The 41791-nt window shown below is 61.4% G+C and carries 35 protein-coding genes; 27 read left to right on the top strand and 8 right to left on the bottom strand.

All coding sequences use genetic code 11. The annotated features are described in order from the left end of the window. The 4 genes from pstB to LJE93_02750 form a co-directional block, all read left to right on the top strand. On the top strand, positions 1 to 138 hold a 138-nt coding region (pstB, locus tag LJE93_02765; GenBank protein MCG6947824.1), incomplete at its 5' end, for a phosphate ABC transporter ATP-binding protein. Positions 139 to 178: 40 nt separating this feature from the next. Then, positions 179 to 847, top strand: a complete 669-nt coding sequence (gene phoU / locus LJE93_02760) for a phosphate signaling complex protein PhoU (GenBank protein ID MCG6947823.1) — start codon at positions 179 to 181, stop codon at positions 845 to 847. 1 nt (position 848) lies between these two features. Continuing rightward, entirely contained in the window at positions 849 to 1535 is a 687-nt protein-coding gene (locus tag LJE93_02755; GenBank protein ID MCG6947822.1) for a response regulator transcription factor, read from the top strand. After that, complete coding sequence (locus LJE93_02750) at positions 1532 to 2809, top strand: hypothetical protein (GenBank protein MCG6947821.1); 1278 nt, start codon at positions 1532 to 1534, stop codon at positions 2807 to 2809. Before LJE93_02755 ends, LJE93_02750 begins: the two co-directional genes overlap by 4 nt. Before the next feature lie 13 nt (positions 2810 to 2822). Here the strand turns inward: LJE93_02750 and LJE93_02745 are convergent, their stop codons facing one another. From LJE93_02745 to LJE93_02735, 3 genes are all read right to left on the bottom strand, one after another. Next, positions 2823 to 3515, bottom strand: a complete 693-nt coding sequence (locus tag LJE93_02745; protein MCG6947820.1) for a hypothetical protein — start codon at positions 3513 to 3515, stop codon at positions 2823 to 2825. A gap of 3 nt (positions 3516 to 3518) precedes the next feature. After that, entirely contained in the window at positions 3519 to 4652 is a 1134-nt protein-coding gene (locus LJE93_02740) for a Na/Pi symporter (GenBank protein ID MCG6947819.1), read from the bottom strand. A 161-nt stretch (positions 4653 to 4813) separates the two neighbouring features. Beyond that, a complete protein-coding gene (locus LJE93_02735) occupies positions 4814 to 7105 on the bottom strand; it encodes an inorganic phosphate transporter (protein ID MCG6947818.1) in 2292 nt (763 codons plus the stop codon). A gap of 869 nt (positions 7106 to 7974) precedes the next feature. Between LJE93_02735 and LJE93_02730 the strand changes: the two genes are divergently transcribed. The 14 genes from LJE93_02730 (at position 7975) to LJE93_02665 (ending at position 18907) form a co-directional block, all read left to right on the top strand. After that, positions 7975 to 8883, top strand: a complete 909-nt coding sequence (locus tag LJE93_02730; protein ID MCG6947817.1) for a diacylglycerol kinase family lipid kinase — start codon at positions 7975 to 7977, stop codon at positions 8881 to 8883. A 180-nt stretch (positions 8884 to 9063) separates the two neighbouring features. After that, positions 9064 to 9648, top strand: a complete 585-nt coding sequence (locus LJE93_02725) for a sigma-70 family RNA polymerase sigma factor (protein MCG6947816.1) — start codon at positions 9064 to 9066, stop codon at positions 9646 to 9648. Further along, the gene (locus tag LJE93_02720; protein ID MCG6947815.1) at positions 9645 to 10118 is read left to right on the top strand and encodes a hypothetical protein; all 474 of its coding nucleotides are present in this window, start codon (positions 9645 to 9647) and stop codon (positions 10116 to 10118) included. Before LJE93_02725 ends, LJE93_02720 begins: the two co-directional genes overlap by 4 nt. A 22-nt stretch (positions 10119 to 10140) precedes the next feature. Further along, positions 10141 to 10614 carry a periplasmic heavy metal sensor gene (locus tag LJE93_02715; GenBank protein MCG6947814.1) on the top strand — a complete coding sequence of 158 codons (474 nt, stop codon included), beginning with the start codon at positions 10141 to 10143 and terminating at the stop codon, positions 10612 to 10614. A 331-nt stretch (positions 10615 to 10945) separates the two neighbouring features. Next, positions 10946 to 12364 (top strand): hypothetical protein, encoded by a 1419-nt coding sequence (locus LJE93_02710; protein MCG6947813.1) that lies wholly within the window; start codon positions 10946 to 10948, stop codon positions 12362 to 12364. A gap of 167 nt (positions 12365 to 12531) precedes the next feature. Further along, entirely contained in the window at positions 12532 to 12855 is a 324-nt protein-coding gene (rplU, locus tag LJE93_02705; protein ID MCG6947812.1) for a 50S ribosomal protein L21, read from the top strand. 8 nt (positions 12856 to 12863) lie between these two features. After that, positions 12864 to 13118 (top strand): 50S ribosomal protein L27, encoded by a 255-nt coding sequence (gene rpmA / locus LJE93_02700; GenBank protein MCG6947811.1) that lies wholly within the window; start codon positions 12864 to 12866, stop codon positions 13116 to 13118. Positions 13119 to 13196: 78 nt separating this feature from the next. Next, positions 13197 to 14210 carry a GTPase ObgE gene (gene obgE / locus LJE93_02695; protein ID MCG6947810.1) on the top strand — a complete coding sequence of 338 codons (1014 nt, stop codon included), beginning with the start codon at positions 13197 to 13199 and terminating at the stop codon, positions 14208 to 14210. Next, positions 14207 to 14875, top strand: a complete 669-nt coding sequence (gene nadD, locus LJE93_02690; protein ID MCG6947809.1) for a nicotinate-nucleotide adenylyltransferase — start codon at positions 14207 to 14209, stop codon at positions 14873 to 14875. Before obgE ends, nadD begins: the two co-directional genes overlap by 4 nt. Beyond that, entirely contained in the window at positions 14875 to 15255 is a 381-nt protein-coding gene (gene rsfS / locus LJE93_02685; GenBank protein ID MCG6947808.1) for a ribosome silencing factor, read from the top strand. The genes nadD and rsfS overlap by 1 nt, the downstream gene beginning before the upstream one ends. Further along, positions 15252 to 15734 carry a 23S rRNA (pseudouridine(1915)-N(3))-methyltransferase RlmH gene (locus tag LJE93_02680; GenBank protein ID MCG6947807.1) on the top strand — a complete coding sequence of 161 codons (483 nt, stop codon included), beginning with the start codon at positions 15252 to 15254 and terminating at the stop codon, positions 15732 to 15734. The genes rsfS and LJE93_02680 overlap by 4 nt, the downstream gene beginning before the upstream one ends. Before the next feature lie 75 nt (positions 15735 to 15809). Further along, complete coding sequence (locus LJE93_02675; GenBank protein ID MCG6947806.1) at positions 15810 to 16163, top strand: TraR/DksA family transcriptional regulator; 354 nt, start codon at positions 15810 to 15812, stop codon at positions 16161 to 16163. Positions 16164 to 16261: 98 nt separating this feature from the next. Beyond that, positions 16262 to 17434 (top strand): hypothetical protein, encoded by a 1173-nt coding sequence (locus LJE93_02670; GenBank protein ID MCG6947805.1) that lies wholly within the window; start codon positions 16262 to 16264, stop codon positions 17432 to 17434. Positions 17435 to 17515: 81 nt separating this feature from the next. Continuing rightward, entirely contained in the window at positions 17516 to 18907 is a 1392-nt protein-coding gene (locus LJE93_02665; GenBank protein ID MCG6947804.1) for a sigma-54 dependent transcriptional regulator, read from the top strand. A 105-nt stretch (positions 18908 to 19012) separates the two neighbouring features. Here LJE93_02665 and LJE93_02660 read toward each other — a convergent pair whose 3' ends face one another. Next, positions 19013 to 20086: an NTP transferase domain-containing protein gene (locus LJE93_02660; GenBank protein MCG6947803.1), complete on the bottom strand. Its 1074-nt coding sequence runs from the start codon at positions 20084 to 20086 to the stop codon at positions 19013 to 19015. 90 nt (positions 20087 to 20176) lie between these two features. On the opposite strand from LJE93_02660, the gene LJE93_02655 reads away from it, so the two are divergent. The 4 genes from LJE93_02655 to rsgA all read left to right on the top strand — a co-directional run bounded on the left by LJE93_02655 (position 20177) and on the right by rsgA (position 29090). After that, entirely contained in the window at positions 20177 to 20887 is a 711-nt protein-coding gene (locus tag LJE93_02655; GenBank protein MCG6947802.1) for an HAD-IA family hydrolase, read from the top strand. Between the two features lie 161 nt (positions 20888 to 21048). Next, positions 21049 to 24570, top strand: a complete 3522-nt coding sequence (locus tag LJE93_02650) for a DUF3857 domain-containing protein (GenBank protein ID MCG6947801.1) — start codon at positions 21049 to 21051, stop codon at positions 24568 to 24570. Beyond that, complete coding sequence (locus LJE93_02645) at positions 24567 to 28094, top strand: hypothetical protein (GenBank protein MCG6947800.1); 3528 nt, start codon at positions 24567 to 24569, stop codon at positions 28092 to 28094. The genes LJE93_02650 and LJE93_02645 overlap by 4 nt, the downstream gene beginning before the upstream one ends. A 99-nt stretch (positions 28095 to 28193) precedes the next feature. Further along, positions 28194 to 29090, top strand: a complete 897-nt coding sequence (gene rsgA, locus LJE93_02640; GenBank protein ID MCG6947799.1) for a ribosome small subunit-dependent GTPase A — start codon at positions 28194 to 28196, stop codon at positions 29088 to 29090. 75 nt (positions 29091 to 29165) lie between these two features. On the opposite strand, the gene LJE93_02635 is transcribed toward rsgA, so the two are convergent. Then, positions 29166 to 31502 (bottom strand): hypothetical protein, encoded by a 2337-nt coding sequence (locus LJE93_02635; protein ID MCG6947798.1) that lies wholly within the window; start codon positions 31500 to 31502, stop codon positions 29166 to 29168. Between the two features lie 117 nt (positions 31503 to 31619). Here LJE93_02635 and LJE93_02630 point away from each other — a divergent pair, with 117 nt between their 5' ends. From LJE93_02630 to LJE93_02620, 3 genes are all read left to right on the top strand, one after another. Next, positions 31620 to 32654 (top strand): DUF4388 domain-containing protein, encoded by a 1035-nt coding sequence (locus LJE93_02630; protein ID MCG6947797.1) that lies wholly within the window; start codon positions 31620 to 31622, stop codon positions 32652 to 32654. Positions 32655 to 32737: 83 nt separating this feature from the next. Further along, positions 32738 to 35413 carry a hypothetical protein gene (locus tag LJE93_02625; GenBank protein MCG6947796.1) on the top strand — a complete coding sequence of 892 codons (2676 nt, stop codon included), beginning with the start codon at positions 32738 to 32740 and terminating at the stop codon, positions 35411 to 35413. Next, positions 35386 to 36765 (top strand): sigma-54 dependent transcriptional regulator, encoded by a 1380-nt coding sequence (locus LJE93_02620; GenBank protein MCG6947795.1) that lies wholly within the window; start codon positions 35386 to 35388, stop codon positions 36763 to 36765. Before LJE93_02625 ends, LJE93_02620 begins: the two co-directional genes overlap by 28 nt. Positions 36766 to 37054: 289 nt before the next feature. Here the strand turns inward: LJE93_02620 and mnmA are convergent, their stop codons facing one another. The 3 genes from mnmA to LJE93_02605 form a co-directional block, all read right to left on the bottom strand. Then, a complete protein-coding gene (gene mnmA / locus LJE93_02615) occupies positions 37055 to 38122 on the bottom strand; it encodes a tRNA 2-thiouridine(34) synthase MnmA (protein MCG6947794.1) in 1068 nt (355 codons plus the stop codon). Between the two features lie 143 nt (positions 38123 to 38265). Beyond that, complete coding sequence (locus LJE93_02610) at positions 38266 to 38664, bottom strand: hypothetical protein (protein ID MCG6947793.1); 399 nt, start codon at positions 38662 to 38664, stop codon at positions 38266 to 38268. 62 nt (positions 38665 to 38726) lie between these two features. Next, the gene (locus LJE93_02605) at positions 38727 to 39449 is read right to left on the bottom strand and encodes a single-stranded DNA-binding protein (GenBank protein ID MCG6947792.1); all 723 of its coding nucleotides are present in this window, start codon (positions 39447 to 39449) and stop codon (positions 38727 to 38729) included. A 71-nt stretch (positions 39450 to 39520) separates the two neighbouring features. On the opposite strand from LJE93_02605, the gene ggt reads away from it, so the two are divergent. Both ggt and LJE93_02595 read left to right on the top strand, forming a co-directional pair. Further along, positions 39521 to 41221 carry a gamma-glutamyltransferase gene (gene ggt / locus LJE93_02600; protein ID MCG6947791.1) on the top strand — a complete coding sequence of 567 codons (1701 nt, stop codon included), beginning with the start codon at positions 39521 to 39523 and terminating at the stop codon, positions 41219 to 41221. 99 nt (positions 41222 to 41320) lie between these two features. Beyond that, the coding region (locus LJE93_02595; protein ID MCG6947790.1) for a dynamin family protein at positions 41321 to 41791 on the top strand (471 nt) is incomplete at its 3' end.

The following is a 41791-nucleotide window of genomic DNA, read 5'->3' as shown; positions in this document are numbered from 1 at the left end:
CAGCAGGCGGCACGCATCGCCGATCGGACGGCTTTCTTCATGCTTGGTGAACTGGTGGAGGTGGGAGATACGACCACCATGTTCACCAAGCCCGCGAAAGCGATCACCGAAGAGTACATCACCGGGAGATTTGGATAGAAGGATCGAGCTGGTAGATTTTAGCTCACTGGAGTCACCCATGCAGCGGCAATTCGAAGAAGAACTGGAAGAGATCAAGCGAAGCATCCTGTCGATGGCCGGGTTGGTGGAAAAATGCCTCGACGACATCTCGGTGGCCCTCGCCAACCAGGATGTCGAGCTCGCCGAGGAAGTCATCGCGATGGATGAAGAGATCGACCAGCACGAGGTCGAGATCGATCGCCTGGCGACAGAATTCATCGCGCGCCAGCAGCCGACTGCAACAGATCTCCGTTTTGTCATCGTCGCGATCAAGCTCGGACCGGAGCTCGAGCGGATCGCCGATAATGCGGTCAACATTGCGGAGGGCGTCCTTCATCTGAGCAAGTACCCGCAGCTGAAATCCCTGGTCGACCTTCCGCGCATGCTCGGCCTCGCGCATGCGATGGTGACCGACGCCATCGCAGCGTACGTGGCGCGGGATGCCGATGCTGCGCGCGGCGTCATCCTCCGCGACGACGAGGTGGATGCGCTGTACCTGCAGATTTTCAGAGTCCTCCTGACCTATATGATCGAGGATCCCAAAACGATCTCACGGGCCATCGATCTGATTCTCGTTGCGCGTCACATCGAGCGGATTGCCGACCAGGCGACCAACATCTCCGAGGAGGTCGTCTACCTCGTCGAGGCAGAGCCGATCCGACACATCGATATCGCGCAGGAGAAATGAGATGACCTCCCAACGGTTGGTGCTGGTGGAAGATGATCCGGACCTCTCGACGACGCTCGGAATTGCTCTTGAGCGTGACGGATATCAAGTGGAGCGTTTCGCCACCGGTCGCGAGGGGCTCGAGGGCATCCTCGACAATCCGCCGGACCTGGTGATTCTCGACCTCAACCTGCCGGACCTCGACGGGCTCGGCGTGTGTCGTGAGTTGCGCGAAACGCCGGCGGTTGCCGACCTGCCGATCATCATCCTCACCGCGAGGGTGACCGAGAGTGATCGGGTCCTCGGCCTCGACCTCGGCGCGGACGACTACATCACGAAGCCGTTCTCTCTGCGAGAACTCCGCAGCCGGATCCGCGCACTTCTCCGGCGGAGGAACCTGGACGGCGGTGTGCCGGACGACTCCTACGCCGACTCCCGGCTCGAAATTGACCGGGGGGCGATGGAGGTGAAGCTCGACGGCGCGCCTGTCCGGCTCACCGTACGTGAGTTCGAACTCCTGTGGCATCTGGTGACGACAAGGCCGCGGGTCGCGTCGCGCGAGAACATCCTTGAACGGGTCTGGGGTCTGTCGAGCGACATCGAAACGCGGACGGTCGATGTCCACGTCAGGGCGCTCCGGAAAAAGCTCGGCGGTGAGGTGATCGAGACGATCATCGGCGCCGGCTATCGATTTCGGGGTTACTCGTGAAGCGACGCGTCCATCTGCTGACTTCGGCTCTGGCGGGGCTGCCGCTGTTGTTCCTGGGCCTCTATTGGGCGTCGGGACGTGACGGTTGGAGCGGAGTGTGGGTTGCGATACTGCTTTGGGTGCTGGCGGTGGTGTCCCTCGAAATGGTGACCTGGCGAACGACTGCGGCGCCGGTACGGGAAATGATGCGTGATCTTGATGCGGATAATGCTCATGACGCGCAACGCGCTGTGAGAGAACTCCATCAGACGGCACGTGCCTGCGAATCAGAGAGGGCCAGGACATCAGAGCTGCTCGAAGACCTGACGTCGAGTCTCGGTGACGGTTTGCTGGTCGTGAGCTCTGACCTCGATATCCGTCTGATCAACCGGGTGGCGCGACGATTCTGTGGTGTCGAGCGAGTCGCGGTGGGCACCCACCTACTGGAAATCCTGCGCAACCCGGGGGCGGTGAGAGCAGTCGAGGCAGCAGCCGGCGGCGAGGATCCCGAACCGGTGGTGATCGAAAACCCTCGCGGCCTGTGGGAGGTCCACGCCTTTCCGGTGCGCGGTGGCGGTGCGGTGGTCCTGTTCACCGACGTTGGGCTGGTGCGTAGGGCGGCCGAGTTCAGGCGACGTTTCGTCCAGGATCTCAGCCACGAGCTGCGCTCGCCGTTGACCGTTCTCAGGACCACCGTCGAAGCACTCGAGGGCGAGGTGGATCCGCGTCTCGCGGCGATGCTGGTCCATCAGGTCGAGCGTCTCGACCGCCTCACTGCGGAGCTTTACGAGCTTGCCACCATCGAGGCGGGGCAGGTCGAGCTCGTGCTGGAACCTGTGTCAGTGGCGTCAATTGTCCATGATGTCGTGGTGGACCTGAAGCCGGAGTCTGAATCGGCGAAGGTCGAGGTGAGGTTGGCGATAGAGGACGGCCTGGAGTGCTGGAGCGATCGCCGCGGTTTCTATCGTGTGATCCGCAATCTGGTCGACAACGCGATCAAGTACAACCGACCTGGCGGTTGGGTCAAGGTCCGGGGTTTCACCGAGGATGATACGCCGGTGATCGAGGTCGAGGACAATGGTGAAGGGATTCCGTCCGGTGAGCTGAAGGCCGTTCTTCAGCGATTTTACAGGGTGGACCGGGCGAGAACGCCGGGTGACGGGGGCCTCGGCCTCGGTCTGGCCATCGTCAAGCACATGGTACAGGCCCTGGGAGGCACGCTGGAGCTCGACTCCCGAGAGGGCGTCGGGACCACGGTGAGGGTTCGTTTTCTTCCGGTGCAGAAGCCAGACTGACCAAAGATTCGAGCTACTCGTCGTCCTGCGGGTTGATCGCATCGCCATCCCGAAAGCCGATGCGATCGAACGGATTGACGATGCTCGAGGCGATGTTCATGAGATGGGCCGAGATTCGTTTGAGGAACCGCACATAGAGCGCCGTGCTCACCGCCTCGGCACACACCAAATCGGGCTCGCTCCGCTTGATCAGTCGATTCAAGATCTCATCACTCCGGCGAGCGATCCACCAGTGCTCTGACATCACCTCCTTGGCCTTGTCCACGTCTCCCTCGGGCAGGGCCTCGATGAGCAGGGTGAACATCGTCTTGACCGTGGTTTCGATCTTGCGGATGCCTTCCTCGAGCGGGCCGCAGTGCAGCTTTCCCGGGTGATTGAGGGCCAGATCGACGATGTTCTTGGTCAGATCGCCGATGCGCTCGATATCGATGACGATGCTCACCAGCGCGAGACCGGCGGCGATGTTCTTGCTCGTTGTCAGCGCGAGGTGGGTCAACACCTTGCGTCGGACCTCGCGCTCGTAGGCGTTGATCAGCTGGTCCTTGGCGTAGATGTCGAGCTCGATGCGCGCGTCGTCATGCTCGCGAAGCGAGCTTGAGGCGGCGAGGAACATCTCCCGGTCGGCCTCGAGCATCTCGAGTGACTGGTCGTAGGCCTGCTGCATCAGATTGTCTCGGCGAAATAGCTCGAAAAATTCCTTGATCATGGTTCACCTCAAAAGTAAAACTGCCACGAATGGCACGGTGTAGAAACAGACGAGGATGTAGGCGACGGCTATCCAGCGATGGCTTGCTGCAAGCGACGAAAACCCTTCGGCAAGGCCAAGCGGTATCTTGCGTATCGCTGGCAAGGGCCAGATCACTGCGATACCGCAGACGTTGAAAAGAAGGTGGGCGAACGCCACGGTGACCGCGCTGAGCTCGCCGACTGCGAGGGCCGCCAGGATCGCCGTGATGGTCGTACCGATGTTCGCGCCAAGGGTGTAGGGGAAGATCTGCGCAAGCGTCAGTATTCCGGCGCCCGCAAGGGGAACGGCAAGAGACGTCGTGATGCTTGATGATTGGACAAATACTGTGATGACGAGACCGAAGAGCATCGCTCGGCCCGCGTTGGCGAAGAGCGTCTGGTCGAAGAAGACCTCGACGCGGCCGAGGACGATGGATTTGAGGACCACCACGAGGTACCGCAGCGAGGCGAACATGATCGCGAGAGCGACCAGGAGGAGTAGCCAGGGGTGGTCTTCAAAAACCGACGCCGCGGCGTTGACGGCAGGGCCGGTGAGGAGCTTGAGGGGACTCGAAAACGTGAGCCCGCCGACTTCCTGGAAAATCTGTGCCAGGGCGGTCGAGAGGCGTCCGAGGAAATTTGAGGAGATCTGAAGTGGAAACAGAAAAACCACTGACAGAATATTGAAGAAATCGTGGACCGTCGAAGCGGCGAACGCCCGCTCGAACTCGCGGCCGCGGCCGATGTGACCGAGACTCACGAGGGTGTTCGTGACCGACGTGCCAATGTTGGCACCCATGACGATCGGGATAGCCGTGTCGATCGGCATGCTGCCGCTGCCAACCATTGCCACCACCAACGACGTCGTGGTCGATGAGGATTGCACGAGAGTTGTCGCCAGGATCCCAACGAACAGGCCGACCAGAGGGTCCGACGCACTTTGGATCAATCCACCAACGAATCCGCCGGAGAACATCTTGAACGCCTTGCCAAGCATGCCGATGCTGACGAGGAAACCGTAGAGCAGCAGCAGAAGCGTCAACACGCGTGCGGCTGTGGATTGCCACATGGCATCCGTGCTGGCGTCCTGAATGTCCTTTTCGATACTGTTGCTCATCTACGTGGAGACCCCAGTAGTCAACTGGTTGGACTGGCAGCCGCGGAAGGGGACCTCGCGACCGCTGTGTCATCCTAGCAGCGACTCTGCCAATGCCGTATGCCTGGCGGCTCGAGGCCTTTATTTTGCTGTCTGGTTATAAGCGCTTGGGAACAAGCTGATCAGGCCGATTCGGCGTGCGGCTGTTCCTGCGGGTCTCCCGGGCCGCTGGTATCGCCGTCGCGTCGAAGAGATTCGATATAGACGTCGAAGATGTAGGTCGTCTGTTCGGCGATCTTCATTGAATCCCAAACCAGGCTATAGAAGAGGATGCTGAGTCGGGTCTTCGAGTGGTTGTCCTGGATCCGCGCAATCTGGTTTTGGTCGAATTCGTTGACCAACATCCGCAGGTCTCGGTTGGCCGCTGCGATCGCTTCGGTGTCGGGTTCTGCGTCGAGGAGCAGCGCATTCGAGGTACGCTCGAGAATCTGCCCGACGTCGGTCCGGATATTGTCGAGCTCCGCGATTTGTTCGGCGAGCAGTCCCGAGTGGTTGTTGGCAACGTGGAGGTAGGATCGGACGACGATGTCCCGTAAGCTCTCCGAGATCTCCTGCAGGCTGCTGATGGTGAGGGCGTACCGCTGGGAGGTCTCGACATCTTCCCACTCAAGGAGGCGGAAGACCTTGAAGATGTTGGCGGCGATGACGTTGGACCACTGCTGGACCTTGCGTTGCCCCTCGCGGGCCTTCTTGAGCTCTTGCCGGTTCTCCTCGAAGAGACCGTCGAATCCGGTGTAATAGACCCTCCGCACCTCGCGCAGAAAAACGCCCAGATGACGGACAGTCACCTCGGCCGCCGCGGTCGAGTCCTTGATCTTGCGAAGGTTGAAAACGTCCACGGATTCCTCTGCCCTCTCGCGGCGCCGGTGGACGTGATGTGATCGGTAGATCATGAACACCGCGAGAGCGAGAATGCCGCCGACCGCCCAGCCGCCTCCGAAGAGAATCAGGGTCGCGAAGATCGATGAAACAGTGAACGCCATCATCGCGGTGAAGAACCAGCCCCCGATGACGGTGAGAACCCCGCTCACCCGATAGACGGCACTGTCCCGCCCCCAGGCCTGGTCCGAGAGAGATGTGCCCATCGCCACCATGAAGGTCACGTATGTGGTCGACAGCGGCAGCTTGAACGATGTTGCCAGTGAGATCAGCGCGCTTGCAACCATCACATTGACGCCGGCCCGTACCAGGTCGAACGACGGCACTGACCCATCGGCCGCCGGGGCGGGTCGAATCTCCGAGCGATCGAACCGACTCGCAATCCACCCTCGAAGGCGTTTCGGAATGAGCGTTCCCGCATTCCCCAGAGCATTTGCGACCGAACGGACGATGGCCCGGGACAGTACGGACGATTCGAAACGCTCGAAGCCTTCCTCCTGTCTTCCCAGGCGGACCTCGGTTTTTGTGACCGAACGGGCCTTGCGCGAGAACCACAGAGTGATCACCATGATCACACCTGCAGTCAAAAGAAACAGGGTGCTCGAGCGCACCGGTTGCGCCAGCGCCTCCATCGTTGCGTTCACCGGGTCCGCGGTGGCGTAGGCCTCGGTGTAGGCGCTGAGGCCCGCGAGAGGTACGCCGATGAAGTTGACGAGGTCGTTCGCAGCGAAGGCCATGGCGAGGGCAAATGTGCCGACGAGGACGACCAGTGCCAGAGGGTTGATGCGGGTGAAGGTCATCAGAAGCTGCAGCAGAATCGCCGACACCACGAATGAACCGATCAGGATCAGGCCGGTGTTGTCCTTGATCCACGAGAGAGTTTCGGGAGTGATGAACGAGGCCCCCTTGGCGCCCTTGATGAGAATGAAATAGGTGATCGACGCGAGCGCCGCTCCTCCCCACAGCGCGCCGTAGCGCCGGAGGCGTTTCTCGTAATCGAAGGTGAAGATCAGTCGGCTGAAATACTGGATCACAGCGCCGGCGAGGAACGCGATCACAACCGACAGCAGGATTCCGAAGATGATGGCCAGCGCCTTGCCGGAGTTGATGTAGTTGACCAGCTCCCCCAGGCTCGAACCGCTCTCCCACAGCTTGAGAAGCGACACGGCGACCGCTGCGCCGAGCAGCTCGAAGACGATCGACACGGTGGTCGACGTGGGAAGACCGAAGGTGTTGTAGAGGTCGAGGAGGATGATATCGGTCAGCATGACGGCGAGGAAGATCGTCATCAGCTCGGGCATTGTGAAAAGTTGCGGGTGGAATATGCCTTTGCGCGCGACCTCCATCATGCCGGACGAAAACGTCACGCCGGCGAGTATGCCGAGGCTGGCGATGATCATGATGACGTATCGCGGTGCCACCCGTGAGCCGATCGAGGAGTTGAGGAAGTTGACCGCGTCGTTGCTGACGCCGACGACCAGGTCCGAGACGGCGAGGCCGAAGAGGATGACGATCGCTATTTGAAAGAAACTCATGATGCCCCTAAGTGGAGGTTCTCACTGTTCTCGATCACACCCATTTTCTGTCGGCGTCAATCCGAACACACGGTAGTACAGCCGGCATCGAAACTCAATTTGTGACTGCAGCCGGGTGGACTGGATTCATGAACAGAGTCACTCTGTGTGTACCGAGGTCGTTTTATGCAGCGATGTGGGGATCGAGTTACAGGTGATCTGTCGTTCTGCGTCGGCGAGCGATACAGCTCAGGCGGGAATGGGCGTTTCATCCATCCCCACGTTCGGGTCGATATCTCGCCAGGGTCCAGAGGATAGTCCTCAACGCCTCCGGCATCACCCTGCGAGCCGCGACTTTCTCGCTCTGTGACGGAGACCGCCACTCGCACCTGGTTTCGAATCTGGTTGCGGCATCGATCGCATGAGTGACCGAGCCGGCGGATGCGGAATGATCCGTCGGGCTCACGGCGTCCGAGTAGCAGTACATCATTTTGGGGCACTCCGTTTCGAGGCCGGCTGCAACGGACCGGGGTGAAATTTTCGTGCTGGCGGATGGTGGCTCTGCCGCGTATCCATAGCGAAAGGTTCGAGCGGCGGGGTGAAACCACTGCGAATCCGGCATCAGAATTCGATGAAGGGTGTGTAAAGAGAGTTTGAAGTACCTGGCCCTGTATGAACGCTGCTGCAAAGCCTGAGAGAGGTGGCCGGCACCGTTGGCGGAGACGACAAGTTTACGTCGACTTCATGTCCCGTCAACGAGGGGTTCGCACAGTGTCGCCATACTCTGCCGCACAAGACGGTGGTCAGTACGTCCCTCCCCTCCCGGCGCCGGTCCCCCCCGGCGCCACTTTTCGTGGCTCGAGAAGGAGTCTCTCTGTTAGGCTTTGGCCGTGCGGGTCATCGTCAATCCGGCGGCGGACAGCGGAAGGCTCGGCCGCGAGTGGCCGCGGATCGAAGAGCAGCTGGCCGGTTGGGGGGTGTCGGCGCCGGTGGTGTTCACCGAAGCGCCGTGGCATGCGACCGAGCTCGCGGCCGCAGCGGTCGCGGACGGTGTTCGGCGGGTGGTGGTAGCCGGCGGGGACGGCACAGTCTGCGAGGCGGCGGAGGGGCTCCACCGGGCCGGAAACGGCGAGCTCGCGATCCTGCCCCTGGGAACGGGAAATGACGGCGCACGAACTCTCGGAGTACCCACGGACCTCGAAACCGCGGCGAGGGTCGCGGTCGGAGGTCGTACTCGAGCGGTCGACCTCATCGCCATCGGCGACCACGTGGTGTTGAATGCCATCGGCGTCGGTATGACCGGCGACATCAACGACCGCGCGATGAAGCTCAAGGCGGCGAAGCACCCGATTCTGGGAGGATTCGCCCTGTACCTGGCCGCCGTTCTACAGTCGCTTTTTCGTTACCGGATGCAGACTGTGCGGATGGTGACCGAAGGGGATAACTTCGACGGCACCATGCTGATTCTCGCAGTCCATGGCGGTCCGACGACCGGCGGCGGCTTCGCCCTGACCCCGGCCGCCGTGCCGGACGACGGTCTCCTCGATGCCTGTCTGGCGGAGGACGTCGGGACTCTGGGCCGATTGACGCGGCTGGTCGCGGCCATGCGTGGCACCCTCGGGTCCTCGAGGGGAAGCCACGAGCTGCAGTCGCGGTGGCTCGAGCTGCACTTCTCCGAGCCCCTGCCCGCCCACCTCGACGGAAACTCGGTGACCCTCGAGCCGCCGGTGGCTCGCTTCGAGGTGGTGCCGGGAGCGCTAACGGTGGTTGTGCCAACCGAGGACCGAGTTTTGAGTTGAGAGTTATGAGTTTTGAGTTCCCGCCCGCCCGCCCGAATCGAACAGGGGTGGGTGGGGGACAACTCAAAACTCGAAACTGAGAACTCAAAACAGGAATCCTGGGGCGATTTTAACTGGCTTTGTGGTTGTCAACCGCGATGCGGCGCGAATCGTCGTATCGTTGTGTTACGAGCAATGGCCATGGATCCGTCTCGCACCGATCTGTCCGAAGCGGATGATGCGTTGGTGCTGCGGGCGCAGAACGGCGACCGCAATGCCTTCGGCGAGCTCGTCAACCGCCACCAGCGCCGGGTGTGGATGGTGTGTCGCCAGTATGTCGGAGCGGCGGACGCAGACGCGGCGGCGCAGGACAGCCTGGTCAAGTCCTTCACGCGGATAGGTGATTTCGATCGGCGTGCCGCCTTCTCGACCTGGCTCACTCGGATCGCCATCAACACCTGCCTCGACGAGCTGCGTCGTCGTCGTCGCGAGGCGGTGGTCGAAGAGGAGCACGATACCGACGATGATGTCGGCCTCCTCGACAAGCTGCCGGACAGGGATGCCGGACCCGAGGCCCGATCGATGCAGAAACAGGCCGTCGCCTCCCTCACCGCGCTCGAGGAGGATCTGCCCCCGCGCCAACGCGAGATCTTCCGCCTCCGTTTCTACGCCGAGATGGAGCTGGAAGAGATCGCGGAAGTCCTCGACGTTCACGTGGGGACGGTCAAGACGCAGCTGCACCGGGCGGTGCACCGGCTGCGCGAGGAGTTGGGAGCATACAGATGAAGAGCCATCTCGAAGAACATGAGATCACCGCCGCGGTGGCCTGTCTCGAACTCGAGGCGGTGGCTGCGCAGCACCTCGGGTCGTGCCTGAGCTGCCGCCAGCGGGTCTCGCTCATGGCGGAGGCGATCGAGCAACAGCGTCAGCACCTCGTAGCCGAGGCTCCGGACTGGGACCGGCAGCGGGAAGAGATCATGGCCAAGCTGCCGGTGACGCCGGTTGTCAGAACGCAGAGAAATCGGCGATGGATACGGCCGATTCTCGCCGCTGCCGCGATTCTGGTGACGGCGATTGCGCTACGTGTGTTGTGGGCGCCGGCACCGGTGGTGGTTGACAACGGGGCTGCGACGGAATTAGCCGTCGAGCAGATTCTGGCCGAGGTCGACGCGGTGCTGGCCGACGACTCGATCCCGGGATTCGAAATCATCGAACCGGGACTGGAAGATGCCATTTACGAGAACGGCGCGTCGTGAGAGGGCGAGAGTGGAGGCAGTCATGAAGAAGTTGATGTTGATCCTTGGAGTGTTGATCGCAGCAAGCCCTGTGGCGGCGAACGATTTCGACTTGCCGCCGGGCAGGTGGTGGGAAAATCCGCGCTTGGTGGAGCACATCGGACTGACCGAAGACCAGCAGGGTCGGATACGGGACGTGGTCTTCACCCACGCCAAAAGGATGATCGACCTCAAGGCCGATGTGGAAAAGGCTGGATTGGATCTCGCGGACTCGGTCGACCGGGAGGTCTTCGATCCGGATCCTGTGCGTGCTGCCTACGCCGCGTTCCAAACCGCGCGCCACAGGCTCGAGACCGAACGCTTCGAGATGCTGCTCGAGGTGCGCCAGATCCTGACCTACGAGCAGTGGCGGAAGATCCAGGATGTGAAGCAGCGGACCAAGCAGAACCGCATGGAGCAACGACGGCCCGGTGCCCGGGGCACGGTGCCCCAAGGAGAGCGCCCTCCGGGATTCTGACAGATTTTCGAGGCAGTTCATCGGGCCCTTCGGGGCCCGTTCTTGCGCCCAACCGCCCGCCCGATACTTGATGCTGGATACTGGATACTCGATCCACCCACCCACCCAGATACAGGACACAAGGTACAGGCGCCTGCCGCTTGACAATGGAAACATCGACACCAGACTTTGATGAACTCAAAACTCAAAACTCAAAACTCAAAACTCCGGACCCCGGCCTTCCTGAGACCATGTCTGCCAGGATTGACAACATCTGGAGGACGACCCATCATGATCGGTACTGAAACATGTGCATCGAATGACCTGCCGAGAGACACGGGGAGGCTGAGTCATGGGTTCTGTCGATCGACGCGGCGAGGTGGTCCTCTATTTCATCGTGGCGCTGGCGCTCTCTGCATCCCCGGTTGATGGTGCCGATCCGTACCTCGTGATGGATGTCAACACGGGCCCTGATCACAGTTACATCCAAAATGTTTACGCTGCTAATGGCTACTACTATTTTCGCGCATACAACCCCACCTACGGCTGGGAGCCGTGGTGGTCCGACGGCACGGCGGCAGGCACGGATATGAGGGACCTCTGGTCGGGCACTCAATCCTCGACCCCGGCCGGCTTCGAAACGTTCGCGGGGGACATCTTTTTCGAAGGCTCCAACGGTACGGTCCCCGGTATCTTCGCCCTCGGTGTGGGTCCATCGATCAAGGCCAATATTGATGTCGAAGGTTCTTTGATGGTGACGGTGGGCAGCAATTTGTTCTTTGGTGGCGCCGAAACCGGTGGGGGCGAGGGGATGGAGCTGTGGAAGATCGACCAGGGTACTCTAACGGCCACGCGAGTCAAGGACATCTATCTCGGAGGAACGTCTTCGACCCCTGAAAAGCTGGTTGCGGTGGGCACCACACTCTATTTCACCGCCAACGATGGCACCCACGGGAAAGAGTTGTGGCGCTCCAATGGCACCGGTGCAGGTACCGTCATGGTCGAGGACATCGCGCCGGATCTGCTGTGGTCGAGTCCGGCGGAACTTACCGAGGCCGGTGGTCGGTTGTTCTTTGGGGCTACCGACGGAGACACAACATACGGTTCAGAGCTTTGGGTCACGGTCGGCGGTGTCCCGACTGTGATTGACATTTGCCCCGGCACATGCAGCGGCGGAACGGGCGGAATCGCCAAAGTAGGCACGGGAGTCTGTTTCCGGTCTCTTGGGACGGGTGGTACCGGGGCCGAGCTCTGGTGCTCGGACGGAACCCCGGGTGGCACTGCCAAGGTCAAGGAGATCGGGCCCGGTTCGACGCCGGGCTACATCGATCTGATTACGGACTTCGACGGAGATCTCTTCTACTTTATCGCCGACGACGTCACCCACGGATCGGAGCTGTGGCGCTCCAACGGGACCGCGGGCGGCACCTGGATGGTCAAGGACATCAACCCGGATGGAGGCGACGGGATGAGCAGCGTCAACAGCGAAATCGTCGTCGCCGGTGACGAGATCTACTTCACGGCGAACGACGGTGTCCACGGGTGGGAGCTCTGGCGCTCCGACGGCACCGAGGCCTGCACCGTGATGGTGTATGACATCAACAACCTTGGCGCCAACGCCTATCCCGGAAACCTTCGAGTGGTTGGAGATCGTCTCCTCTTCGCGGCTGATGACGGGAGTCACGGTAGCGAGTTGTGGGCCCTCGACATCCCACTGTTTCACAGCGGATTCGAGGATTGCGACCCGACCTGGTCGAGCTGGGTCTATTAGGCTTCGGCAATTGACATGGAGTTCGAGTCTAGCCAACCGGAGATCGGCGGGAGGGTGGGCGGGAACTCAAAACTCAAAACTCTCTACTCCAAACCTCCCGTCACTATTGACACAAAACGGCCTGTCTGTTACAAATACGGCCCCTTTTTGCAGGGGAGAGGTGTGGAATGAGTGATTACGCAATAGTCGAACACGGCGGCAAGCAGTACCGGGTCAGTCCGGGCGACGAGCTGCTGGTCGAGCGCATCCAGCCCGATCTCAAGGAGGGCGATGATCTGCTCTTCGATCGCGTCATGCTGGTGAGCCAGGGCAAGGATGTGCGCATCGGTCAGCCAACGGTCGACGGCGCGATCGTGCGCGGCCAGGTGATGGCGCCGGTCCGCGGTGAAAAGGTCATCGTTTTCAAGAAAAAGCGCCGCAAAGGCTACAAGAAGACCCAGGGTCATCGGCAGGACTACTACAAGGTCCGGGTCGAAGCGATCGAGGCGTAGGGGGCATCATGGCACACAAAAAGGGACAGGGCTCGAGCCGCAACGGCCGTGATTCAAACGCGAAGCGTCTTGGAACCAAGGTCGGCGACGGCCAGCAGGTGACCGCGGGGACGATCCTCGTCCGCCAGCGAGGGACGCGATTCAAGCCCGGCGTAAACGTCAAGCGCGGTGGTGATGACACTCTTTTCGCGACCTCGGCCGGTGAAGTGAAGTTCCAGAACCGGGGTCGACTCGGCCGTTTCATCAGCATCGTTTCGAACTGAGCGACCCAACCCTTCAAAATGACATATCACGGCAACCGAACGAGCGCGTTTGCGTTGCGGTGGGGCTCCGTCTGATCGATGCTCGTCGACTCGGTACGGATCACTGTCAAGGCGGGCGACGGCGGCAACGGCTGTATCTCGTTCCGACGGGAGAAGTTCGTCCCCCGAGGGGGTCCGAACGGCGGGGATGGAGGCCGCGGAGGTCACGTGATTCTGGTCGTTGATGAGGGGCTCAACACCCTCCTTCATCTCCACCAGCGACGCCACGTTCGGGCTGAACGCGGCCAACACGGCCGCGGCTCCAACAAGACCGGCGCCAGCGGCGAAGATGCCCGGCTTCCGGTCCCCCCGGGAACTGTCGTGCGCGATGTGACGAGCGGTGCAGTTCTCGGCGATCTTGTGGAGAACGAACAGGAGATGGTGGTCGCAAAAGGGGGTCGGGGCGGTCGCGGAAACGCCAGGTTCGCGACCTCGACCAACCGTGTTCCGCGGATTGCGGAGGATGGTGGCGAAGGACAGGAGATCGAATTGGAGCTCGAGCTCAAATTGCTCGCCGATGTCGGTCTGGTCGGTCTTCCGAACGCCGGCAAGTCGACGCTCCTGTCGCGCCTTTCCGCGGCGCGGCCCAAAGTTGCGGAATATCCCTTCACCACTGTCGAGCCGCATCTCGGAGTGGTCAGCCCGCCGGGCGATGATCTTCGTACCCTCGTGATGGCAGACATCCCCGGCTTGATCGAGGGCGCACACGAGGGAGCGGGCCTGGGCATCCAGTTCCTGAGGCACGTCGAACGGTGCCCGGTGCTGGTCCATCTGGCCGATTTGTCTTCTGCCTCGCCTCTCGCCGGAAGGGTTGATACCATTCGCAGTGAATTGGAGGCGCACACTGCACCGCTCGAACATCGACCCTGGCTCCTTGTGGGGACCAAGCTCGATGCAGTGAACGACCGTGAGGCTATCCTCGGAGAGTTGGCCGATGCCGCGTCGGGACATGGTGTGGAGTGGATCGCCATTTCGGCAGTCACGGGCGAAGGTGTTGATGGTCTTCTGGAAGTGCTTTTCAAAATGGTCGAGGAGGTTTCTCAAGAGTCATGACACGGCGTATCGCGATCTACGGCGGGAGCTTCGACCCCTTTCATCTTGGCCATCTGGTACCGGTGGTTCGAGCGCAAGAAACATTTCAGTTCGAGGCCGTCTATTTTGTTCCGGCGGGATCGCCGCCCCATAAGGATTCGGCGCCGCTGACCCCGGTTACGCACCGCCTCGCGATGGTGGCGATGGCGACACTCCCTTACGACAATTTCTTCACCTCGGACGACGAGGTCTTCGCTCCCCAACCGACCTATTCGGTCGAGACCGTGCAGCGGTTCAGGAAGCGCTTTCCGGACGGTACCTTCTACTTCATTCTCGGATCCGACTCTTTCTCGCAGATCGAGACGTGGGAGAAATGGGAGGAGCTCGTTGATTCGGTCCACCTTGTGGTCCTCCACCGCGCTCATATGTGGGGTGAAGAACTCGAAAATCGCGTGCCCGAACGACTCGTTCCGCGAATGCAAGTGGTCGAGCCGTTCGAGGAGGTCCCGGATCCTGCGGAGCTGACCGTCTATCTGCTGAACCACGAACCTTTCCCGATCTCGGGCACCTCGATTCGCAACCGACAGAGTCGAGGGCTGCCGATTCGAGAGCTCGTTCCTCATGAGGTTCACTCCTATATCGAAAAGTACGGCCTCTATTCGCCGACCCAAGGATCGGAGCAGTAATGGCAGACACCGAGACATTGGACCTCCTTGCAACAGCTGCTCGCTCCGCCTCCGACAAGAAAGCATTTCAGATCGTCGGCCTCGAGGTGTCGGAACTCACGTCGTACACCGACTGCCTCCTGATCTGCTCGGCCGCCAGTGAACGTCAGGTTTCGGCGATCGCAGACGAGATGCAACGGCAGCTCAAGGAATCTGGGCGGCTGCCGCTCCACGTCGAGGGTGAGAGGCGCTCGGATTGGGTGCTTCTCGATTACGGCGAATTCGTGATCCACGTCTTCACCGAAGAACGACGGGCCTACTACGGTCTCGATGGACTGTGGGGTGATGCCCCCAGGCTCGACGCCGATGTCCTCAAGATCACCGAGAGCGCATCGCAGTGAGAATCCGGGTCGCATGGCTTGGCCGTGTGTCGGCGAGCCCCTATGAGCGTCAGGTCGAGATCTACCGCAAGAGAGTGCAGAGGAAGTGGCCGGCCGAGGATCGGCCTGTCCGTTCATCTGGAGGGGGTCGCGGCAAAGACCCGGAGCGCGTGCTCAAGCTGGAAGCCGACGCTCTCGTGCGGCACCTCGATTCGGGCTGGCAATTGGTGGCTCTTGACGAAAATGGTTCGCCACGATCGAGCGAAGAATTTGCGAAACGGCTGGTGAATCTCGCGGACCGTGGCATCGCGGGAGTGCTCTTCACCATAGGTAGTGATCTCGGCCTGCATCGGGATCTTCTCGCCCGCGCCGATCAGACGCTGTCGCTCAGCCCGATGACCTTGCCCCACCTCGTGGCTCGCCTGGTGCTGTGGGAACAGCTCTTTCGTGCGACCAGCATTCTCGACGGTGGTGCGTATCACAGGATTTGCGTACAATAAGGAACGGTCACCGGGGAGGACCTGGGGCCGCAGTGTCGCGGGTGCGTCAACCCCACCCGCTCGGAGGATCGATCGATGAACAAGAGACAGCGGGAACGCTACCGCAAACAGCTGCTGGCAAAGAGGGAATCCCTTCTTCATCTGGTCAAGGCGGCGCGTTCCAGCGAGACGGAAGCGGACGGCAAGGAGGCGCCGGATCTCGGCGATCGGGCCCTTTCAACCGTGATTCGTGATCTGAGCTATCAACTGACCGCGGGTGAGCGCGAGATTTTGCGCCGCATCGATGATGCCCTCGATCGCATCGAGGCCAGCACGTATGGCACCTGTGTCGAGTGCGGGAAGAAGGTCGACCTGGGCCGCCTCGACGCCGTGCCCTGGGCCCGTCATTGCATCAAATGCCAGGAGCTGCAGGACAGGGGAGAGATCTGAAATCCCGTCGCCACCGGCCCTCGTGATCCGAGAATGAACCGGAAAATTCCCGAGCCTTCATTTCTTCGACGGCCACCTGGGCTGGCGCGGGAGGGCCGGTGAGCGCTCCAGTTTCGCTGGTGGTCTCATCGGACGATTTCCTGCTCGAACAGTCCCTCGCCGAGACGCTGAAGTCGATGTGCGCGGACTTTGGCGGTGTGGATCCCGATATGCAGCCTGAAACGATCTCACCGGAGGACCTCGCGGTCGAGCTCTGCTCGCCATCCCTGTTCGCACAACAGCGCGTGTTGGTGGTGCCTGACGTGCGGTCATGGCTCGACATACCGGCACGGCGGCCTCCCCTGGCGCGGAAGGCGGTCAAAGCGACGGTCGACCCGATGCCGGTCGTGCGCGTTCTGAACGATGGGTTGCCCGAGGGTGTTGGCCTGGTGATGGGTGCATGGTGCCACGGCAGGCCGAAATGCGCCCTGGTAGATGCGGTTGGAGAAATCGGTGAGGTGCAGTGGCGGCCGGCACCGGAACCTCCCAAGCCCTGGGAAGACACGATCCTTTCGCGCGAGCAGGAGACCATGCTGCGCAAACTCGTGACTGCGCACGCAGGGGACGTCCGCTTCTCACCTGAAGCCCTTCGATTGCTCCTCGACCGGCTCGGATTCGCCCCTCGGGCGCTGGTTCAGGAGTGCCGCAAGCTGGTCGCGGCCAACGTGGACGGTGTGGTCGACGAAGATCTCGTCCGGGCCCTGAGCTTTCCCAGGGAACGATCTTTGGACGTCGTGCGCGATGGGGTTCTGGCCCGACAATCTGCGCCGGTGCTCGACATCATGGCAGCAGCTGAAGCCGGTATTCAGATTCGCGATCGACAGGGGAAACCGGTCGCCCCAAAGGGGGTGCCCGCGGTTCTGTTTAGCCAGATATCGGCGTTGCTTCAGAACCTCCTCTACCTGAGGCGGCTGGCCGCGGACAACGGGTTACTCGACGAAATGGCCCCCGATCGAACGCGTGAACATACCTGGTACCCGAGGAGGTTCAAGAGTGGGCTCGGCCCGACGATCATCGAGCTTGCCAAGACCGATGCGCCGTCACCACTCTGGGGGGCGACGGGGAAGGGGCCCTCTCCATTTACTCTCGGCGCTCTTTTCAGGGGAGCGGGCCGATACTCTGACGATGAGCTGGTCCAAGCGCTGGCTGATGCGGGAGCGGTGGAGCTGGCACTGCGTGGCGACATGCCGGGGGAAACATTGTCGGTGTGGCTGACCTCGTTTCTGCATTGACCTTCTGGCCGTCCGTTCCCACGGAGCGGCTGACTGACGACCACGAATAGCGCTGGGTATTCGAGTAAACTGAGGGGCGAAATGACCGAAAGCAAAATGATCTGGGTGGTAGACGACGATCCGGCGGTCAGGGAGCTGCTCAGCTTCATCATCACCGAAGCCGGGCACGGGGTGGATACGTTCGCATCCGGAGCGGAGGTCCTCGCGAGCTCCGGTAGCGTGCCGGACGCGATTCTCCTCGACCTGATGATGCCCGAGGTCGACGGCGTCGAGGTGCTCAAGGAGATCAGCCGGCGCCATCCGACGATTCCGGTCATCATGGTGACTGCAGATGATGACGTTCAACGAGCCGTCGAGGTCACCAAGCTCGGCGCCTACGACTATCTGACCAAACCAATCGACCAGGAACGTTTGTTGACGACTCTGGGTAACGCCGTTTCCCACCGCAGCCTCGAGAAGGAGGTGGCGCGTCTCAAGGAGGAGCTCTCCGACCGCTACCACCTACGGAACATTGTTGGCTCCTCGGCTGCAATGCGAAAGGTCTACGACCAGATCGAGAAAGTCCTCGAATCCGAGATCACCGTCTTCATTGCTGGCGAGAGCGGCACGGGCAAGGAGCTGGTGGCAAAGGCCATCCACTACGCCTCGCTACGCTCGGATGGGCCATTTGTCGATGTCAATTGCGCAGCCATCCCGGAAGGGTTGCAGGAGAGCGAACTTTTCGGTCACGAGAAGGGCGCCTTTACCGGCGCCGTCGCCACCCATCCGGGCAAGTTTGAACAGGCTTCCGGTGGCACGATATTTCTCGACGAGGTCGGCGAAATGTCTCCCTCGGCCCAGGCCAGATTGCTGAGGGTGCTGCAGGAGCGCGTTCTGCAACGGGTCGGCGGCACCGAGACGATCGAGCTCGACGTGCGGGTCATTTCGGCCTCAAACCGCGATCTCGCGAAAATGGTCGAGGAAGGATCCTTCCGCCAGGACCTTTACTACCGGCTGGTCGTCTTCCCGATCACACTGCCGCCGTTGCGTGACCGACGCGAGGACATCCCGCTGTTGGTCGAACACTTCCTCGAGAAATACGCCAGGGACGCCGGCAAGAGAGTCACCAGGGTCGAGGCTCGAGCGATGGAAGCGATGTCGAGCCATGGCTGGCCGGGCAATGTACGTGAGCTGGAAAATGTCATCCATCGGACACTCCTCGTATCCTCCGGCCTCGAGCTCACCTTCGACGATCTGCCGTCGGGAATCGGCGGAGAATCGGCGGTCGCGTCTGGCAAGACGATACCAGCGGTGGAGGCCCCCGCCCCGGTCGGTACCGGCACTCTCAACCTCGAGGAGCTCGAGCGTGAGGCTATTATCCGCGCAATGGAGAACAACAAGGGCAACCTCTCCGACGTTGCACGCCAGCTCGGCATCGGAAGATCCACCCTTTATCGCAAGCTCGACCAGTATGGGCTGAGGGAGAAGAAATAGTTTTGAGTGTTGAGTTATGAGTTTTGAGTATTCCCTTATCCGCCCGATTCAGAAATGGGGAGGTGGGTGGAACTCAAAACTCAAAACTGAGAACTCAGAACTCGATTAGAGGACGTCGTCCCAGCCCTTTGCCTTCAGCGCCTCGACCACGTTCTTGACCCGCTGTGCCTCGTCCTTCGGTACCACCAGCACCGCATCGGGTGTGGCGACTACCACCAGATCTTTGACGCCGACGACTGACAGGACCGGGCCGGTGCTGACGAGCACATTGTCGCCGGCGTTTTCGACGTGAACACGACCGCGCCCCCGGTTGCCGGCATCGTCGGCGGCGAGTACGCCCTCGAGGGCCGGCCACGATCCGACATCAGACCAGGGGAAATCGACCGGGACCGTCCAACACTGCTCGGCGTTTTCCATGACGCCGAAATCGACCGACGTCGCTGGAAGGTGCGGGTAGGCTTCGGCGAGCACCGAGTCGAAAGCAGATGTCCCGACGGATGAGGCGATGCGATCGAGGCCGTCGGCAAGCTCGGGCAGCTGCCGTCGAATCTCATCGAGCAAATCAGCTGCGCGCCAGGCGAAGATGCCAGCGTTCCATAGGAATCGTTTCGAGTCCACGTAGCGCTGTGCGCTCTCGACGTCGGGTTTCTCGACAAAGCGTTGCAAGCGGTGGATGACCCATTCGCTCTCGCGTGAGTGTTCCTCGCCGAGCTCGAGATAGCCGTATCCGGTCTCCGGGTAATTCGGCTGAATACCGAAAGTCAGGAGGCCACCCTCCCGGGCCACCAATTTCGCTCCCGCGTCCATTGCTGAGCGGAAGCGATCCTCCTGGCCGATGACATGGTCGGCGGGGAGGATAATGCAAACTGCGTCGGGATCGTTGACCAGCGTCGCATGGGCTGCGAGACCCGCACAGGCTGCCGTATTGCGGCCAACCGGTTCGGCGAGAATGTTGGTTGGTGGCAGCTCGGGAAGCATCGAGCGGGTCGCCTGGGCGGTTGCAACGGTCGTCACGACCCACACTCTCTCCGGTGGGACCAGGCCCTCGAGCCGTTCGTATGTCACCCGTAGCAGCGGCGTGTCACCGGCGAGAGTCAAGAACTGCTTCGGGCGATTACATCGCGAAGCCGGCCAGAACCTGGTCCCGGATCCACCAGCCATGATGACCGCGTGAAGCATGTCTTATCTTAGCCGGTCCGGCGGAGGAGGAGGGCAGCGGTGGAGAGAGGAAGCCGAGTGCGGGTTAACACGTTCCGGTATTCTCTGCTCATGAGAGAGAACGGTTTCAAAGCAGTCACCTTCGATGTTGGCGGAACCATGATTTACTGCGATCCGAGCCCGGGGGAGATCTATGCCCATCACCTGAGCCGCCTCGGACGCCCGGTCAGAGCCGAGGAGGTCGCACCGGTATTTCGCCAGGCGTGGGCCGAGCTACAACGCCGAACGGTCCCCGGTCACGATCGTTACAGCTCGATTCCAGGAGGTGAGCTTGTCTGGTGGGGAGAGTTCGTGCGCGAGGTTCTTCAACGCCTTGACCACGACGCCCCCTGGGAGCCTTTGCTGGAAGATCTGTACTCGGCGTTCAGTGAGGCCAACGTGTGGAAGGTGTTTCCCGAGACCACGAGCACCTTGGAGGAGCTTGGCGCTCGTGGAATCCGGTTGGCTGTGATCTCTAACTGGGACAGGCGGCTTCCCGAGATCCTCCGCAACCTGGATCTGACTGATATGTTCGACACGGTCACGGTCTCGTCGCTAGAAGGCGTCGAGAAGCCGTCACCCGAAATATTCCAGCGAACGATGGATCGGATGGAACTCTCGGCGGAAGAGGCGATCCACGTTGGCGACTCTCCTCTCGAGGACTACAGCGGCGCCGAAAGGGCAGGGCTTGCTGCGGCCCTGGTTGATCGGCACAACCTTTTCAGGGGAGAGTCTTATCAACGGATTTCGAGTCTGGACCAGATCCTCGATCTGGTGCCCTGAGCTTCGAGCCCGCCCTCAATCGTCGCCGAACCTGCCGCCCTGCTCCCTCAAGCCCCTCTTCTCCTCTGCCCGCAGGGATCTGCCATACTCGATCGGTGATGCATTTCAGGCGATACGTCCATGCGAGGAGCGGAAAAACGCATGCTGTGGGACGCGTGTGTGTGCAAATTATTCTGACTCTGGCCGCGATGACACTGGCCCAGCCGGTGCTCGCGGGTGCGATCGAGGACCGCGTGCACAGACACGTCGCGCAAGCGATCGAGGGGGGCCTGCTTCCGGCCGATTACCATCACCTCGTCTTCGCCTTCAGCTGGCCCGAAACCTTCGAAGACTGGACTATCGCACGCAAGGGACTTGATCGCCTTGCAGGGGTTCAGGGTGCCGATCCTCTCATGGTCGACGAGGTCCGCGCCATACGAGCGCGATTCGAAGTCGACAGCGGCCGAGACGCCGCGGCGTACGAGCTCTTTCGCACCGCGGGGGGCCTCACCGCTTGGTGGTTTCGCGACCCGATACCACTCGAAGAGCTGGCCGATTTCGACCGCATGGCGACATCACCGACGGAAGACTTCGTGTGGCGGGCGACACCCGGTACGGATCCGCTTGGCTGGGTTCGCTTGACCGGGCTGGCCTGGCCATCACAGCGCCAGATGGCTTACCTGGCGACGACGATTGTCAGTGAAACCGAGCAACCAGTAGCGGTGCGGGTTGGAGTCGCTCAGGTGGCTCGTGTGTGGCTCAACGGCGTTGAGGTGTTGACAACCCCTCAGCCCCTTGAAAAGGCACGGGATCAGATGGTCGGAGGAGGGTGGGTCCGGCAGGGCGCGAATACTCTCGTCATCGCGGTGGCATCGGAAGGTGAGAATTGGTGGCTGCGAGCTCGACTGACTCAACCGAGCGGTGCGGCCCTGGTCGGTGTCAGGGAGAGCGAAGAGCCGCCGCCGTCGCATTCACCGGTGGAAAAAGACCCGCCGGCCGTCCGCGGACTGGGAGAGGAGATTCGTAAGGCGCGCGACGCCGGAACACCCGGTGGCGCGACCGCACTCGCAGCATTTCTCGTTGTGCATAAGCCTGAGCCGTTAGGTGGTGGCAGCGTCCGTGCGGCGTGCCGTGCGGCGCGTTCCGAGGCTGCGGGCGAAGCAAGGCTTTTGGAGTGGCTGGCGACCTCGGAGCCGGGGTTGGCGAGGGACCTTTTGGCGGAGGCGCTGGCTGAAGATCCGGATCTCTTGTGGGCGCGCCTCGAGCTGGCCGACTGGTACGGAGAACGCACATTGTACGAGCAGGCCCACAATCTCCTGGCCGCCGCTGACACCGCGGATCCGATGGTGCGCGGCGCGATGCTTGGCCTCGACGAAGCGCTGTGGGGTCCAATGGTGATCCCGAGGATGGCTGCGCTCGGCAGCGCGAATCCGAGGTGTGTCCGTGTCAATGTGAATCTCACTGAAGGCGCGATTGAAGCCCGACGCTGGGATCTGGCTGCGGATGCCCTGTCCAGGCTTGTAGAGGTGGCGCCCGGTGAGCCGAAGGTCATCGAGCTCAATCAACGGTTGGCCGAGAGCTGCGGAGATGGAGAGAAGCTGGTGAGGCTCCTCTCGGACGATCTGCAACGCGATCCAAATTCACCGGCGACCAGGATTCGGCTCTCTCGATTGCTGATGGCCGAGGAAGATCTCACCTCGGCACGGGCCGTTCTCACGGAGGGCCTCGAACGATCGCCAACCGACGTCAACCTGATGACGGAGCTCGCCAGCGTAGAACACTCGGCTGGCGAGGAAGAACGAGCAGCCGAGCTCGCCAGGAACGTACTAGAGATTCGTCCCCAAAACCGGAGGGCCGAGCGGATGCTCGAGCTGCTGGGCCAGAGGAGCGACGAGATTGACTGGATGCGCAAACCCGTCGAGTTGTGGAACATGGCGGAGGCGGCGCCTCCAGGATCCCCTGCCGTCGTCATACTCGATCATCGACAGGTCCGGTTCTTTGCTTCCCGTCTGACAGAGGAGAGGGTCCAACAGGTCTTCATGATCACTGATGCATCGCGCGCAGACGAGTTACGGGTTCAACACATCCCGTTTGTGGCCGAAAACGAGCGGTTGCGTGTGCTGCGCGCCCGTATTTTGCGCCGTGATGGAACCGAGGTGGGCGCTCGTCAGGGCAACTCTCCCCGGCTATCGGAACCCGAGTTCAACCTTTATTACGACACCCGATTGCGCGTCGTGCAATTTGACGAATTCGAAAACGGAGATCTGGTCGAGATCGCCTGGGTCCTAGCGGAAACCGACGAAGCCAACGAGACCGGCCCTTACAACGGAGGGTTGATGTACCTCGGCCGAGGAGTCCCGGTGGCGCAGATGGAAGTCGAGTTCGTCGGTTTGGGAGACCTGTTGCCGGATTGGCAGCTAGCTTTACTCGAGGGTGAACCCGAGCGAACCGAGGATCCCGATGGGTTGGTGCGCTTGCGATGGGTATGGCGTGATCTGCCGGCGGTCCCGACCGATGTGCCGCCTGCGCCGCGGCTTTTGATCACGCCACACCTGGTGTACTCGAACCATCCTGAATGGGGAGGGCTGGCGGACTGGTTCGCGCGTCACGTGGCGCCGAGAATCCGGACGTCGGAGCAGGTCGAGGAGACAGCATTTCGCCTGGTCGATGGCGTGGATGGCCGGCGTGAGAGAATCTCCCGGCTTTACCGGTTCGTTACCAACGAAATCCGCTATGTCGGCCTCGAGTTCGGTGAACACCGCTTCCGACCCTTCTCCGCCGATTGGGTGCTCCACCACAAGATAGGCGACTGCAAGGACAAGGCAGCCCTCCTGGTGGCGCTGCTCGGTGCGATCGAGATTCCTGCGCGGATGGTGATGACGCGGACCGCCGATATCGGTCCGGTGAGCACCGATCTCGCGGTCCTTGAGATCTTCAACCACGCCATCGTCTATCTTCCGGAAGACGATTTGTGGCTCGATGGCACGGCCACCGGTCACGCGATGAATCCACCTCCGCCGATGGACCAGGGAGCATGGGTCCTGGTGATCGACGGGCCGAACAGCGCACCGCGATTTTCTCCGACTGTCGGTGCTGGGCGTTCTCGTGTGCACTTCGTTGTCGAACCAGAGGGTGACGGCAACGTGAGAGTTGCCATCGAGAGCCGTGATACCGGTGAAGCGGCGGATATCAGGAGGGCGAGGTTTGCCGGTAGCCGCGATCCGCAGCGATTCGCTCGCTGGCTCCAAGAGCAGTTTCCGGGCGCACAGCTGACCGGCGAACCCCGACTTCAAGTCGTGCCGGGACGCGATCCGACGATTGTCGAGGTCGAGGGGACGATCACAAGGAGTGCTCTGGCGAGTGGGGGAGGGATCCCGGCCTATCCCGGCACACTCGAATGGGCGGCGAGGATGATCCCTGGAGGTGACCGCCACGGACCGATCATGGTCAACGAGCGTTCCGGGCTCGAATGGAAGCTCGAAGTCGATCTTGGGCGGCCGCCCAGGCCCCTTCCTCCGGACGTGAAGCTCGAGACCGAATTCGGTTCGCTCGGCATTACGAACAGGGAGTCCAGTAGCGGATACCTGGTGGAAGGCGAGCTGGCATTCGTGTCAGGACTGGTCGAGGCGGATGATGCGGATGAGCTGCGGGAGTTTCTGGTCGAAGTGGAGCGCCACCTTCGACGTCCGATGGAGGCTCCATGATGAACTTCGGGCGCAGTGCCATTCCGCTCGTCACCGTGCTCCTCCTCTCCCGACTGGCCCACGCCGGGTGGTGGGACGTATGGCAAGCAGGCATGGAGTTCGACCTCGAACGAGCTCGCTCGCAGGCCTTGGAGACCATCGCCGAGGACCCGAACAGCGCTGACGCCGTCGCTGCCGCCTCCTGGTGGCTGGCGAATATCGAGGATATCCAGGAGCCGGAAGAGATTCTGGCGGTGACCGGTGACGACCGCGACCCCGAACTCGGTTTCATGCTCGAACGGGTGGCCAGCGTGTTGGGAGCTCGTCCTCCAGCTGGCGCTCTCACGGATGCAGAGTTGGCGGGCGCTTTTGGCGTTTTCAGCACTCTCGATCTCGAACGTGACGTGGCGCCTCAAGATTCAGAATTGCCCCCTCTCGGGACGCGATGGTTCGATCCGGCCGAACCATTTCGGCTGTTGATGCGGACGGTTGACGGATTGCATGGCCCCCCTCGATCGATGATCGCCGACGGTGTGTTCCTCGTGTCGTGGACCCTGGAAGTCGCGGAAGATGCAACCGGATGGATGGTGATCGAGGCCCAGGGCGGGTTCAACCTCGAGGTCGACGGTCGGCGGATCGATCGCCGGAGAGATTGTGGGTTGGTAGATCCCGGAACCTCGTGGTACCGCATCGCCATTGGCCGGGGATCTCATCGAATCAGGATCGAGGTGGCATCCCCCGACAGACCGCAGGTTCGATTGAGCTTGCTTGACGATCAGGGAGCGCGGTTGAGGGATGTGCAACGGGTTGATGAAGCAGTAGGGACACTGACGAATTCCGAAGTGATTCCGATGCTTCCTCCAGCTTCTCGGGCGTTGCACCAGCGTCTCCAAGCCGACAATGCTGCGGTTGCCGATCTTCTGCTGGCTTCACAGCTCGCTCGCGGTCGTGGCGATCCCGAGGACGAGTACCGCTGGATTGAACGAGCACGCGCCGTCGATACTGAGGACCCATGGGTGGCTCTCGCTTTGGCTCGGTATTACCTGAGGGCCGATGTCGGGCGGTCCGGCTCAGAACGCACGAAGACCCTGACCGGACTTCTGAGAGAGGCAAACGCCATCCCTGGAACACAACTCTTCGCGCGGGCGGTGGCAATTCGGCACGGCCGCAATGAAGATGCCGAGCGAATCCTGGATGAACTCATTACCGACTATCCTGAAGATTCGCGCGTTCTCAGGTTGTGGATCCGTGAGTCGGTGCGCCGCGGGTGGGTCCGGGAAGCGGAAGAGGGTCTCTCTCGGCTCGAAGCCGAGCTACCCGGTTCTTTGGCGGTCACCGATTTGCGCCTCGAAGTCCTGGCATCGCTCGAGCGGTGGCAGGAACGGCAGATGTTGCTGGGTGCCCTCGCGGTCGCGACTCCGGTTGAACCGAGATGGATCAGTGACATGGCATCAGGCTGTCTCCTTTCGGATGCGGTGGCTGCCACCGTGAACCTGTCGTCAAAGATCGAGGATCCGGATTTCGACGTGCAGTTGGTTCAGCTCCTCTTGGAGGCTGGCGATTACGACAAAGCGCGGGAGAAACTGACCGCGGCACGTGAGCGCTGGGGAGACTTGCGAGTGTTTGATGAGCTCGCATTGTTGCTGGCGGCGGACAACGAGAACGAGGTGGAGACGGTCCTCACCGCCGCTCTCGAGCGCGATCCGTCGAATCTCCAATTCCTGACTCTGTCCTGGCGTGGTGGTCAGGAGCCATTCTTCGCTCCGTTCGCAGTGGACGCACGAGATTATGTCGCCAAATACCGGGACCTGGGCGAGGAAGTCGATGCCGTGCTGTTGCTCGACCAGGCGGTGGAAAAGATCTTCGCCGACGGTTCGAGCCTGTACTACTACCACGGCGTCACTCGCGCCAACACGCCGGTTGGCGCACGCCGCGCGTCAACGCTGCAACCTCTTCCGGATGCCTATCTGCTCACAGTCAGGGTACTCAAACCGGATGGAGGAGAGGTGATACCGAGCGAGATCCAGCCCGGTCAGACCGGCGTCGTTCTCTCGGACGTGGAGCCCGGTGACGTCGTCGAGGAAGAGTATGTCGCTTGGGTCGGGCCGACGGGCGCGACGCGTGACGGTCATCTCCCCCCCTATATCTATCGCTTCGCCGATCCGGATCGCGCCTTTGGCCTGTCCGAGTACATCCTCCTCGTGCCCCCCACAGTTGATCTTCAGGTAGACGGAAATTTCGAGGGATTGGAGCAAAGCGAGCGCGAGTGGCGGGGTCTCAGAATGCTCCGCTGGCGAGCGGAGAACGTACCACCGATGCCGATCGAACCCTTTGCACCTCCGGCACAGGATCTGATGCCGTGGCTCAACTACGGATTCGGCGTGACCTGGCAGGATGTTGGCGATGCGGTCCGCGATCGCCTGCTGGAAGTCATGCTCTCCTCCCCTCAGCTGCGCGAGTGGAGCCGGACGTTCCTGGTCGGAGAGACTGCGCACGATCAGGTCGAGTCATTGGTTGGTGCGTTGGTCGAGACCGTCGAAAGTGGCGACAGCGATGTCATTGTCGGAGAAACCGCTGCAGAGAGCTTCAACCGCCGTCGGGGCAATCGCCTCGGGATCGTCGCCACGGTTCTCGCAGAGGCGGGATGGGATGTCAATTTCGTAATGACCAGGCCGTGGACGGACCGCGGGCAGCGCCTGGACATGCCGACTTTGGACGCGTTTCCGGCGGCCCTGCTCCGTGCGACATGGGCAGGCGAAACCGTCTGGTTCGATAGCCGCGAGGAGAGACGGGGGGTCAACCACGTTCATCCACTGTTTCAGGGGAGCGATGGCCTGGTCCTGCCATTGACGGAGCCACGCGAGCCGGTAACATGGATCGACGAAATCCCATCGTTTTCCAACCCAGACCTGGTCGAAGAGATGAGGGTGCGGGCAGTTGTCAATACGGAGGGCCTGGCCCATGTGGATGTGGCGATGCCGCTCCGCGGTGGACAGGGCACACGTCTACTCGAGAGGATGGAAAGCATTCCGCAGAACCAGGTCGAGATGCTATTTCGCCAGATCGCGTTGTCGCTTTTCCCGGGGGCTGACGAGGTTGCCGGGTATATCGACGAGGGCGAACCGGACGACCTCCTTCGGCTCGACATCACTATCCCCGGTGCATGCGCAATAGAAGACGGGTTTATGGTCTGCCGGAGTTTGGTGCTTGGAAACCCGCTGGTCCCGTCCCTGGCACGGCTGCCGGATCGCACCTATCCGCTGGTGCTCCGGATGCCGATCGAACGGCGGCTGACGCTCGATCTGGTGCCGCCGTCCGATTGGAGGGTCGTACCACGTCCCCCGCGGAGGTTGGATGCCGAGTGGGGTTCGGTCGGCGAGTCACTGGAAGATCGCGACGGTTCCCAGCTTTCAGTTCTGCACCTCGTGTTGCCAAAACAGACAATCCCGCCGGATTCTTATCGAGATTTTGCGAGATTCTGTCAGGCCGTGGACGAGTTGACCACTCGACCCCCCCGTATGGAACCCCGCCCATCCACCCGCTGACCAACAGGGAAGAGTTGACTGGCACTGATGAGCGATTGATGAGTTCTCGGCCGAATTCTGAGACGTAGCGGTCAGCTCCTCGGTATACTCGGCGCCGCGATGGAAATGGTTGATGGCACTGTGATCGCAATGCACGGCCCGCTGGTACGGGTGCAGGTGGGGGATGAAACACGTGTGGTGTCGTCCAGACGTCGCCTCAACTGGGAGGGAGGCACACCACCCGCAGCGCGTCTCGTTGTCGGGGATTCCGTGACGGTCGAGATGCAAGGGGAGGAAGGCGTGATCGTTGCGGTTCACGCGCGTCGAAATGCCCTCCTCCGCAAGGCTCCGTCCAAAAATCGAGCTCAGATTCTCGCCGCCAACGTTGATCAGGCATTGCTCGTGTTTGCGGCCCGTGAGCCGGCGCCGAAACCGGGCCTCCTCGACCGTTTTCTCGTTGCCTGCCACTTGGCGGGGATCGAGGCAGTGATTACCGTCAACAAGGTCGATCAAGGTCTCGAGGAGGTCGAAGGATGGCTGCCGGCCTACTCGGACATCGGCTGCAGAACACTGATCGTGTCGGCGCGAACCGGATGGGGGCTGGGTGCCGTGAGACGCATGCTGGTTGATCGAACCACCCTGTTTTGCGGACCGTCCGGCGCCGGAAAATCATCGCTGCTCAACGCGGTGTACCCGGGGTTCCGGCTCAAGACCGGCGAGCTTTCGGAAAGCACCGGTAAGGGACGGCATACAACATCCGCGGCCGAACTCATGCCGTTGCCCTATGGGGGATTTGTCGTCGACACGCCCGGCCTGAAAGAGTTCGGCGTGTGGGAGATCACTCGCGAGGAGCTCGATGGAGCATTTCCGGAAATCGCGGATCGGAGCGGCGAGTGCCGGTTTCCGGATTGCAGACACGAGCAGGAGCCCGACTGCGCGATTCGGGCGGCGGTCGAAGCGGGCGATATTGCCGAGCATCGTTTCAAGAGCTACAGGAGAATCCTCGAAGAAGCCTGACCCGGTCTTCTCATCCCGTCTGGAGACGTGAGCCGAAAACAGGGTGTCATTTGATCGGGGACCAAGGCGGGGGATCTATCCCACCGGTCGATGTGGAGCAGCAAGGAAACAGGCGAGGTAGCCGGGACGTCCCCGGAGAGTGGCCAGCGGCGTGGCGACGCCCGCCGATTCGCGTCTCAGGCTTTCGTAAATCCTCGCGAGTTCCAGGCGGTTGCGGAAAAGCCACATCTCGGTCGGCTCTCCGGCCTTGAGTTCCGGAGTCTGGATCGGCACCTGGAGGGAGTGCAGCAGGACATCGTCGAGATCGCGATACTCACCGAAGATCCACTTTCGGGTCTCGTCTTCGAGGAGGTAGGTGATCACCAGCAGATTGGCCTCGATGTTATCGCCTTCCTCGCTGCCCGATTCAGACTCCTGGTGGATCGCCTGTGCAAGATGGCGGAGTTGGGCGACGAGCGGTCTTTCGAAAGGAATCTCTTTTCGTTCGGTGGGGAGTTCGGACAACACGACCGCCTCTGCAAGCTCTTGTGGAGGAAGGCCCTTGAGTCGCGCGACACCGAGGTAACGCAACCCGACATAGAGAGTGTCAGGCATGCCGGGATCGATTGGAAAAACAAGCCAGCGAAGTCTGTCGAGCTCGACCACCGACATTTTGCTGATCCCGAGTTCGAGTTCCAGCTCCTCGATGAACGGAAGTGCGACGACGATGCCTTCGTTAACAAGCTCGCCGTGTTCGTCGAGTGTAGCGGCGTAGACACGGGTCGAGATCTGCTCCTGGCCACTCCGGACTGACGCCAGCGGTGAGAGGAAAAGATCGACCTCCCCCGGGTCATAGCCCGAGTGGACGAGAAACTCCGCGATATCGGAGACCTCCCTGGTGCTCTTTCCGGTGGTGAGACGTGCGAGCTCGACGATTCCATGACCGAAGAACTCGAAGCGTTTTGCCTCCGGCCCCGGATGGAGCATCGGCAGCAAGCGATAAACACCGTAGTTCAGGGCGATGCGAATTCCGTGGTTGAATGGAAATCCGATGTTCCGGAGCTGCTCATATGTGTGCTGAATCTCGCACCCGGCGGCAATCACCCGCAGCGCCCGGCGCGAGGTGTAGAAGGCCCCGTCTCCAAGGAACTTCTCGAAGGTCAGGCGCCGACGCAGGCGAATCGCCTCGAGCCGGTTCTGGAACACGTACATGAACTGCAAAGCCCTCTCTTCCGCCATCCGGCCGGCCTTGCGCACCTCCTCCAGAACGGTGGTGAAATTCGAAAGGTCATAAATCAGGCCAAAACGGCGGACAGAGGAGTCGACGACGCCGGGCGCGGTGAAATCGTAGGGCCGTGTGGTCTTGGCGATTGGCGTGCTCGAGGACCGGCCTCTCAAAACCAGAGTTGCCCCTTGCCGCTGCATTGGCAGGAGACGTCGCCTGAGTGCGGCGAGAAGCTCGAAGGTCTTGAGACGAAGGCCAAGGTCGCGAAGAAGATCCATCTGCATGACGGAGAGGTGAACGGTGTCGGAAAGACCGGCATTTTGGATCGCGTCGAGCAGTCTGGGTTCGAGGAGCGCCTCAGGCCGGTCGAACTTGAGGCCCGAACCGACGGCCGTGCGCAGGAGATTCCCGACCTCAGGTCGGCGCGACACCAGGTCTCTGAGTCTCGCGAGCACGTTGTTGTTCGCCGCAATGACGGCGTCGGATTTCTGTCGAAAACGAGCCTGGAGGTACGAGCTGAGCTGTTTCAGATCCTGTGGTGGGCGGGATTCTACGAGGAGAAGCTGGTCCTGACAGATAGTACCGAGCAGTGGGGTGAGTGCCGGAGTGACTTGGACCTTCGCGAGTTGCTTGAGGTGATCGACCGCGGTCAGCGCCGCGCGTCGCAGGAGATCGGCAATCAAAGTCCCGATGGCCAGACGGAGGTCATCGTCAAAAACATTCGCAGGGCCGATTCGCGGGTCGGAGAACTTTTTTGCCACCTTCGCCAGCGCCCGGTTGACCTCTCCGGAATGGAAGAGCAGAAAAAGATCTACCAGACCTCGGTGGTAGTCGTTCATCACGACGTTTTCCATCGTCGCAGAGATCGATCGATGATAGCGGTCGCGGTAGCTGATCATCCGCTGTTTGTCGTTGCTATCGCCGGCACGTGAGCGCCGCCGATACTCGGCCTCGGCTTCGACAAGAGCGTCGAGATCTCGTCGTAACTTGAGCACACCGTCCGAAAGGAGCAGAGGGTAACCCCAGGTCAGGACTCGCTCTTCGTCACGGTTGAAAATTGGGAACGGTGCCGGCAGCGAAGCCGCTAGTACTGGGAACAGGTTTGACCAATCCCCTTCCACCTCGGCATGCGTCAGGTAGTGTGGGTTGCGGATTTCTTCCTGCAACACATGCCGGAACGCATCCATTGTTTTCTCATCCCGCGCCATCCTTCCATTGTATCCGCGAGTTCTCCGCGGGACGGTGCGAGAACTGAGAATCGTGGACGGCATCGATCGCATCGACACTTCGAGAGCAACTGTTTCGATCTGTGATACAAGTGCTTCATGCTCTATGAAGACCTTCTGAAGGCCGTCAGAGACAGCCCTTTCTTCCATGGAATGCCTCCCGACGAACAAATGACGCTGGCGAAGCTCGGTATCTTGGATGTACAGCCGGAAGGCGGCGTACTCTTCCAGCCCGGCGACGTGCCTGCAGCTCTTTATCTCGTGATCGACGGAGTCGTCGAAATCTGCCGCATCGAAAGCGAGGAGATCGGTCTGCGGCCGGTAGCCTATCTCGGTGCCGGTTCGACCCTTGCGGAGGCCCGGGTGCTCACCGGTTCCACTCTCACCGCCAAAGCGCATTTCCCCGAAGGTGGTACGACGCTTCAATGGCCGCGCCCGGTCCTTCTCCGCCATTTGTACTCGTCACGCGATTTCGCTCTCCACTATCTGCAGAATCTGGCTCGGCGTCTCGAGGGGACGGTCGCGAACCTCGGCGCGCACAGCGGAAGCAACCTCAGGGGCAGGTTGGAGCATTTCGACCTGCCGGCAATCCTCCAGACGGTCATCGAATCGGGAGTCACTGGCGTCCTCGAGATAAGTGACGACGAAGGGAATCCGTTTGGTGCAATTCATACGATGGACAAGATGATAGGCCGGATCCAGTGTAAGCACCTGGTGGGCTCGGAGGCCTTTCTGGAGATTTTGACCTCTCCTCCGGCAGTCGGAACCTTCAGCTTCTCGGGCTTGAATTCTCCCCCCGATACGGATCAATATCTCCCGGTTCAGCCGTTGCTGATCGAGGCGGCCCGAATCCAGGATGAAATCGAGCACTTCGCGAGCACGGTGCCGGACGATGCTTTTCTCCACCCTACAGCCGGCCGACTGGCATGGCCCAGCCAGTCCAACATCGATCTGGTCGAGCAGATCTGGCACCAGCTCTCTGCCCAGCCCTGTGGGTGGGGTCTGTTGGCAGAATTGTTGCCGTACAGTCGGGGCCAGGTCGGCTTGGCCGCGCGCGATATGCTGGTAGCCGGTGTCATCTCGGTTGGTCGGCCGCACGTCGCGGAGAACGATGGCGCTGAGTCGGAGTCTTGACAACCGTTTTCGACTCTTTTCAGAGGCACCGATCTAAGGCCCCGTTGTTCAGCCGTTCTGACTGATATGCCTATACTTGTGTGATGCGTACGAAACGGTTTCTGCTGACTGTGCTCGCGACGTTGGTTGTGGTGGTTTCGGGCACCTCGCTTATCCGTACGGTGCGCACCTTTTATCGCCTTGATTTTCCGGTGTCGTGGGTCGAGGAAGGCCTGGTCGTGCAAGAAGTGCCGTCCGGGTCGAGCGCCGAGGACGCTGGCCTGTTGAGCGGCGATATGGTCGTGGAAGTCGACGGTGTGCCAATCTACCGCCTCGATGAGCCGGCATTCATGCTTGCCGGAGGAGAAACCCATCTTCTGGGCGTTCGTCACGCGGACAGTTCAGTATCTGAGGTGCCATTCACCTCGCCGCCGCCGGTCATCAACGCGGTCTATCTTGCCCGGACGGCAGTCGGTTTCCTCGGGCTTGGGTGTGCGCTGTATGCGGTCTGGGGTACCCGGAGACGAGAGGCCGCGACCTTCCTGATGCTGGCGATGGCTGCGTTGATTCTCGGCGCAGTTCCAAATCGGATAGCCGCCGCCGAGCTGGCACTTCAAGTGATTCGTCGCGGTGCTGGCGCGATGCTGCCGTTCCTGATCGTTCGGTTCTTCACCATCTTCCCGGAACGCGACCGTTCGATGCGACTGTGGGACACCGTGACCATCATCGCGGGTTTGGCGGCCGGCTCGACCGCATTTTTCCCCGATATCGAGGGATGGTGGCCTGCTCTCGCCTCGCTGTTTCGCGCCCTTTTCGTGGCCTCGATCATCTTTGGCATTTCGATTCAGATCTGGCGTTGGCGGTCAGCATCGCGTGAGATCCGGGTGCGGCGTCAGATCGAATGGGCTGCGCTTGGCCTCTTTGTCGGTCTGACTCCGTTTGTCGTGCTGGTCATGATTCCGAATTGGCTCGGCTTTCCGTTCCAACCATACACGTGGCTCACCGTCTTTCCCGTCAGCGCGATACCGTTGACGCTCCTTGCGGCGCTCACCGGTTATCGATTGTGGGATCTTGAGCCCATCAGCCGAGACTCCCTGTCGGCAACACTCATTGTGGTCACGGGCGGATTGATCTTTGCCGTCACCAATCACCTTCTTTTGAACTATGCCGGTGGCGGTGGCTCGCTGCGCAACCTGTTCGCGTTTGCGACCGGCGTACTGTTGGTTGTGTTGTTGCAGCCGGTTCGGCTTCGGGTGGAGAAGTTCCTCGACCAGTGGCTGCACCAGGGCAGGCCGGCACCGCGATCTCTGCTCACCGGGGCGAGCCGCGATCTGGCGCGCGTCACTGATCCGCGTGAGGTACTGGTGAGACTGTCCGAGACACTGACCGAGGGACTGGAGTTCGACCTTGTCGCCACCTACCTGCGGAGCGCCGGGGAAAATTTCGAGCGCATCACGGGAGAAGCGGAGCTCCTTCCCGCATTCTTGCCCGCCAAGGTGGTCGATTCGGAGTTTCCAGGAACACACGAGGATTCGCTGGCACTTCTCGGTTACGCGGTGCGAGTGCCTTTGGAGAGAGTCGGTACGGTGCATGGCCTGCTCTACGTTGGCCTGCGCCGGGGAGTGTTCCCCTTGGGCACCGAGGGAGAGGAGGTTGTGGCGACCTTCGCCGCACAGGCCGCGCTGGCCTTGGAGAGCGCGCGTTATCTCGACGACCTGAGACGCCAGGCTGAAGAGTTCCGCATGCTCCACACGAACACGCAACGGATTATCGAGTCCTCGGCGGCGGCCATTCTGGTGTGCGATGCCGCAGCCCACATCCTCTCCGCCAATCGGCAAGCTGCAGGCATCTTCGAACGCGAAGCGGAGGCCCTGGTCGGACTCGGCCTTGGCACGCTGGTCGATCTCCCCGAGGAATGGGGAGGTGAGCTTCCGGTCCACGCGGTCAACACAGAGGCTCGCACATTTTCGGACCCGCCGCGTCACGTCGTGCTTGCCGTGTCGGTGCTCGAGCTTGACAGCGGATCCTTCAACGGGCGAGTGGTGGTGTTGCAGGACGTCACGGAGCTTCGCGAGCTGCAGGATCGCATGCGGGAGCAGGAGCGCCTCGCCGGCCTCGGACGTCTCGCCTCGGGACTCGCGCACGAGATCAACACACCGTTGACCGGCATATCATCGTTCGCCCAAATGCTCGGCAAGATGACTTCCGACGAAGATCCCCGTGCGAGCGTAGTTGAAAAGCTGATCGACCAGAGCTTTCGTGTTTCACGGATCGTTTCCAACCTGCGGGCGATAGTCCGGGAATCGTCCGATAGTCGCATGGTGCTCGATTTGACAGGCGTCGCGGAGCGCGCGGCGCGAGATGCCGCACGTTCGCTCGGCGCTGAACACAGGCTCGAGGTCTCTGAGGTCGAAAAGCCGGTGATGGTGTGGGCGTCCGTGGGACCAATCGAGTTGGCTGTTGGCAACTTGGTGAGAAATGCTTTCGAGGCATCCCCGGCCGACGGGACGGTCAGGCTCTCGGTGCTCGGAATGGCAGAATGGGCAGAGATCCGGGTTGACGATTCCGGTTCAGGGGTGCCAGAGGAAGTCGGTGAGAAAGTCTTCGAACCATTCTTTTCGACCAAAACCGAGCGGGGTGGCACCGGTCTCGGGCTCGCCATCACACGTGATATGATCGCCCAACTTGGGGGCGGCGTCGGGCTCGAGAATCTGGAGCATGGCGGCGCCCGTGCCACTATCAGGTTACAGCGATGGCAGGAGTCGGAACCGTCCTCGTGATCGACGACGAGCCCGTCCTTCAGGACGTGCTGGGGTCACTCCTGACGGGCGACGGCTTCGAATATCTCCAGGCGACTTCGGCTGCGGATGGTATGGACGTTCTCCGCGAGGAAGAGGTGGATGTCGTTCTCCTGGACCTCATGCTGCCGGATCGATCCGGTCTCGACCTGCTGCCCGAGATCAAAGAATTGGACCCGCACCTCCCGGTGGTGGTGATCACCGCATATTCATCGGTGGAGTCTGCGATCGAGGCAATGCGCGGTGGCGCCTTCCATTACGTCCCGAAACCATTCAAGAACGAAGAAGTTCTGCACCTCGTGCGGCGGGCAGCCGAGCGTCGGGCCCTGTTGGTCGAAAACCTCGAGCTGCGCAGTCGCCTCGAGGGTATGGGTGAAATCGTCGGTACGAGCCGGCGAATCCAGGAGGTGTTCGAGCTCATGCGCCGTGCGGCTCCCGCCCGGTCGACGATTCTTGTGGCCGGTGAGTCAGGCACCGGGAAAGAGCTCGTGGCGCGAGCAATTCACCGGCTCAGTCCGCGCGGGGACGGGCCGTTCGTGCCGGTCCATACGAGCGCTATTCCGGCTGACCTGCTGGAGTCGACACTTTTTGGCCATGTCAAAGGCGCCTTCACCGGTGCAGTCAATACGAGGAAAGGGCTTTTCGAAGCCGCACACAACGGCACACTATTTCTTGATGAGGTCGGGACGATCTCGCTGGAGACTCAGACGAAGCTCCTGAGGGTGATTCAGGAACGGGAGATCAGGCGGGTGGGAAGCGTTGAAGCCAAGCCGGTGGACGCCCGGCTGGTCGCGGCCACCAACACTGATCTGTGGGACGAGGTGCAGCAAGGGAACTTCCGTGAGGACCTCTATTATCGCCTGAATGTGATCACGATCGAATTGCCACCCCTGCGCGAACGGCGAGAGGACATCCCACTCCTCGTGACCCACTTCCTGCGCCTTTTCAACGAGGAGAACCAACGTCAGGTCGAGGGTTTTTCCTCTGCCGCGATGGATGCGCTCGCCGCCTATCATTGGCCGGGAAATGTGCGCGAGCTCGAGAACGCCGTCGAGCGCGCGGTCGTGCTGTGCCGGAGCGACAGCATCGAACTCGATGAGTTGCCACAGGCGGTGCGGGGCGATTCGCCGGCCGTAGCTGTGGTGTCGGATTTTCCGTCTTCTGGAGTCGATTTTCGGGAAACGGTCGCAGGTTATCAAGAACATCTGATCCGCCAGGCCCTCGAGCGATCGGGTGGCGTTCAACGGCGAGCAGCCGGTCTTCTCAAGCTCAGTCCGACGACGTTAAACGAGATGATTCACCGACTCGGCATCGAGCTGTCGTCAGAGGAATAGCAGTCCTTTCGCAGCAACATCAATCCAATCCGGCCTTTGCCCTTCAAATATCCGATCACAGAGAGTGAGACCGGTCATTCCGACATGGGCTGATTTTTCGGCGCTGACCCGTGTGTATCAGCCGAGGAGACGCCAACGGCCCCGTCGGGGGTCGGGGCCGCTGACAGAAGGAGGTTGTTGTGACTAATTGATCTTACGTATCATTCTCGATTAAGTTTCAGGTGAAACTCGGGCGCGAACGGATCGTTCGTTCAATGAGCTGATGGATGGGCTCCCGAACCGCCGATGCTCATCTCTCGGTCGAGTCGATGATCCCCCCTCCAAGGCACTCTTCATCGTCATAGAGCACCGCGAACTGACCGGGCGCGACGCCGGGATCGGCGACCGTATCGAACTGCACTGTCATCGATCCGCCCGGGTTCTCTTGGACGGTGCACGGTTCCAGTCGTTGTCCGTGACGAATCCTGACCGAGAGGTCCTTTCGGGTCGGCCGGTCGGCGATCCAGTGCGGGTTGCCAACCAGGAATGATTGGCAGGCGTATTCCTCGAGCTCGTCGGCGTGGGCGACCTCGATGATATCGTGCTCGAGGTCCTTGCCCACGACGTACCATGGGCCGCCTGCGAGGCCGAGGCCGCGCCGCTGCCCGATTGTGTGAAACCACGCTCCGCGATGATGGCCCAGGAGCTCTCCGTTCGATGCGCGACGAATCTCGCCCGGCCGGTCTCCGAGGTGGTGGTGGACGAAATCGTCGAACGGCACCCGCCCGAGGAAGCAGATGCCCTGACTGTCGGGGCGCTCGGCGCTTGAAAGCCCGAGGCGCCGGGCTTCGCGCCGGACCTCGACCTTGGTGAGGTCCCCGATCGGGAAACGGCAGCGGGCGAGTTGTGCCTGGGTGAGCTGGCTCAGGAAATAGGTCTGGTCCTTCCTGGGATCAGCACCACGCAAAAGGTGGAACTGACCGTTCCGCTCCTCGACCCGGGCGTGGTGCCCTGATGCGATACAGTCGAAACGGTCGCCGATCCGGTCGACAAAGGCACCGAACTTGATCAGCCGGTTGCACATCACGTCCGGACTGGGCGTTCTGCCCACATCGAGATCGGCGAGAGCGTAGGCGACAACCGAGCTGAGGTACTCCTGCTGCAGCGATATGACCTCGAGCGGGACGCGCGCCGTTTCGCAGACCGAGCGCACATACGCGAGATCCTCTTCCCACGGACAGGAGCCGAGGAAGGCCATCTCGTCCTCGAGCCAGATCTTGAGGTAGAACGCGGCGAGGTCGTGACCACCCTCCTCGACCAGGCGCATCAGCGCCACCGACGAATCCACTCCCCCGGAAGCCAACACCGCGATTTTCACGAGGATAGGATACTGATTGAATTAGGAATTAGGAATTAGGAATTAGGAATGTCGCCCACCTGCTCATTACGTCGATCACTGATCCGGTGGGGTGGGTGGAAATTCCTCATTCCTCATTCAGAATTCCTCACTTGTGCGACGCGCTACCGCATGTACTTCTGGTGAATCATTTGCTCGAGGTAACGGTCGGTGTGAATGCCGAAGTCTTCGAGCATGCCTTCGGCCGAGACGACGAAGGTCGCCTCTTCGCCGGCAACGCGGGAGAAGTACACACGGTGTGTTTCGCCCGGCGAGATCACGTCGAGGGCGCAGAGATCCTCGGAGAGCTCCGAAACGAGACTCGCGTCGCACTGAGGGCAGATAAAATCCCAGTACGTACCCCGTTCCATGGTCTCACCGGGAGGCAGCTCGACCTCGTAGTTCCCCGGCTGGGGATGCAGGCCGGCCAGGAATGACCGGTCACCGCTTTCGGCTCGCAGGACCACTCTGTCGTCGGGGTTGAGGGGGGCTTGACAGTGAGGGCACGAGTATTTCCAGCGCATCACCGCTCCTTGTGGCAAGGATAACCAAAATCCGTCGCCGGGGCGGAATCGGTGTCTCGATCTCAGGGAAGCTCGACGCCCAGCTGCCGCAACTCTGCGGTTGCTCGCTCCTCCCAGCCCCGATTGGCCACCGGATTCGCTGGGCTCGGGTGGAGGATACGACCGATGACGGTGCGTGAGCCGTTGAGAGAGGCGTGGGCACGACCTTCGGCGAACGCCCCAACCCCAACGACGAACTCCGGTTCAAGATACTCGACGGTTCGACGAAGGGCGCGATCGCAGATCTCCAGCAACGGCGCCCTCTCCGGCGCGGGCAGTTTGTCTGGGGTGCGATTGCGGCCGCTCGCCTCGAGGAAGGCGAGCGGGCAGTAATTGGCGATGAAAAACCGCTGGAAGAATCGCTCCGGGGTCGAGAAGACCTTGCGCGCCCAGCCCCACAGGCGCGCCCCACTGACCTCGGAGCGAGCGCACTCGAGCCCCCGTACCGGTCGCTTGGGGTGCTCTCGATCGGGCCTGTCGACAACCGCGTCGATTCTCAACCAGTCGCGGACCGCACCCACTTCACCGAAAGGCACCCCGGTTTGCGCCATACCCCAGGGTCCGGGGTTCATGCCGAGGAGGAGGACCTCCTTTGGCGCTCTACCGTAGCGTTCGAGGTATTGGGCGTGGATCGACCACGCGTAGTCGAGTGGGTTGTAGACGTGGGTTACCGGATTGGCGAACGACAGACGGTCGACTTCTCGTGCCAGCTCGGCCGCAATCACGGTAAGAGTCGATTCCGCCATACCTGCGGCGATCGTACCAGTTCGTCGAAATTTGTTGACTGCCGTACCATGGTGGACCGATGGAGGTCGTCATGCGTCGTTGCCTCGCGATTGTCGCTGTCGTCATCGCCAGTATTCCCGTCGCATTCTCCGCCGATCGTCCGGAGGGCCGAGCCTTTGCAACCAGATCGGTGACCTATGCCCGGAATGGGATGGTCAGCGCCGCCCATCCGCTGGCCGTGCAGGTCGGGATCGATGTCCTCAAGGCCGGAGGTTCGGCGGTGGATGCCGCCATCGCCGTCAACGCAGCCCTCGGTTTCTTGGAGCCGACCGCCAATGGTCTAGGCGGTGATCTCTTCGCCATGGTCTGGGACCCGGAAACCGAGAAGCTCTACGGGCTCAACGCCTCGGGACGCGCGCCGGCATCGTTGACGATCGATGAGGTACCGCCAGAGGAGGACGGCACCATACCCGTCTACTCGGTCTACTCGTGGACGGTTCCCGGCTGTGCCGATGGCTGGTTCGAACTTCACGAGAAATTCGGCAATCTGCCGATGGGAGATGTTCTGCGACCGGCGGCGAAGCTCGCGCGCGAGGGTGCGCCGGTGCCGCAGGTGATCGCCGGCGGCTGGGCGCGGAGCGTGCCCCGATTCAAGGACATGCCGGGTTTTGCCGAGGTGTTCATGCCCGGTGGCAAAGCCCCCGCTGAAGGCGAGGTCTTCGCCAATCCGGCCCTCGCGCACACGCTGGACCGACTCGCGGTCGGAGGGCGTGATGCCTTCTATCGCGGTGAGATCGCCGAACAGATCGTGGCCTTCTCAGAGGAGGTCGGCGGGTTTTTCTCGCGCCAGGACTTCGCCAATCATACGAGTGAATGGGTGGAGCCAATTTCGACCACGTATCGTGGCCTGACGGTGTGGGAGTTGCCGCCCAACCCGCAGGGCCTGGCAGCGCTCCAAATGCTGAATATCCTCGAAGGTTTCGACCTCGCTGCCATGGGTCGGGACAGTACCGACTTCTGGCACGTCATGGTTGAAGCCAAGAAGCTTGCCTATGAGGACCGTGCGCGTTACTACGCGGACATACGATTCGCCGAGGTTCCGGTCGACGCCTTGCTCGACAAAGGATATGCCGCCGAGCGGGCGAAGCTGATCGACATGGAGCATGCCGCACGCACTCTGGGACCCGGCAACCCCGCCCTAGAACACGGCGATACAACATTCCTGGCGACCGCCGACGGGAGTGGCATGCTGGTTTCGCTGATTCAGTCGAATTACACCGGGTTCGGGTCCGGCTATGTGGTGCCCCGGGTCGGGATCGGCATCCAGGATCGCGGCGCCCTGTTCAGCCTCGATCCCGCCCATCCCAACGCCCTCGAACCGGGCAAGAGACCTTTCCACACGATCATCCCAGCGTTCATGGGATGGAATGGGGTTCCGGATACCGCATTCGGATTGATGGGGGGTGCCATGCAACCGCAGGGACACGTCCAGATTGTCGTCAATCTCGTCGACTTCGGGATGAACCTGCAGGAGGCGGGGGATGCCCCTCGGTTCAATCACGGCGGGTCGTCTCAGCCGACCGGAACCGTGATGACGTCGGGAGGAATTCTGCGAATCGAGAAGGGCCTTCCGCCGGAGGTCTACCGGGATCTCGCGAAACGTGGCCACCGGATCCAGGAAACCAACCCGGTTGTCTTCGGTGGCTACCAGATCGTTCACCGTGATCCGGAGACGGGTGTCCTTTCCGGCGCGACCGAGTCGCGGAAGGACGGTATGGCGGCAGGATACTGAGGGCTTGAGACCTGAGGCCTGGGGCCTGTTAGTCCTCTCGACCTCGGTCAGGCCTCAAGACCCAAGCCTCAAGCCACCTTCCGCGCTAAGATAGCGGCCATGCTCGCACCGATTCTCACCGCTGATCAAAAGGAGCTGCTCGACGCGGAGCGCGAGTTACTCGCCGAAGTGCGCACCGCTGTCGAAAGCTGTGACACGCCTGTCGAGGACCTTCGCGCGCTCGATGATTCGATTCGTCAGCTCGATGAGCTCTTCTTGTTGGTTGTAGTGGGTGAGTTCAATGCGGGCAAGAGCGCCTTGATCAACGCCCTTCTCGGTCAGGATGTGCTGGCCGAGGGGGTGACGCCGACGACCTCGAAGATCCACCACATCAGCTGGGGCGAGGCGCTCACCCGGGAACCAATGGGCTCGGTAGGCGAAAAGATTACAGCGCCGGTGGAGACCCTTCACCAGTTGAGCGTCGTTGATACGCCGGGAACGAATGCGCTCGATCGTGCGCACGAGGCCTTGACGAAAGATTACGTGCCGCGAGCTGACCTCGTGGTCTTCGTGACCTCGGCCGATCGCCCG

Source organism: Acidobacteriota bacterium (genome assembly GCA_022340665.1).
GTDB lineage: Bacteria > Acidobacteriota > Thermoanaerobaculia > Thermoanaerobaculales > Sulfomarinibacteraceae > Sulfomarinibacter.
Note: the sequence above shows the minus strand (reverse complement) of the source record. Positions and strands in the feature narration are given on the sequence as shown.

Bases quoted from the DNA above. Each gene is read 5' to 3' on its own strand.
- LJE93_02605 (MCG6947792.1), bottom strand. From the start codon at position 39,449: ATGGCGGAATCGACTCTTACCGTGATTGCGGCCGAGCTGGCACGAGAA.
- rplU (MCG6947812.1), top strand. From the start codon at position 12,532: ATGAGTGATTACGCAATAGTCGAACACGGCGGCAAGCAGTACCGGGTC.
- rpmA (MCG6947811.1), top strand. From the start codon at position 12,864: ATGGCACACAAAAAGGGACAGGGCTCGAGCCGCAACGGCCGTGATTCA.
- LJE93_02710 (MCG6947813.1), top strand. From the start codon at position 10,946: ATGGGTTCTGTCGATCGACGCGGCGAGGTGGTCCTCTATTTCATCGTG.
- LJE93_02625 (MCG6947796.1), top strand. From the start codon at position 32,738: ATGCGTACGAAACGGTTTCTGCTGACTGTGCTCGCGACGTTGGTTGTG.
- LJE93_02715 (MCG6947814.1), top strand. From the start codon at position 10,141: ATGAAGAAGTTGATGTTGATCCTTGGAGTGTTGATCGCAGCAAGCCCT.
- phoU (MCG6947823.1), top strand. From the start codon at position 179: ATGCAGCGGCAATTCGAAGAAGAACTGGAAGAGATCAAGCGAAGCATC.
- LJE93_02725 (MCG6947816.1), top strand. From the start codon at position 9,064: ATGGATCCGTCTCGCACCGATCTGTCCGAAGCGGATGATGCGTTGGTG.
- LJE93_02635 (MCG6947798.1), bottom strand. From the start codon at position 31,502: ATGGCGCGGGATGAGAAAACAATGGATGCGTTCCGGCATGTGTTGCAG.
- nadD (MCG6947809.1), top strand. From the start codon at position 14,207: ATGACACGGCGTATCGCGATCTACGGCGGGAGCTTCGACCCCTTTCAT.
- LJE93_02630 (MCG6947797.1), top strand. From the start codon at position 31,620: ATGCTCTATGAAGACCTTCTGAAGGCCGTCAGAGACAGCCCTTTCTTC.
- LJE93_02620 (MCG6947795.1), top strand. From the start codon at position 35,386: ATGGCAGGAGTCGGAACCGTCCTCGTGATCGACGACGAGCCCGTCCTT.
- rsgA (MCG6947799.1), top strand. From the start codon at position 28,194: ATGGAAATGGTTGATGGCACTGTGATCGCAATGCACGGCCCGCTGGTA.
- LJE93_02720 (MCG6947815.1), top strand. From the start codon at position 9,645: ATGAAGAGCCATCTCGAAGAACATGAGATCACCGCCGCGGTGGCCTGT.
- LJE93_02740 (MCG6947819.1), bottom strand. From the start codon at position 4,652: ATGAGCAACAGTATCGAAAAGGACATTCAGGACGCCAGCACGGATGCC.
- LJE93_02645 (MCG6947800.1), top strand. From the start codon at position 24,567: ATGATGAACTTCGGGCGCAGTGCCATTCCGCTCGTCACCGTGCTCCTC.
- LJE93_02675 (MCG6947806.1), top strand. From the start codon at position 15,810: ATGAACAAGAGACAGCGGGAACGCTACCGCAAACAGCTGCTGGCAAAG.
- ggt (MCG6947791.1), top strand. From the start codon at position 39,521: ATGCGTCGTTGCCTCGCGATTGTCGCTGTCGTCATCGCCAGTATTCCC.
- LJE93_02660 (MCG6947803.1), bottom strand. From the start codon at position 20,086: ATGCTTCACGCGGTCATCATGGCTGGTGGATCCGGGACCAGGTTCTGG.
- obgE (MCG6947810.1), top strand. From the start codon at position 13,197: ATGCTCGTCGACTCGGTACGGATCACTGTCAAGGCGGGCGACGGCGGC.
- LJE93_02745 (MCG6947820.1), bottom strand. From the start codon at position 3,515: ATGATCAAGGAATTTTTCGAGCTATTTCGCCGAGACAATCTGATGCAG.
- LJE93_02610 (MCG6947793.1), bottom strand. From the start codon at position 38,664: ATGCGCTGGAAATACTCGTGCCCTCACTGTCAAGCCCCCCTCAACCCC.
- LJE93_02735 (MCG6947818.1), bottom strand. From the start codon at position 7,105: ATGAGTTTCTTTCAAATAGCGATCGTCATCCTCTTCGGCCTCGCCGTC.
- LJE93_02665 (MCG6947804.1), top strand. From the start codon at position 17,516: ATGACCGAAAGCAAAATGATCTGGGTGGTAGACGACGATCCGGCGGTC.
- rsfS (MCG6947808.1), top strand. From the start codon at position 14,875: ATGGCAGACACCGAGACATTGGACCTCCTTGCAACAGCTGCTCGCTCC.
- LJE93_02655 (MCG6947802.1), top strand. From the start codon at position 20,177: ATGAGAGAGAACGGTTTCAAAGCAGTCACCTTCGATGTTGGCGGAACC.
- LJE93_02755 (MCG6947822.1), top strand. From the start codon at position 849: ATGACCTCCCAACGGTTGGTGCTGGTGGAAGATGATCCGGACCTCTCG.